The following is a 53,740-nucleotide window of genomic DNA, read 5'->3' on the forward strand; positions in this document are numbered from 1 at the left end:
CGATCTTAAAATCATCTTCGTGTCGGGTTATGCCGAAGACGCGTTCGAAAAGAGCCTGCCGGAGAACCAGCAATTCGCCTTCCTGCCGAAACCTTTCACGCTGAGCCAACTGGTCGCCGCAGTGAAGGAAACCATGGCGCCATCGTGATGGCCGCCTTGATCGACCCTTGCGGTGACGGGCGCAATACAGCAATACAATGAGCGTCCTTGCCGCATCCCCGCGACCGAGCGCCGCAGCCGATATCCCCGATCATGGCTTCACTTTCAGTCGATACGGCCCATGTTAGGGGCGTTTCCCCCCGCACGGGGATTTGAGGAAATTGACATGAAACTAACGCAACGCGCCCGCGGCATCGTTCAGGCGATGGCCATCATCCTGTCGCTGGCGTTACCCGCGATGTTGGCCGTCTCATCATCGGCCGATGCCCGCATCGGCGGCGGCGTCAGCTCGGGTTCCCGGGGCTCGCGAACGTTTTCCGCGCCGCCGAGCACCTCGACCGCACCGAGCGCCGCGCAGCCATTCAACCGCACCATCACCCAGCCGGGTAGCCCGGGCCTGGGCGCACCTGCCGGCGGCGGCTTCTTCAACCGGCCCGGCATGGGCCTGTTCGGCGGTCTCGCCGCGGGCTTCCTTGGCGCCGGCCTGCTTGGCATGTTGTTCGGTGGCGGAATGTTCGGTGGATTAGGCGGATTGTCGTCGATCTTCGGCCTGATCCTGCAGATCGGCCTGATCGTCATCGTGGTTCGGCTGGCGATGTCGTGGTGGCAGCGCCGTCACGAGACCGCTTATGCCGGTGCCCCCGCGGGCGGAATGGGCGGACAATCAAACTTCCGCACCGGATCGGGTTTCGGCTTGGGATCGGGCAGTGCGCCGATCGAAATCGGCCCCAGCGACTATGAAGCCTTCGAGCGGTTGCTCGGCGAGCTTCAGACCGCGTGGTCGAACGAGGATATCGCCAAGCTGCATACGCTCGCGACCCCCGAAATGGTGTCGTATGTCACGCGGGATATCGCTGATCATAAGGCCCAGAACCTCATCAACACGGTCACCAACGTCAAGCTCTTGCAGGGCGATCTGGCCGAAGCCTGGCGCGAAGGCGACACCGATTTCGCCAGCGTGGCATTGCGGTACTCGCTGATCGACAAAACAGTCGATCGCGCCACCGGCCGGTTGGTGAAGGGCAGCGACCAGCCCACCGAGGTGACGGAAGTGTGGACCTTCCTGCGGGAGCGCGGCGCCGGCTGGGAACTGTCGGCGATCCAGCAGACCTGATCTTTTGCGATACGATGACGATACAAGGCGCTGCGGTTGGTTCCGCGGCGCCTTTTCGTTTTCGGGCACTTCATTGCGGCGTTGCGAAAGCGGAATAATGTCGGCCGGGCCGGGTTGATGTCAGACTTGGCCGGGCCGTCAATGAGGGCCGGAAAGCGAATTTGAAAAACTACTCGTAAAAACAACCTGCAAAAAACAACCTGCAAAAAATCTGGAGGAATCGATGTCTGCATTCACCAAGATGATCTCGCCTGTATGTTTTTGCCTCGCCGCCTGTTTGACCGCGGCACAGCCGGCGCAAGCGCAGTCGGCCGACACGACTTTCTTCATCACCAGTAACGGCATCGGCAACGGCGCCAATCTCGGCGGTCTGGCCGGAGCCGACAATTATTGCCAGACGCTGGCGCAAGCCGCGGGAGCCGGCACCAAAACCTGGCGCGCTTATCTCTCGACGCAAGCCGCCGACGGCAAGCCCGCGGTGAATGCGCGCGATCGCATCGGCAAGGGACCGTGGCAGAATTCAAAGGGCGTCGTGGTCGCCAAGGACGTCGCCGAACTCCACGCCGCCAACAATCTGACCAAGCAGACGGCGCTGAGCGAGAAGGGCGATGTCATCAACGGCCGCGGCGATACGCCGAACCGCCATGACGTGCTGACGGGATCGCAGGCCGACGGCACGGCTTTCGCCGCCGGCGAAGATCGCACCTGCAAGAACTGGACGAGCAGCACGCAGGGTTCTGCGATGCTCGGTCATTCCGATCGCATCGGGTTGCGCGACGACGATGCGTCGAAATCCTGGAACAGTTCGCATCCTTCGCGCGGGCCGGATGGCGGATGCTCGCAGGCCGATCTCAAGAGCACCGGCGGCGACGGTCTGCTGTATTGCTTCGCGGCGAACTGAGAATATTCGGCCTGTAACAGAGAAGGCCGCCTGCAACAGGCGGCCTTCGTTTATCGGCAATCCTGCATGGAGAGCCTTACCAGCAGGGCCGGCACCAGCAGCGATAGGGGCCACAGGCCCTGACATAGCCCGGTCCGCACCAGCGACCGTAACCCCGGCACGCGGTTTCCTTGATCGGCGAGAAGTTTCGCGCGGCGCCCGGGATCGCGGCGCCGGTGGATGTGGCGGCGTTGGCGGTCCAGCCGATCGAGTTCACCAAAAGAATGGCTGCGGTTGCCAATACGATAAATGCAAGTTTGCGCATAGGCTCTCCTATTCGGGTTGATATCACTTCCGGGTTAGCGTCCCGCGTTCGGGTCGGCGTCCCGCGTTGCCAGCCTATCATTTTCAGTTCGCGCCGGAATTTGGTTTTTCAAAACGACTCCTGAAAATTTTCCGTACCCGCTTTTGAACCGATCAGTCCGATCCGCAGACTCACGCGGTGGTTGTGGCCGTGAACGGGGCCGGTGATGGAAAGAGCGATGAGGCCGTTGGTCCTGGTGCAGTTGTTATTCTCTGTGGGATGATCGGCGCGGCAGTCGCTTGACGAAAGGCCGACCGGACTTGATCTTGTCGAAGACAAACGCGTGTGGCCATCCGTGACGAATCTCTGCAGGAATCCGAGGCGACGGCGAAGCATTGGTGCTACTCGAACCATTGTCTCCATCAATGGTTGGAAATGTAAAACAGGTGAAGGACGATCCATGCGCTATGAACTCTATTACTGGCCGAGCATTCAGGGCCGCGGCGAATATGTCCGCCTTGCGCTGGAAGAGGTCGGGGCCGATTACGCCGATGTCGCGCGGAGCGCGCGGGGCATGCCCGCAATGATGAAGATGATGGAGGCGGACAAGGGTACCCCGCCATTCGCCCCACCGTTTCTCAAAGCGGGCAAGCTCGTGATCGGACAGACCGCCAACATCCTGCTCTATCTGGGCGCGCGCCATGGTCTCGCGCCAAAGCCGGAAGCCGGGCGGTTATGGGTGCACCAACTCCAACTCACGGTGGCGGATTTGGTGCTGGAAGTTCACGACACCCATCATCCGCTCGGACCGTCGCTGTATTACGAGGATCAGAAGGCGCCTGCGAAAAAGCGCACCGACGAATTCTGGAACGAACGCGTGCCGAAATATCTGGGGTATTTCGAGCAGTTGCTGGAGAGCCATGGCGGTGCCTATGTCACGGGACGCCGGCTGACTTATGTGGATTTGTCGCTGTTCCAGATCGTGGAGGGGCTGCGCTACGCTTTTCCCAGGCGCATGAAAGCCTATGAGCGCGGCATTCCCGGGCTGGTCGATCTGCATGATCGCATCGCAGCGCGGCCGAATATCAAAGCCTATCTCGCCAGCCCCCGGCGCATCGCTTTCAACGAGGACGGCATCTTCCGCCACTACAAGGCGCTGGATTTGTGACTTTCTTCATTCCGGGGCGCGTGGCAGCCACAAGCGTCTTTGCGAGGAGCGAAGCGACGAAGCAATCCATTCTTTCTTTTCGTGATACGATGGATTGCTTCGCTTCGCTCGCAATGACGACGAAGATCACGCCGCGTTGTTGCGGGTCGGAAATTTTACCTGTTCCGCCCGTCGATCGGCGTCATCGCCAGTTTCGCCAGTTCAATACCGTCGATGCAACTGACGTTGAGCGCGATCACCTCGGTGCCGTCGGGCTTGCTGCCGCGCGCGAACACCGCGACGCCGCAGTCGTTGCAGATCTGGTGCTTGATCGCGTGCTTGTTGAAGAGATATTCCCGCAAATTGTCGTCGCCGGCGCGTAGCTGAAAACTCTTCGGCGGCAGGAATGTGAAATGCAGACCCTTCTTGGTGCAGATCGAACAGTTGCAGGCGGTCACCATTGCCATGTCGGTGGTGCATTCGAAGCGCACCATGCCGCAATGGCAGCCGCCGGTGTAGGTCTTGCTGTCGGGCATGACGGGCTCCGCAAATGGCTATTCATCAACAGAATAGCCATTTTCGGCAAACTTGCGGCGGGATTTTGCGAGCCCGCAGTCTTCAGGCGAGCTGGTTGACCCGCGTTCCCTGTCCGGGCGGCAGGGGAGCCTGAGCCTGCGGCTGGGCCGCGCTGACGTCGTTTGAATTGTCGTCGGGTTGCACGGCCGGCGGTTTGGACGCGCTGGGGTCGGGCAGGTTGACAGGTGTCGGCGCGGAAATGCTCGAAATGTTCATAGAGGGATTCCCTGAGGCTAATGCGTCCGACTGTGACGAGGCGGGAGCGAAAGCTTTATGAATCCAGACTGTAAATCACGATATATCCAGGCCAATCCCGTCACGTGGTGACGGGCCGCTCAATGCGTCAGCTAAAATTGTAGCGATTGCGCCTGATGTCGTTACTGATCCGGGCTGCGCGAAATGGCGATCGATGCGTCGGTCTTTGTGCGCTGGCAATTCATGTCGAGGCGGCGGTAACGTATCGAGACATCGTCGCCGCGGAAAAGGCCCATTCGCGACAGGCAGCGTGAAACGCCTTTTACCATTTCGTCCTTTGGCAGCGTGAAGATGATGGCGGCGGCGCCGGCGGCGAGGTCGATGAATTCCGGCTTCGGCTTGCGGCTGGTGCTCTTGGCGTACAATTCGTTGGAGAATTTGCGGCTGGTACAGCCAAGCGACATCTCCCTGGTCTGCGGATGCGACAGATAGATGACTTTGGCGGCGGTGATGCCGACCTTGAGACCGTCGATCTGGCTGGCGAGCTGCGCCGCAAGATCGTCACAACGGTCGGCGCGCGCCGGCGAGGCGCCGGATACGGTAAGTGCGATTGCGGCAAGTAGCGCCAATGCGACGCAAGTGATTGGTCGGCGAAATTCCGGTATCAATGTCATCGTGAATGCCCCTTTGCGCCATTGAAGCGTCTGCGAAGGATTGGCGCAAGAGTGGGAGGTCGGCGATCCCAAGCGAAAAATACCGCGCACGGAAACTTCACCGGCGCCGCCAATTCAACCCATCCTAAGATTGATGAATTTTAATATTCAATTATAAAGAGATTTCTGAAGCCATACCATGGAGGCAGACATGGATCCTAGAAACGGGGCGTATTGGTTTTATGACCGCAATGCCACACCCGACTTCAAGCAGCTTGTCGAGAAATCTCTGGCGCTGTTCGGCGTGTTCACCGGTGTGACGCTATCCTTCTACATCAAGGATTTTTTGTTCGGCGACAATATTCCAGTTGGCTTCCTGGACTTTTCCATATTTGCCCGGGTCTTGATCTCGGCTTCCGTCATCGCGCTGTTGCTGCGTTATATCGTTGGCAGCGCCGTTCATCTCAATGCGACCTATGTGGCCAAGGTCACCACGAAAATCGAAAACGGGGTTCTTGTTGAAACCAAGGAGCCGAAGTCCAGGTCAATGTGGTGGCTGTTCGTCGACATCTCGTTCCTGGTCGCTTTTGGTCTGCTGGCGGTGGTCATCATCTACTCGTCTGACCTGGACAAGTTTCTTTGGAATTCGTCTGTTTTCATCGGGGTTGGACTGGTCTGGAGCCTGATCGCTCTCATCGGGCGGCCCGGAGATCGGGCGGTCGCCGCACGCTGGACGGTGATCGACGGGTGTCAACTCGCTGTGACGGCGAGCCTGTACTACTACGCCGTAAACTGGAGTGACTTTGACAAGACGCGAGTGCTCACCTTCATCTACGGTGTCTGCCTTTTCATCGATTTCTGGGTGGTCTCTCGTCCGCCGCCAACGCTGTGGGTGACGCGGCTCCCAAATGCAGCGGCACAGCGTGCGGCTCTAGCGGCGAGGATTGCAGCTCTTCAGACGGAGCTTGCGGCTCTCCAAGCACAGCTTGCGGCTCTGGCGCCGCCGCCCGCGGCGCCCCCGGCTCCAGAAGTCGTGGCTGAGCCCCCGGCGGCGGCTACAGGTGCCGCGATCTAGTTTCGTTGCGGACGATAAGACGAGAAGACATTTCGACAGCGCGGAGGCCGCCCTGTGCGGGGCTGCCGCGACCGCGGAACCTTACCTTTTGTCCCAAAAGTGCTTAGAACGGTGGTATCGCCGATGCGTCCCAAAGCCGACGCTTCCGGCCCCCAACCTGCGAGCCCGCCATGAACGCCCCCACTGCTTTTCCCGATCCCAAGCCCGTCCCGCCCTACAAGCACACGCCGCTGTTTCCGCTCGGTGCCGACACCACGCCGTACAAGAAGATCACCAGCGAGGGCGTGCGGGTCGAGAAGGTGCTGGGCAAGGACATGCTGGTGGTATCGCGCGAGGCGCTGCGGGCGCTGTCCGAAGCCGCGTTCGGTGATATCAACCATTATCTGCGGCCGGGGCATCTGAAGCAGCTTCGCAGCATCCTCGATGACAAGGAAGCCAGCGACAACGACAAGTTCGTCGCTTTTGACTTCCTCAAGAACGCCAATATCGCCGCTGGCGGCGTGCTGCCGATGTGCCAGGACACCGGCACCGCGATCATCATGGGCAAAAAAGGCTTTCGCGTCATCACCGATGGCGATGACGAGGCCGCCTTGAGCGAGGGCGCGCGCGATGCGTATTTGCGCCGTAACCTGCGCTATTCGCAGGTGGCGCCGCTGTCGATGTATGAGGAGAAAAACACCGCCAACAACATGCCGGCGCAGTGCGAGATCTATGCCGAAGGCGATGACGCCTACAAGTTCATGTTCATGGCCAAGGGCGGCGGGTCCGCCAACAAGAGTTTCCTCTTTCAGGCCACGCCTTCGGTGCTGACCAAAGAGCGGCTGCTGGCGTTTCTGAAGGAAAAGGTGCTGACCCTGGGTACCGCGGCATGCCCGCCGTACCATCTGGCGATCGTGATCGGCGGTACTTCCGCTGAACTCTGCATGAAGACGGTAAAACTCGCCTCCGCGCGTTATCTCGATGCGCTGCCGACTCATGGGTCGGCCGACGGCAATGCGTTCCGCGATCTCGAGATGGAGCAGGAAATCCTCAAGATGACGCAGTCGCTCGGCGTCGGCGCGCAGTTCGGCGGCAAGTATTTCTGCCACGACGTTCGCGTGATCCGGCTGCCGCGCCACGGTGCTTCCTTGCCGATCGGTCTCGGCGTGTCCTGTTCGGCGGACCGTCAGGTGCTGGGCAAGATCACCAAGGACGGCGTCTATCTCGAAGAGCTCGAGCATAATCCCGCGCAATATCTGCCCGCGGTGGAGCAGGCGCTCGGCGGCGATGTCGTGAAAATCGATCTCAATCAGCCGATGAAAGAGATTTTGGCCACGTTGGCGAAGAACCCGATCAAGACGCGGCTGTCGCTGACCGGCACCATGATCGTGGCGCGCGACTCGGCGCACGCAAAATTGCGCGAGCGGCTGGAAAAGGGCGAACCGCTGCCGGATTATTTCAAGAACCATCCGATCTATTACGCGGGTCCGGCCAAGACGCCGGACGGCTACGCTTCCGGCGCGTTCGGCCCGACCACCGCCGGCCGGATGGATTCCTTTGTCGACCAGTTCCAGGCGGCGGGCGGATCGATGGTGATGGTCGCCAAGGGCAATCGTGCCGTCGCGGTACGCGAGGCCTGCAAGAAGCACGGCGGATTCTATCTGGGCTCGATCGGCGGCGCGGCGGCCAATCTCGCCGAACACTGCATCAAGAAGGTCGAGGTGGTGGAATATCCCGAACTCGGCATGGAAGCGATCTGGCGCATCGAGGTCGTGGATTTCCCGGCCTTCATCATCATCGACGACAAGGGCAACGATTTTTTCAAGGAATTGAATCTGGGGTGAGGGGGATGCCGCGCCGGACAGTCTTGCTCATTCTGATAATGGTTGCAGCGGTCGCTGCCTGTGTCGGTTTCGTGGTTCTCCATCCCTATCTGCGTAACGTTGTCGCCCGGCGCGGCATGTCGATTTGGGTTGCAGTCGAGCCGCACGACTCGCGTCTCTCTCCATCAATGCAGGTCGCGTTACGTGATCACATTCCAGAGGCCATCGCGGGCGAATTCCAATGGGCTCAGCGCGCGGATGGCCTTGAGACGGCCGAAATGCCCGTCCTTGCTGACGGACATGAAGTGGATCGCGTTCTGCTCGTGCGTGTCGATCCCGGAAAATACCGGTTCGAGATCCGGAATGCGCCAGCCGGTCATTCCAACGCTTCCGCGTGGATGAGTGAGTTGCATGCGGTCGTCGTGACGAACGGCAGCTATTTCACGCGCAGCAACACCCACAGACGCCCCTGCTGAGCGACGGTGTTGAACTCGGTCCGGCTGATTATCGGGCTGCACACGGAGCATTCATCGTGTCCGAGCATTTCGTGGGTGTTCGTGACTTGCAGCAGCAGGATTGGCGCGATCTGTTCCGGACGGCGAGGTTCGGGATGGTATCATACCCGTTGCTGGTTGGGTCCGGCGCCTCGCGCGTTACAGCGGATCGCCGTTGGCTCGCGAACCGAACTTTCATCGGCAACGATTCCGGGGGCCGCATCATCCTCGGCACCACCAAGGAAGCTTTTTTCTCGCTGGATCGACTGGCATTGTTTCTCGGTACCGCGCCACTTGATTTGACACTGGCGCTGAATCTCGATGGTGGTTCAGTTGCGTGTCAGTCCGTATCAGTCGCGGGTTTTACGCGCGACTTTTGCGGCGATTGGGAAACCAAATACGAGCAGGGACAAATACAACTGCTGCAGCGACTCATCGCATTGCCGCGCCGCGGATTGCCGATCATCGTGGCGGTACTCCCGAGATAGCCGGCGAGGTCGTGGACTTTCCGGCCATCATCCATCATCATCGACGACAAGGGCAATGACTTCTTCAAGGAATTGAATCTGGGGTGAGGGGGGACTCGTCGTCCCGGCGTTCGCCGGGACGACCCGTTGAGAGAGCTATGCCCGCGAGAGAACTACGCCCGCGTTCCCTTGAACGGAAAACTGCCCATCGGGCCGATGCCCATTTCGCCGGAGATGCTGTCGCCGGAAACCTTGCCGGTGAAGTCGAGCGTCAGCGGCATCGGGCTGGTGATGGAAACCTTCCACGAGACGTCGTCGCCATTGGCCTTGCCGTCGAAGATCTCGACGGTATTGCCTTCGGCAGCTTGCGTGCCCGTCAGCGTGCCGCCGGCATTCTTCAGGCTCAGCGTCGTGTCGCGGTCGCCCATCGGGGTGCTCATGACGATATTCCAGTTCCCGTCCACGGCCATTGGCATCTCCTCGCATTATCAGCCGCAAAACCGGAATGGTTCTGGGATCGGGCTTTAACCCTCCGCGGCGGTATAGCGCATCTTCGCGCCAAGCCCAATGGAGCGCCGTGGAGCCTTTTAATTTCAGGCACGGGCGGCGCGAAGCCTGCTGGTGACGAGAAGGCGAAACGCGACATATTGCACGGCGAAGGCCGCGACCTTGGCGCCGATCGCGACCACCGACACATAGATTGCCCACAGCTTCATGTCGCCGGTCGCCGCCACCGCGATGGTGCCGGCGCCAAGCGCGATCATCAGTGCGGCCCAGGCATAGCCGGCGAAGGTGACGTATTCCGGAATGGTCTGCGCCACGATCGGCGGCACGTAGCGCAGCATCCAGCCACGCTTGAGCATGATCGCGCCGATCGCGAAATGCGCGATCGAAGGTTTGGCCAGCACGAAGCGCGGATCGTCCGTCAATAGCGTCGCACTGCCGAGCACGATCACCAGCGCCAGGCTGGCATAGGTCATGAAGCCGAGCTGCAAGCCCTTGATGCGGGCATGGATTAACTGAACCACCGCACCCGCGATCGCAACGACGGTCGCCAGCACGACATTGCCCGTGATCAAGTACAGCGCAATGAACACGATGGTGGAAAGGAAGTCTGTTCCAAGTTTGACGAAGACGTCTTTCATGGTGGGGGTTCCCTCGGAATAACTTCTGTCATTCCGGGGCGATGCAAAGCATCGAACCCGGAATCTCGAGATTCCGGGTCTGGTGCTGTCGGACCATCCCGGAATGACGGAATCTGTTTCGTTTACGCCGCCCCCACCCAATTGCCATGAAACCCGTCGGGCACCCGATGCGCCAATTGCACCAGCGCGACGGGGCCGGCCTCGATATCCCCGGCATTGAACACCGCCAGATCGCTGCGGTTTTCGCGGCCGCGGTAAACCGTAGCGAGCAGCCAGCCATCGCCCTCGGCCGCGTCGTCGCTCCGTGCCACGAACACCGGCTCGGAGATGCCATCGCCGGCCGGCAATTGATAATGCCCCAATCGCGATCCCGTGCCGTTGACATGCATGACCCCGGAAAAGGCGTTGAACATCGGCAAATCGGGATTGGCGCAGGCGTACCAGCCATGGTTGCTGGAGAGTCCGGCGCGGCGATCGTCGATGCGCGGGAATTCACCCTTGATGTCGTCGAGATAGGTTTGCGTGAAGCGATCGGTATTCCCCGCGAGATCGAAGATCCAGCGGCACAGCCGCGCGCGGGACTTGATAGGGTCGGTTGGAGAGCCGTCGGGATGGGTGAACAGCGGCGCCTCTTCACACTGCATGACGTCGGCGATGATGCGGTCGCCGTCCTCCCAGGCGTTCATGATATGGAAGACGTAGCAATTCTCGGCGCGAAACCAGACGCTGTCGCCAGCGCTTCCATTGCGCTTCATCACGCCGACATAGGCGCCTTTTTCGGGCTCCCAGGCATAAGGCGGGCGGCCGCTCATCGCGCGCGTCATGCTGCCGGTCAGTGGCAATATCGGAAACAGCAGATGATTTTCGGTGGCGACGAAGTCATGCACCATGCTGGTATAGGGCGCCTCAAAACGATCGAACCGCGTCACCACGCCGGAGGCATCGACCGATCCGAACGAGAGCGCCGGGGTGAACGGTCCGGCGGCATTGTAGCCGAAGAACATCATCTCGCCGGTGACGGGATCGATCTTCGGATGGGCGGTGAAGGGGCCTTTGATGCCGCCGCCATAATTGCAGGAACCCAGCGTCGCCAGCGTACCGGGCTCGATCTCCATCGGCAGATGGGCTTCTTCCAGTGCGAGCAGGCGTCCGCCGTGAAAGATGATGTTGGTATTGGCGACGCCGCCATCCGGAATAGCCGTGGCCGGCGCGTCCGGCAGTTTGCGGCCGAAGCCGCCGAACAGCGCGCGGCCGGTATCATGCTCGGCCTGCCATTTCGGGGTGCGGACCCAGCGGTTGCGATAGCTGGCGCGGCCGTTCTCGAGATGGAAGGCGTGCAGCATGCCGTCGCCGACGAACCAGTGCGCGCCGGGGGCGTCGAATTGCGGATTGGGACCGTTGCGATAGAGCGTGCCGTTGAGTTCGCGCGGCAGTTCGCCTTTCACTTTCAGAAACGGCGCGTCGCATTCCATCGGAATGGGACCCTGATTGGAGAAGGCGGTGTCGGGCGCTGTCTGCTGTTGCATCGGTGGCTCCCTCCTTATCTTTACATCGTAAAGATCAGATATCGCGGCTGGCTTCGAGCGTCAAGCGAAATCTTTACAGTGTAAAAATAGGAACTTATAAGGCCGCGATGGTGAAAAAATCCGACTCGGCCCTAACGCGCGTCCGGCTCACCGCGAAGGCGGCTTCCTCCGCACGAATGTCACGTCAACCGGCCGCACCCCGGTCCAACGGCAGCTCCAGGGATGCGCCCTATCATCACGGTTCGCTGCGCGACGCCTTGCTGGAAGCTGCCGAGCGGGTGCTTGAACGCGAAGGACTGTCGGGACTGACGTTGCGCGCAGTGGCACGCGAGGCCGGCGTATCGCATGCCGCGCCGACCCATCACTTTGGAGACCTCGCAGGTCTTCTCAGCGAACTCGCCGCCATCGGGTTCCGGCAATTCAACGCCGCAATGGCCAAGGCCGGTGCCGCCGTCGATGGTTCTCCGGAGACGAGTTTGGCGCGGGCCAAGGCCTATGTCGGGTATGCGCAGGCCCATCCCGGCCTGTACGGGCTGATGTTTCGTACCGAGCGTCTCGACATGAAGCGGCCCGCGCTGGATCAGGCCGCCAGCGCCTCGTTCAGGGAATTGGTTGGCGCGGTCGGCGCCAGCCGTCACGAGCCAATTTCCGAACAGGCGATGTCGCTCGATCAGGCCGCTGCGATCGCACGCGCCTGGTGCCTGGTTCATGGTTTCACGATGCTGCTGCTCGATGGCCGGTTGTACAACATTCTCAAGCGATTGCCTCAGGGGGCGGATGCCGAAACCCTGCTCGATGCGATGTTGCGCGCACCCGTCGGCCGTCCGGGGGGATAACGCGTTATCTGGGGAAGGTTTCGACAGGACGCGCGAAACACCTGACATTTGCGCGGAATCGATCTAGAACCATAGCTTCGCTATCCCATCTCACTCGCGCGTCAGTTCCCGGATCCATGCCTGCTATTCCCTTGAACAAACCCTATCGCGTTGGCCGTTCCCGTACCGGGTTAGGCCTCTTCGCCACCAAACCGATCAAGAAGGGCGCCAAAATCATCCGGTATTTTGGCCCGCTCTTGGATTCGCGGAAGAAGAAAGACGACGCGATCGAGAACAAATATTTGTTCGAGCTCAACGGCCGCTGGACCATCGACGGATCGGTGCGCAAGAACATCGCGCGCTACATCAATCATGCCTGCAAGCCGAACGCGGAATCCGACGTCAGCGCGCGCAAGCGCAAGGTCGTGATCCGCGCGATCAAGAAGATCGAGCCCGGCGAAGAGATCAACTACGATTACGGCACCGATTATTTCAAGGCGTATCTCAAGCCGATCGGCTGCAAATGCGACGCCTGCGAAAAGAAGCGCAAGAAGAAGCGTGCCGAGGCCAGAGCCGAACGGCTGCGCCTGAAGGCCAAGGAAGAAAAGAAGGCGCAGAAGAAGGCGCTGAAGGAAGCCGAGAAAAAGGCGGCCAAGGCCCGCCGGAAGAAGGCCGTGAAAGCGAAAGCGCAAAAGGCCCAACTTACGAACGGCAAGCTTTTGAACGGCCATAGCCAGCCCAAGGCGGCGCGAAAAAAATCGGCCGCCGCGAAGCCCAAGACTTCCGGAAAGACTTCTTCCATGAAGCTTGAGACTGTCGCAACGGCCGTTACTGCGGAAATGCAAGCCGCGGCCTAACCTCGTAGGATGGGTTGAGCGCTTGCGAAACCCATCATCTGGCGCACCATTATCAGAGAAGTCATTTGGTCGGGCCGCGACGCGATGGGTATCGCTGCGCTCCACCCATCCTACGCACTTCGATGGCTCCATCCTTCGAGACGCGCGCTATTGCGCGCTCCTCAGGATGAGGTCTGAGAACCCTCATGGTGAGGAGCGCGACTTCGCGCGTCTCGAACCATGAGGCCACGAACGAAGTAGCGATGACTCGAAGGAGCCGGAAAAGGCTCTAAACCGCCAGCGCATCACTGCTCCGGCGCAAGCCGATATATTGCAGCTCCGCCAGCGCGCCGGGTACGATGGCCTGTGCCGCGATAAAGATCTGACCCAGCAAATTCGGCGTCACGGCGCTGGAAAACAGCAGCGCGATGCTGGCGATGGTCCATGCTGTATTCCCCGCGATGACCATGATCACCAGCAGCTTCGGCATCGATTGCCGCGTCGCCAGCCATCCGACCAGCGCGGTATAGGCGATCAGAAACAGACCGGTCTCGCACAACAACGGCTCCGGCAAACCAAACAGCGGCGCTAGTTCGGCTGCGCCAAACGTCAGCAACACGGCCATCATGCCGCTGGCGATGGTGTCGAGCAGGAAGGCGCGGCGAAACAATGGGGATGCTTGGATCATGGCAGTTCTCCTTTTCTAAGTTGGATCGATCGCGAGGGAGTTAGCGCGCCAGTGACCGGCGCCAGTTGCGGAGCTGACGGAGCAGGCGCTTCGGGCACAGCGTCTTGCCGACGCTGCTCTCGACCGCCTGCACATGCGCGAACACGAACACACCGGTGTGGTGCACCAGCGGCTCGGGCATGTTGAGCGAACGGGCTAATATCCGGGTCGCCAGGTTGAGCATCCATGGCAGGATGCCGGCGGGTGAGAGGGGGCTGGATCGCGTGTTCATGGTCATCTCCTGTGCTGGCGAAGATGACCCGGCCCGTGAGGCAGTTCGATTACCTCGGACGTAATGGAACGCATGAAATTCACATGGTAGGTTTTTCACCATGAGCACACACACCGCCACGGCGCGAACTGAGCGTCCCCAGCCCGTCCATATCGGCGATCACCTGCGCGAGTGGCGGCAGCGCCGCCATCTCAGCCAGCTTGATCTGGCCGGTGACGCCGAGATTTCCGCGCGTCATTTGAGCTTTGTCGAAACCGGCCGCGCCGCGCCGTCGCGCGACATGGTGCTGAAGCTCGCCGAGCGGCTCAACGTGCCCTTGCGCGAGCGCAACGTGCTATTGGTGGCGGCAGGATTTGCGCCGGCGTTTCCGCAGCGCACGCTGGACGATCCCGCGCTGAAAGCCGCGCGGGCTGCGATCGATCTGGTGCTGAAGGCGCATGAACCCAACCCGGCGTTGGCCTATGACCGGCACTGGAATCTGGTGTCCGCCAACCGCATGGTGATGCCGCTATTGCAGGGCGTTCCGGCGCGCCTGCTCGGCCAGCCCGTCAACATCCTGCGTCTCGCGTTTCATCCCGAAGCGCTGGCGGTGCGCACGGTCAACGTCGCCGAATGGTGCGGGCACCTATTGGAACGTTTGCACCGCCAGTGCGAGATCACGGCCGATCCGGGACTGATCAAACTCTATCACGAGCTCAAGGCCTACCCGATCCCGGCGCGGTCCGCTCCGCTGCCGCCGGACAACGTCGCGATCCCTTTCAAGCTAAGGTTCGGCAACGACGTCCTGAGCTTCATGTCGGCGACGATGATTTTCGGAACACCAGTCGACGTCACGCTGTCGGAAATGGCGCTGGAGACGTTCTTTCCGGCGGATGACCTGACCGCCGAGCGGCTGCGGGCGATGGCGGCGGGGTTTAAGTAGTGACTGCGTTTTTTGACGGCTGACCGTGGGATGCGTCGTGCTATGGTCGCGCTATACTGATTTGCCGCAGCAGGATGACTGCATGAAAACTAAAAGGCACTATCGCCCCGATTTAGAATGGAGCAAATGGGTCGCCGAGTCCGTGGTTGACGAACTCTCGGTGGCAAAGTTGATCCCCGAGGATCAGGTCAATTGGGCAAGAGATATTGTTGCGCAGGACATCCATATCAAGCTGCTTGCTGGCTGGCGGCCCCAAGAGAACGTATCCTCTTGGCGAATGCCCTACGGATTAAACAATCAATTCATGAAAGCGTTAAGCGGCCTAATTGACGACTGGTGCGACAAACGATGCCTCCGCCCTCTGTCGCGCGTTCTTGGTCCTTTTTTGAACTTCAACGGCTTGACGGATGGATGGGCCGACTTAGCAACGGGCCTGAAAAGTGTTCGCGCCCAGGATCAGAGCGCATTGAGCTCGGAAGAAATGGCCATTATCAACGGCCTCATCCAAACAACAGATGAAGCCCGTAGGGCGGATTAGCCGAAGGCGTAATCTGCCATCTTTTTTCTTTTCGCTGCGGTGGGTTACGCCTGCGGCTAACCCACCCTACGCACCGTCAAAGGACTGCGCTCAATGCGAGCCCATGCTGTCGTGCTCACGTCGCAGGCCGAACCGTCGCTAATCCTGGGTTCGGCAACCGATTGGCCGCTTCATCAGGATTACTGCGCAGCACACGATGGGCCGCTGGAATAGCTCGCGTCGCCGGAAGCACGATGACTTTTGCGCCGACTTTCACCCGCTCATAGAGATCGGTGACGTCGTCATTGGTCAGCCGGATACAACCGGACGAAACCCGCTTCCCGATCGTGTCGGGCTTGTTAGTGCCGTGAATTCTGTATTCGGTCTCGCCCAGATACATGGCCCGGGCGCCGAGCGGATTGCCGGGGCCGCCCGCCATAAACCGCGGTAGGTACGGCTGACGCAAAACCATTTCGGCAGGCGGACGCCAATCCGGCCATTCTGTTTTCCTGGCCACGGTCTGTTCACCGGACCACGTAAAACCCTCGCGGCCGACGCCGATGCCGTAGCGCATCGCCTGCTTGCCGTTGAGCACGAGATAAAGAAAGGTATTTCCGGTGTCGACAACGACAGTTCCCGGCGCTTCGTGGCTGATGTAATCGACGACCTGCCGAACAAGTTTTCCGGGAGCGTCCGCGGCTTTTGGAAGTTCCACCTCGGGCGCTGGAATTGAAGCCGGAGCAGGAGCAATGGCAGGCGCCGGAACCGGCGCAGGAGCCTGAGCTTGAAGCTGTGCCTGAACCGGAGCAGGGGCCACCGCAGCCGGTGCCGGCGGAGGCGTCAGCGCGGCCTGATGCGTGGAGGGACGCTTCGGTTGAACTGTTGCCGGACGCGACAGCAAGGCATAGCCCATTGCGCCGACAGCGATGACGACGACAGCTATTTTGCCGGCCATCGGCAACGCAAACGTCTCGGTCTTTCCGCGTTTGGCCCGCTTCGCCGATGTTTTCGCCAATTACCTTCTCCCACATTCCCGTGCCCGGGACTGGATAGGCCGGCATCTTTTAAAAAATACCCAAGCGGTTTTGGTCAGATTTGAGTATCGTTAATCGTCGTTAACGCGCGCGAGTCCGTAGGGTGGGCAAAGCGCCAGCGTGCCCACCAACTTGCCTCAACGCTGGAAGATGGTGGGCACGGCGCAAGCGCGCCTTTGCCCACCCTACGATTCTGTCGTCATTGCGAGGAGCGAAGCGACGAAGCAATCCATTCTTTCTTTGCGCGGCACTATGGATTGCTTCGCTTCGCTCGCAATGACGATGTTGAGACTTTCGACTACCCGACGGGCAAATCACGTCACCTTCCGCTGATCGCATGTCCAGTCCCTTCGGTAAAAATATTCTGGTTTTCCGAAATCGCAAATCGGTCTATATCCATGCTCATCCCGTCTCATCTGAGGGGCGGCTCGCGATCGTCACGGACGCGGGACGGGATGCGGTGGACGCGGATGTGCCTTTGACGAACGGCGCGATAGCGGACGGCGAAGTCGTGTGGTCCTGACGCCTCGACGCTGGCGTCAAGTTCCTGAGAAGCAAGCTTCTCAGGGATGACGGTGGCAAAAGAGCCCGATCACCGGGGAGAGCACGAAGTAAGCCGTAAACCATTGCGCGGGGAATGCCGGGTGATTCCGGTGTGACCTGACTAACGCGTGTGCTTTCACCTTACTACCGTTGCACACGCGGTTGCGGGCGCGCCAGGCGCCCGGCATTCCCTGCGCCCTCTGAAGGGAGGGCGGGAGTTGCACATATAATTCGGGCGCTTTGCGTCGCGATCGCTCACTCGTCATGCCCGGACTTGATCCGGGCATCCATCCATCTTCGCAGAAGAAGATGGATCACCGGGTCAAGCCCGGTGATGACGACCTAAAAATGTTTCACGACGTTGAGAGAATATCGTCCTTGCAGGGATCCCGCTCACTTGCCGAGGCCAGGACGGCCCATTATCTTTGGGACTTCCAAAAACGAGGACGCCCGATGAGCACCTTAAAGCCGCTTCAGATCGATATCGTCTCCGACGTCGTGTGCCCGTGGTGTTACATCGGCAAGCGCCGCATCGAGGATGCGCTGGCGCTGGCGTCGGATATTCCGGTTGAGGTGCACTGGCGGCCGTTCTTTCTTAATTCCTGGATCCCGCGCGAGGGCATCAGCCGCGACGAATACCTTACGGCGAAGTTCGGTTCGGTCGAGGCCTACAAGGGCATCGCCGGCCGCGTCGTCACGGCGGCGGCCGAGGAGGGGCTGGTGTACCGGCCCGACCAGGTCAAGCGGCAGCCGAACACGATCGATTGCCATCGGTTGATTCTGTGGGCCGAGGCGAAGGGCAAGGCGGCCGAGATGAAGCAGCGGCTGATGGAATTGTATTTCCAGGGTGGCGGCGATCTCACCGACGTCAATGTGCTGGTGCAGGCGGCGGCCGATGTCGGGCTCGATGCCGACGATGTGCGGCGCCGTCTGGCCACCGACGAAGACGTCGCGCGGATCTCGGCGCAAGCGGAGGAGGCAGCCAACAAGGGTATCTCCGGCGTGCCCACTTACGTGTTCGCCGGCAAGTACGCGGTATCGGGCGCGCAGCCGGCCGATCAGCTCGCCCGTGCCATTCGCCAGGTCTCGGCGGAAGTAAACGCGCAAGCGGCGGAGTAGGGCCGTACTGGCGTCAGGATTTCCTGCGCTCGCGGACCAGATGCACGGCGCGGCGTGCGAGTTCGCGGACCGAGTGGCGTGCCGTCAACGCAGCGTGGATCATCGACACCACGGGATCGCGCCGACGCAGCGGGATAAGCACGTCGCCGATCCTGAGGCGTCCGCGCCAGATCGGATTGATCATCGGATGATCCGCGCTTGCGGTAGAGTCCGCCGTCGCGATCACGGCGCTGGCGCAGAGGTGTTTGGTCAGTTCAAGCGTCAGTTGCACGCCGGGTGAAAACTTCGCAAAGCGCTCGTCGACGCCGAGCTTGAAATAGAAGGCGCGGTCCTGGTGCCGCAGCACGATGGCTGCTGCGACTGGCGTCTCGCCGGCATGCAGCGTGACGATTTCGCATTGGCCTGACGCCGCAAGGCCGGTGGTGGCGCGCCGGATAAAGCCGGCATCGCCTTCATCCTGCTGCAACGCAGTTCCGCGCCGGGCTTTCCAGCCGCTGGCTTCCAGCGCCATGAAGGTCTCGACGGCAGCCGTGACCGCCTCTGGCGTGCGCGCGACATCGAAACTGATAGCACCGTGCTCGGCGAGGCGGTTGCGCTGGCGGCGCAATTCCTTCAGCTTTTTTCCGCCCAGCGCATCGCGCAGCAATTCATCGGCATCGTGCCTGGCGTCAAGACAGGCGCGTGCATGGGATTGCAGCACCCGCGGGCGCAGGCCATTCTGCCGCAATACTTCGGTGATCGCTTTCATCGCCGCGCCGTTCATCGAGACGTCGCGCAGGATCAGCGCATGGGCGCCGGCGTTGCGCGCCTGCGCGATCATGTGGTTGACCGCATCGTTGGCATTGTCGCGGTCGAGCAGCGGCGTGCACAGCGTGCCATAGGGGCTGGCGCTCGCCAGCGCGGGCAGCGGGATCTTGTAGGCGCGCCACATCGAGACGACCGGCAACAGCCCGATCAACCGCGCCGCGCCATCCGGCACCAGCGGCGTCTCGCTCCACGCGCAGAGCGCGGAGGCTCCGGTGCGGCCGCTGGCGAAGGCGTTAACCGCCAATTCCCAATCGGGCAGATAATAACCGTTCGGCTCGATCGCGCGCTCGGCCAGCATGCGCCACGGGGTCGCTGGGATGTCCGTGAGCGGTACCAGCGCCAGACCATGGCCCGTCACGCCACCCGGCGAGGTAGCCGCGCCCAAGCGCGCGCCCGCGGCATCGTCCGGTGATGCGCGATGGCCCAGTTCTGGTTCAGCAACCTCGATCACGTCCCGGTTTCCCCGTTCGCGAGATGGCGCGGTTCACCACCGCGTTGTCGGGAAAGGGTAGCGGAAAGATTGGAAAAGTCCGTGGCGCACGGATTCAATTCGAGCGGTATTGTTAACGCGTCGTTTATCGGCGAGTGGTGCCCACTTCGCTCGAAAACGCTCTCAGATCGGCTGATAACTCTCGTTGGCGCAGGTGTCCTCGGCCTCGGCACGGCTACGGTCGAGGATGACCCCATTGTTGATGGTGATGCGATAGGTTTCGACGCCGAGCGGCTTGCCCACGGCATTAGTCAACTCGGCCTTGACGCATGCGGTCCAGCCGAGGCCACGCAAATCGTGGTGCGGTGGCGAGACCTGGACCTGCTGCGGGTTCGACTGAGCGACGAATACTGAATCCAGTTTTTCCCGGACCAGTTGTTTCACATCGGGGGGAGCTTCGAGCGGCGGAGGATCGCTGGCTTTGGCGCGCAGAAATTCAGGCAGAGGCGAGCGGCTGTCGGCGATGCCGCATCCTGCCAGCGTCAGCGCTACGCCCGCAATCAATGCCGTGTGGATAATCCCCCGCATCATCAAATATTACCCCGCCCCGGTTAAGATTGCGCGGGGGTGGGGGTCAATTCGCCGGCTTGCGCCATCAACAATTACTGAAAACCGGGCAGAGGATTGCTGAATGTTTCTGCGCAAACAGCCGACACAATTGTTCCTCACAGCATCGCGAAGGCGCTTGAGACCATGGCCACCGGCTTGTTGTCGGCGGCGCTGGACAGCGTGACCCGGCCGAAGCTCATGGTGCGCCCGAGCCGCACCACCCGGGCATCGGCCAGCACATCCGACGACATAACGGGCCGCATGAAGTGCGTGGTCTGGTCGACGGTTGTCATCGGCCGGTAGCCGCGATTGGCGGTCAGGATTGCGATCACCATCGAGGTGTCGGCCAGCGCCATCAGCGCTTGGCCGCAGACGATGCCGCCGTGCCGGCACAGCCGTTCCGAGAAAGCCATTCGCAGCACTGCGCCCGGCTGCCAGTCGGCAGCAGCGCCCGTTGGCGGGGCGTATTCAATGCTGGAGATCGACAATCCCAAATCCAGCACCCAAGGTGCGAATACGTCGCCAAGGACGCGCCGCGCTTCCTCGATATCGAATTCCTCGGGCTTTTGTTCTAAGGCTTGGGGCTTGTCTGGCATGAAGCAGATCCTCGCCGGGGATGATGCCTTATGCCAGAGCGCATCCGGTGCGCAAAGGGAAGCCGCTTTGGCACGTCTTGAGCGTCTCTTTTGGACGGCTTGAAAATGCCTGACTTGAGGCCGTAGGGTAGAATCTGTGTGGGAGTAGGGTGATGGCGTTGCGGCGATTGGCATTGATTTTCAGCGTTGTGGCAGTGGGGCTCGCGCTGAGCGGCTGCACCAAATGCGGTCCGATCTGGGACGACTGGATGCAGAAATCCTGCAAGTCGGACCATTTCTAAGTGCTATGCCCGGCGCGTTCGCCGGCCCGCTTGGCGGGGCGGTCTGCGCGGTGATATCCTGCGCAATGATATGTTATTGGGGACAATACAGGGAGCATCCCATGAAAGTTTTCCGTGTGGCGATGGTTATCGGGTTGCTGGCCTCGCCTGCCTACGCCCAGATGCCCGCCTTGAATCTGATGCAGGACAAGCCCGGCAAGACGCAGGATGAGAAGGATGCCGAAGCTGCGCGCGACAAGGCCTATAAGGAGTCGCTAAAGAAGATCCCGGATGCCAAGGTGCCCGCGGATCCTTGGGGCACCGTACGAAGCGATGCGCCCAAGACATCGGACAAGGCCACAGCTTCCGCGAAGCCAAAGAAAACTGGCAGCACCGCGAATTAAAGCGTTAGAGATAAACGCCGCCCTGCCGGGAATGTCGGCGCGTTGAGCTTGCGGCCAGGATCAGGCGGTCCTTGATCAGGCGGTCCTTTTTTTTCGCCTCATCTCTTGTCTCACTTCTCCCGGCCGCCGACATCGCGAACGAGCGCGGCAAGGCGGCCCATAAAGTTGTTCACCCAACCGTCTTCCTCTCGCGGAGCGGCCTGGCCGTTTTCGGGCGCCGATGCATCCCCGGGCGCCTTCATATCGAAGCGCGCTTCCTCGGGGTCGTCGTCTAAAATCTGACGCCGGCGATTTGCTGACAGCATTCTGGGTTCCTCTTCTCGGAAGCCAACGTGCTACAGAAGATAGAGTTCCATAATCGCTACAATCAGTAGATGACGAGGGGGAGACGCCTTCAGGTCAGTGCGGCGGACTGGTCCAGCAAGGTTTGGTAGCATTCGCAGGACATCCGCATCAGCGCGGGTCGGTTCAGGATCTTGATCACGCCGCGCGAATAGGTGATCACACCGGCGTTCTGCACCCGGCTTGCGACTTCGGTCACAGACGTCCGCCTGACGCCCAACATCTCAGCGAGAAATTCCTGCGTCAGCGCTACGGTGTCGCCGCCGGATCGGTCGGCGCTTTGCAGCAGCCAGCGGCAAAATCGCGCCTCGATCGGGTGGAGCGCGTTGCAGGCGGCCGTTACCCGCGCCTGCGACAGCAGCACTTCGTTGTAGCGGATACACAGATTGCGAATGGCCTCGCTGCCGGCAACGGCCGTCCTGAAATGGGGAGCTGCGATCCTGCTGCAGGTCAGCGGCATCTGCACCACGACGCGCACCAGCGATTTGTAGAGGCCAAGCCCGGCCATCGCGCCGACGACGCCTTCGCGGCCGACAGTCGCGGTCTCGATCGCCTTGCCGTCGCGCAGCACGGCAAGCAACGACAGCATGCCGTCATGCGGGAAATAGATTTGGTCGACTTCGTCGCCGGCTTCGGAGAGTACGATGCCCTGTTGAAGTGAAATCGTCGACAGATGCGGAAGCAGGCGGTCGAAATCGTTGCGGGGCAATGCGGCGAGCAGTTTGTTGTCCAAAGGACCTGCGTTCGAGTTGGCCAATGCGGTATCCCGCCCGGTCGGTCGGGCCGATTTTACCGCAGGGGTGGGTAAGGGACGCTCCGAGAGGGCGATCCGCGGGAAACGTCAATATAGGAAGATGGCGCCCGCGATGTCGGCACGGTACCGATCATAGCGGCGGACCGATCCACAGGTACCCTGATGCAAGATGCGATTGGGCTGCAATACCATTGGCTTACGTGCGTCACACGGCGGCAAAGTTTATATGTCGGAAATCGAACAGAGGCTCTTCCGGCAGCCGCAGAAAATGCACGTTATTGGTCAAGTGGCAGCCGAGACGACTCGGTTTGGCGACGCTGCACGCTATATTGAGCCGGTCGTTATCTGTTGGAGTTGCGACATGGTTTCTCGTCCGCGCGATCTCGCAGACCGGATGGCCGGCCGGCGCAGGCCGGACGACGGCTATCTGCGCGAAACCTTTACTTTGCCGCGCGACAAGGCGCGTAGCAGGGCGCGCGATTTCCTCACCCGCTACCCCAAGGCGGCCTATATGAGCGGCGTGGAAAGCTGGCGTGAGCTACCGGGCGGCGACATCGAATTCACCATGCGGCGGCTGCGGAGCGCTGATTAGTGGGCTTCCACCAGGGAGCTGCGCCAGGGGTTTCAGCCGGACCGGGGCACGGTCGATCAGGCGACAAACGCCGAAGGCGTTGGCGCTGGGATCATCTAATCGGGCGTCTCCGCCACCAGGCGGATGCGGAACACCGGTTGCTTGGCTTCATCCAGAAGCTCCATTTCCCATTCGGAGTTTTGCTGTAGTTTGCGGGAAATGCCGCCGATGATACCGGCGCAAACGCTGGTCAGCTCTTTCCACGCGGCATCATGATCGGCAAATTCGGTGCCTTGATCGGACGCGCCGCAGATGGTGCCGTTTCGGATGCGAAAAAAATAGAGCGGCATGGAATGACCCAATGCGTGAAGGCCGCTCTAGGCCCATGAAACCAATAAAATCTCACACGCAGTGAATTCCTGAATCCGGGACGGATCAATCCGGGAATCTACGGATTTGGCGTGGCCGCCTCGCTTGCGCGCAGCGGCGATTATTCGCTCTCGGTAATCCGGATCAGGCCGTCGCCGGTGACGACAGGGCCTTTGGCCGTCTCGGTGACGTAGCCAAGCATGATCAGCTTTGCCAGATGAGGCGCAGGGATAACCGGGGTGGGCGAAGTGATCGCGACTTCGATCAGGGAAGCGAACTCTTCAGGCGTCAAAAGCTTCGGCGTATGCATCGTCATCGGCGAACTCACGATCAGGACGTGGCCGTTGTCCGATTGGCAAGACCACAAGGAAATTTATGAGCCGATTCCTGATCGGAAGCGAGGGCTCTCGGTAGTACTACGGATCAGGGCGGCTTCTGTTTCAAACCGAACAGGTCAGGCCCGCGGATGTGGGGATGACGGCCTGGTTTTGCCAGTCCGCCCGGCGGGCGGTCGTGGCGCCGGCTTCCGGGCAGGGCCTGTTTGACGGCCTGCTTGTGCCTACTTCAGCGAACCATTGGCGGCATGAGATATCGCTGCCCCGTTCACGCCGAGACATCGGGCCTGGTCTCGAAGCGTGCCGGGCTTGCCCAGCAACAGGCAGAAATAAAAAGACGGCGCATTCACGCGGGATTAAGCGCCTTTTTTGATTCAATTTTAAGCAACGATCAGCAGAGTTCCGTTCATGGAACCCGCAAGAATTGCCGGGGCGTTAATACCAGGAGGTAGCATCTTGAAGCATTTATTTAGGCGCTTTTTGGCGGATCAATCAGGCGCCACCGCGATTGAATACGCCCTGATCGCGGCAGGTATTTCGCTCGCCATCATCGCCGCTGTTAACGGCCTCGGCTCAACGCTCAACACATCATTCTCGACGATCAACACCGCCTTGAAATAGCCGCCGGCGGAGCTCCCGGCAGCGCTCCTGTCTCCCGTGGTGAGCTTTCCAGCGCAAGCCTCGTTTCGAGCCCGCCTCATCTGAAACCGGATCGGATGATCGCCGTACCTATTCGATGGCGGCGATTGGTCCTCCAGATTAGCCCCGCCGTCAGCGACCCCCTTTCGCGGTCCCCCGCGAGACGGGGGTCGTTTCACGGCGGAACTGGCGGGTAGCGTTTCCGGGCGAAAGCCTGCCCCGGCTTGATCCGGGATGGATACCGGTTCGCGCAAGGAAGGCGCGTCAAACAAAAGATTGGGCCCGGTTCTGATTTAATCAGAACCGACAAGGCTCTCCCCAAGAAGAAAGCCGCCACCAGCATTCTGCTGATGACGGCTTGGGAATTGCACTCGCAAGTACAGCCTAGCGCCACGTAGTTAATAAACCGTTTCCAAATTCCGTAGAAATACGGAAATGTGTCCCATCTATTTTGGGGACCCGCGATCGGGATGGCCTCCGGTCGCCGTCACTGCGAGGCTGCCCGATGAAGCGCGCGGGACCGGGCACGACTGGTCGGTAAACTCAAAAGGGTTCGGCGAACGCGCTTCACTGCACCGATAGAAAAATAACAGCCAGCACGACAATCCACCCCACGATGATGAGGGAAGCCACGGCGCCGGCCGTAATTTTAAGTTTCTCCTGTGTCGTGTAACCGCGCATGGGAGCTCCGATTGGCGACCTCTTTCATTTTGAAAAGCTATGAAATCTTAATTTGTTTCGCGCGCAACTCGGTGATCAGATGCAGCGCAATGACGCCGCGCAATACGGTGTCATTCTCCCCAACCCCGCTGGGTGGACCCCCGTCTGGCGGGGTTTTCGTTGTGGCCATATCTGCGTCAAACAGTGGCCTGTTTCTGCCGATATCGTAATATCCGCGATCGAAACAAGGGGTCAGTGGCGTTTGGGGCGGCAACGCAAGCTGCGTCGCCACAGACGAGGGTATTTAAGCCGGTCCGTCTCGCAAGATGAAGATTCAGTCAAATCGTGACACGAAGCTTACAGCGCGCGGGTGAGGATTGATGAGACGCGTCAGCGCGAGGTGCGCGGATGTTTGAAGGCCTGACGAGACGCGATGTTGTGATCGCCGCAATCATCCTGATTGCCGTGGTCGCTTTGACGATCGAAGGCACATATTACGGACTTCATAGATACGTACTCGATCGTCCGGCCGGCCTTCAGACAAAGCAGGACGGTCCAAAGCCCGACCAGCAGGCCAGATAAGGAAAAACCCCGCCCAACGGGGGTCGGGCGAGGTTCCTCTAGGGATGTCGCTGGCAACGACATCGCAGTGCGATAATGACGATTTCGGATGCGGGGGCGATTAAATAAAAGTTCAGAGATCCCGGCAGAATCCGCTGGAAATCTTTCCCCTTTGCGTGTTTCCGCTGCAGAAGGGAGGAGTCCATCGCTCCTTCGGCACTCGTTGAAATAGCCGCTTACAGATTCAAAGCCGGTACTTTCCAGGAGCACGCGTTAACCCCGCTTTTACCAAGCCGCATCAGCATCAGGCATAGATGCGGCGGAACCGGAGCAGTGCCGGGCCGGCAGCCGCATGAGAAAGCCGTCCGGCGTCACGCCCGGGCGGCTTTTTTTTCTGAAATTGAAAAGACCAGAAAGAGGCCGCCAACGGAGGGGGCTTTCTTATTCTAAATTCGCGCTCTTCTTCTGCGGGATTTCGGCCGCGATCTTTGGGCCGACAGTAGTTGCGCTATTCTGACCCGTTCGCGCAGTCGGTTCAGTTCGCCCAACTGGGCAATGAGACTGGTTCTAATATGGGTGAGCGCCTTGAAGCGCTTATTCAAAATAATCATCAGAAAATAAACTCACAAAAAAAGGATGTTCGCAAAAGTTATGTCGATTATGTCCCAAAGGTTCACGCGCTGTATGTGTACTAGTTCACACTGGGCCAAAAACGGCCGCTGCTGAATTTAAAGGGCCACGAACATCAGGCGGTATGGGAGCGGCCGGAAACCGGCGAAAAAGTGGGAATGGATTGTGCACCAACAGACGAAAAAGGGACTCCGCTTTGCGGAGTGAGCCCTACGGAAGACGACGCAAAAAAAGCGAGCGTCTGGAATGCGCGTCTGGAAATTGACGAATGGCGGCTGGGCAGATGAAAGAGGCTGCCAATCGAGGCGGCCTCGTTGTTCTAAAGGCTTGGTCTTTTTTGATGGTTCGTCTGCTTCGATTTTTGGATCGATAGCTGCGCTTTCCTGACCTTGTCGCGTAATAGCTCCAGTTCGCGCACCCGCGCGTTGAGGCTGGCAACTGTATTGGTTACGACTGAAATGCGCGTGTTGGTGACTTCTAAACGTCGCTCATAAAGAACACTCATATTAAACTCCGCCAAATTCTTAAGGTGTTTGAAAGTTGACGAATTAGTGGCTTAAAATAGGCAGAGCCTAAAATCAAATGACATTTTAATGTATTTCTTAGCCGAAGATGGGTGAACGAGTAGCTCTCCATTATTCGAGGCAGATCAGTACCTGAAAAAGAACATAAAGAACATATTGCGAACTTAGAACAAATAGGGTACATTGTTCCATCGATCGCTGATCCACTGATTCACCCACCGCCCGTTTGTCCCGCTAGCGAATCCCCGCCATAAGGAGCACCACCAATGTCCGCTACTGCCCTGCGTATCGTCGAAGGATCCTCCATGGACAAGACCAAAGCCCTGTCCGCCGCGCTCTCCCAGATCGAGCGCCAGTTCGGCAAGGGCTCGGTGATGAAGCTCGGCAAGAACGACCGCTCGATGGATGTCGAGACTATTTCGTCTGGTTCGCTCGGTCTCGACATTGCGCTTGGCGTCGGCGGTCTGCCGAAGGGCCGGGTGGTGGAAATTTACGGGCCGGAATCCTCGGGCAAGACCACGCTGGCGCTGCACACGGTGGCCGAAGGCCAGAAGAAGGGCGGCATCTGCGCCTTCATCGATGCCGAACATGCGCTCGATCCGGTCTATGCCCGCAAGCTCGGCGTCAATATCGATGAGCTGCTGATCTCGCAGCCGGACACCGGCGAGCAGGCGCTGGAAATCTGCGACACGCTGGTGCGCTCCGGCGCGGTCGACGTGCTGGTGATCGACTCCGTGGCGGCACTGGTGCCGAAGGCCGAACTCGAGGGCGAGATGGGCGATGCGCTGCCCGGCCTGCAGGCGCGGCTGATGAGCCAGGCGCTGCGCAAGCTCACCGCCTCGATCAACAAATCCAACACCATGGTGATCTTCATCAACCAGATCCGGATGAAGATCGGCGTGATGTACGGCTCGCCGGAAACCACCACCGGCGGCAACGCGCTGAAATTCTACGCTTCTGTGCGCCTCGATATCCGCCGCATCGGCGCGATCAAGGAGCGCGATGAAGTGGTCGGCAACCAGACCCGCGTCAAGGTGGTGAAGAACAAGCTGGCGCCGCCGTTCAAGCAGGTCGAATTCGATATCATGTATGGCGAGGGCGTCTCCAAGATGGGCGAAATCCTCGATCTCGGGGTCAAGGCCGGCATCGTCGAGAAGTCCGGCGCATGGTTCTCCTATGACAGCCAGCGCCTGGGGCAGGGCCGCGAGAATTCCAAGGCATTCCTCAAAGCCAATCCCGATATGACCGCCAAGATCGAAGTCGCGATCCGCCAGAATTCCGGCCTGATTGCCGAACAAATCCTGGCCGGCTCCCCCGAGCGTGACGCCGATGGCGAAGAGGAGCCCGCGGAGGATTGATCTTTTCCGGGCCTGAGCCGTTAGGCTTAGGCTCCGACACAAGCGGGCGCTGAGGACGTTGAGTTGCCGACGTTCCCGGCGCCCGTTTTTGTTTTAAAGCCGATAGTGAGTGCGATGAGGAATATCCATGTAACCGTATTGGCCGCCATGTGCCTCATAGGCTTCGTCAGCATTGGTCTGGCCGATGATGCATGCATGAAGTGCACTCAGGCGCATCGGTACACATGTATCCAGGACTACAGCGAGTGCACGGAGAGTTGCAGGAAATTTGTCACCGGCGACAAGGATGCGTGCCGGCAAAGATGCCAGACACGCAGTGACGATTGCGCGTGGAGAACTGCTTTGAAATGCGGGACTTGTTCGCCCGCAAAATCTGCTATTCCGCCGCCTGCGCGTATTCAGTGATCGGCGGGCACGAACACACCAAATTGCGGTCGCCATGGACGTTGTCGACGCGGCCCACCGGGCACCAGTATTTGTCGGTGCGTGACGTGCCGGCGGGGAAGCAGCCCTCGGCGCGCGTGTAAGCGCGGGCCCAGGCATCGTCGGCGATATCATGCACAGTGTGCGGCGCGTGACGCAGCGGCGAGGCCTCGACTTTCCAGCGACCGTTTTCGATCTCGGCGATTTCGCGCCGGATCGCGATCATGGCGTCACAAAAACGATCGAGTTCCGCCTTGCTCTCGGATTCCGTCGGCTCGATCATCAGCGTGCCCGGCACCGGGAAGCTCATGGTCGGGGCGTGGAAGCCGTAATCGATCAGCCGCTTGGCGATGTCGTCGACGGTGACGCCGCTGGAGGTTTTCAGCGGCCGGGGATCGACGATGCATTCATGGGCGACGCGGCCTTTGGCGTTGCGATAGAGCACCGGAAAATGCGGATCGAGTTTTGTGGCGATGTAGTTGGCGTTGAGGATCGCAATCTCGGTCGCGCGCGTCAGGCCTTCACCGCCCATCATCAGGATGTAGATATAGGAAATGGTCAGGATCGACGCCGAGCCGAACGGCGCCGCCGATACCGGCCCGATCGTTTGAGGTCCGCCATCGCCAACGGGATGTCCGGGCAGGAATGGCTTTAGATGCGCCTTGACGCCGATCGGTCCCATGCCGGGGCCGCCGCCGCCATGCGGAATGCAGAACGTCTTATGTAAGTTGAGATGGCTGACATCGGCGCCGTAATCGCCGGGCCGCGACAGCCCGACCTGCGCGTTCATGTTGGCGCCGTCGAGATAGACCTGTCCGCCATGGCCGTGCACGATGTCGCAGATTTCGCGGATGTGCTCCTCGAACACGCCATGGGTCGAGGGATATGTGATCATGATCGCCGCGAGCTTGTTCGCATGCTGCGCCGCCTTGGCCTTGAGATCATTCACATCGACATCGCCGCGCGCATCGCAAGCCACCACCACGACCTCCATGCCGGCCATGCTGGCCGAGGCCGGATTGGTGCCGTGCGCCGAGGAGGGGATCAGGCACACTGTGCGATGCGGCTCGCCGCGCGCGGCGTGATAACCACGAATGGCAAGCAGTCCGGCATATTCGCCCTGCGCGCCGGAATTCGGCTGCAGCGAGATTGCGTCATAGCCGGTGATCTCGCACAGCCACGCTTCCAGCCGGGCAAACAGCGCGTGATAGCCCTGCGCCTGCGCGCGCGGCGCGAACGGATGCAGCGCACCGAATTCCGGCCAGGTCAGCGGGATCATCTCGGAGGTGGCGTTGAGCTTCATGGTGCAGGAGCCCAGCGGGATCATGGCGCGGTCGAGCGCGAGATCGCGGTCCGAGAGCTTGCGCATGTAGCGCAACAGCTCGGTCTCGGAGCGGTGCGCGTGGAACACGGGATGGGTGAGGAAGGCGCTGGCGCGCTTCAACGCTGTGGGCAGCGCATCGCGCGTTTCCGTCTCTACTTCGGCATAAGTCAGTTCGCCATCAAAAGCCCACCACACGGCTTCGACGATTTCCGGTGTGGTGGTCTCATCCAGCGCGATGCCAAGCGTGCCCTTGCCGATATTCAGGTTGATGTTCTCGGCCAGTGCGCGCGCAACAATCGCGCTTTGCCTGTCGCCGACGTCCACCGTCACGGTGTCAAAGAATGCCTCGGACTTCGGCGCAAAGCCGAGCTTGCGCAGTCCCGCCGCCAGCACCGCTGCGCGGCGATGCACGGTGCGGGCGATGTGGGTCAGCCCTTCCGGCCCATGATAGACGGCATACATCGAGGCGATCACGGCCAGCAGCACCTGTGCGGTGCAGATGTTGGAGGTGGCCTTCTCACGGCGGATATGCTGTTCGCGGGTCTGCAGCGCGAGGCGATAGGCGGGCTGCCCCCGTGAATCGATCGACAGCCCCACGATACGCCCGGGCAGTGAGCGCTTCAGCGCGTCGCGCACCGCCATATAGGCCGCATGCGGTCCGCCATAGCCCATCGGCACGCCAAAACGTTGCGCCGATCCGATCGCGATGTCGGCGCCGAGTTCGCCGGGCGACGCCAGCAGCGTCAGCGCCAGCAAATCCGCCGCGACAACCGCCAGCGCGCCCTTGGCATGCAGCGCGGAGATGGCCGGGCGCAGATCGCGCACCGCGCCCGACGTATCAGGATATTGCAGCAGCGCGCCAAACACATCGGCGCGGTCGAGATCGGCGAGGGGATCGCCGACAATCAAGGTCCATCCCAGCGGCTCGGCGCGGGTGCGCAGCACCGCCAGCGTCTGCGGATGCACTTCCGAATCGACAAAGAAGGATTTGGTTTTCGCGCTTGCCGCGCGCTCCGCCAGCGCCATCGCTTCGGCTGCCGCTGTGCCCTCGTCCAGCAGCGAGGCGTTGGCCACGTCAAGACCGCTGAGGTCGCAGATCATGGTCTGGAAATTGAACAGCGCCTCCAGCCGTCCCTGGCTGATCTCCGGCTGATACGGTGTGTAAGCCGTGTACCAGGCGGGATTTTCGAGGATGTTGCGCTGGATCACCGCCGGCAGGATGGTGCCGGAATAGCCTTGGCCGATCAACGAGGTGAAGACTTGGTTCTGCGACGCCAGTTCTTTCATATGCACGAGCGCTTCGGTTTCGCTCAAGGGTGTGCCGAGATCGAGCGGCGCCGTTTGCCGGATCGGCGACGGCAGCGTTTGCGCCATCAACTCGCCAAGGCTTTTGGCGCCTACGGTCTCCAGCAGCGCCGCGATATCGCGGGGGGAGGGGCCGATGTGACGGCGCACGAAAGTGGTGGCGGGCTCGACGAAGTTGCGATGCGCGGTCATGGTCATGTCCTCAAGCCGTGTGTGCCTTGTAGGCAGCCTCATCCATCAGGCCGCCGAGTTCGCTTTTGTCCGCGATCTTCAATTTGAAAAACCACGCCTTGCCGGCGGCATCGGAATTGACCAGTGCGGGCTCGGCGGTGAGCGCATCGTTCACCTCCAGGACCTCGCCCGAGATCGGTGCGTAGACGTCGGAGGCCGCCTTGACCGATTCAACGACCGCGGCGGCTTCGGCCTTCTTGAGGCTGCGGCCGACCTTCGGTAGTTCGACGAACACGACATCGCCGAGCTGCGATTGCGCATAATCCGTGACGCCGATGGTGGCGATATCGCCCTCGATGCGGAGCCATTCGTGGTCGGTGGTGAACAGCGTCGTCATGACAAATCCTTCAGCGTTTGTAAGTGTTGGGTACAAAAGGCATCGGCGATATCTGCAGCGGCAGGCGCTGTCCGCGCAGTTCGGCGAATACCCGGCTGCCGATCGTGGCATGCGATGACGACAGGTAGCCCATCGCGACGGGCGCATTGAGACTCGGGCCGAAACCGCCTGACGTGACCGCGCCGATCTGCTCGGTCGAAGCAGCATCCGCGAACAACGGCGCGCCTTCGCGCACCGGCGCGCGGCCCTCGGGCTTCAATCCGACGCGGCGCTGCGGTGCGCCCGCATCAAGTTGCGCGAGAATCTTGTCTGCACCAGCAAAACCACCCGCGCGGGCGCCACCCGTGCGGCGGCTTTTCTGGATCGACCATTGCAGCGCGCCCTCGACCGGCGTGGTCGAAGTATCGATGTCGTGGCCATACAGACAAAGCCCGGCCTCGAGCCGCAAACTGTCGCGCGCGCCGAGCCCGATCGGCAGCACGTCATGATCTGCCAGCAAGGCCCGGGCGAGCGATTCGGCCTGATGTGCAGGCACTGAAATCTCAAAGCCGTCCTCGCCGGTATAGCCCGAGCGCGACACGAAGCAGTCGATATTGCCGATGCTGTGCGGGCCGGCATCCATGAAGCGCATCGTGCTCACGTCAGGGCAGAACTCCGCCAGCGCTGATTCCGCTTTCGGCCCCTGCAGCGCGATCAGTGCACGATCGGCCAGTGGCACGATCTCGCAGGCGTCCGACAGATGGGCGCGCAGATGCGCTTCGTCGGCGGCCTTGCAGGCGGCGTTCACCACCAGAAACAGATGGCTGCCGAAATTCGCCACCATCAGATCGTCGAGAATGCCGCCTGTTTCATTGGTGAACTGGGCGTAGCGCTGCCGTCCCGGCGCAACCGCGAGGATGTCCTGCGGCACCAGCCGTTCCAGCGCCAATGCGGCGTCCTCGACCTTGCCGGATTTCGGCCGCAGCTCGATCTGGCCCATATGGGAAACGTCAAACAGACCGGCGGCCGTTCGCGTATGCAGATGTTCCCGCAGCACCCCGGCCGGGTATTGCACCGGCATGTCATAGCCGGCGAACGGCACCATCTTGCCGCCGCTTGCGACGTGCAAGGCATGCAAAGGCGTACGTTTCAAAGGGGATCGGTCTGTAGATTGATCCTGGCGCGCAAGCATCACGGGGCCCTCGCGGTTTTGCGGGGGTGATTCCCCGAAAACCCGTCGAAGCCCCATCTGTCGCTGTGCCTGAGAGTATTATCCCGTCGGCGGACACGTCGGGGACCAGACCCTTCGGCGTCTCTTTCCAGATGCTAGCAAGTCACGCGGTCCGTTTGCCTGAGAGTTTCCGGGGCGGTTGCTCCTTCGGCGCCGGCGTTTAAGCCGATCTCTCCCGACGTGACTGTCTTGAACGGCTGAGAGAAAACCACGGCCGGACCGGGCCTGTCAACGCGGCGGCGGGCCCTGTCACAGGTTTTACGCGGGTGCGGCAAGTATATGATCGCACATTGATATCCTTGCACACTTTCTGGACAGCGCTCGCACGCTTGTCTAAAAGCGGTGCGACTGGCGGTGGCGTGCCAGATGACACAAAAATAACCGGGGTTCCCAAGTGATTCCCGGCTGATTCCCGATGGTTGTGCGATTGGATGGACATGAGCGGCGTTAACGAAATCAGGTCGACATTCCTGAATTACTTTGCCCGGAACGGTCACGACATCGTGCCGTCGTCGCCGCTGGTGCCGCGCAACGATCCGACGCTGATGTTCACCAATGCCGGCATGGTGCAGTTCAAGAACGTCTTCACCGGCGTCGAGAAGCGCCCCTATCAGCGCGCCACGACGTCGCAGAAATGCGTGCGCGCCGGCGGCAAGCACAACGACCTCGACAATGTCGGCTATACCGCGCGGCATCACACGTTTTTCGAGATGCTCGGCAATTTCTCGTTCGGCGACTATTTCAAGGATCGCGCGATCGAACTCGCCTGGAATCTGGTGACCAAAGAATTCGGCCTGCCGAAAGATAAACTCACGGCCACGGTCTACATCGACGACGATGAGGCGTTCAATCTCTGGAAGAAGATCGCGGGCCTGCCTGAATCCCGTATCATCCGCATCGCCGGTTCGGACAATTTCTGGCAGATGGGCGATACCGGCCCGTGCGGACCGTGCTCGGAAATCTTCTACGACCACGGCGACAAGATCTGGGGCGGACCTCCGGGCTCGCTCGAGCAGGATGGCGACCGCTTCATCGAGATATGGAACCTCGTGTTCATGCAATACGAGCAGGTGGCACCCGGCGTGCGCAATCCCCTGCCGAAGCCGTCGATCGATACCGGCGCGGGACTGGAGCGCGTCGCGGCGGTGCTGCAGGGCAAGCATGACAATTACGACATCGATCTGTTTGTTGCGCTGATCCGCGCGATCTCGGAACTGACCGGCGCCGATCCGCAGGGCGAGCAGAAGGCCTCCTTGCGCGTAATCGCCGATCATCTGCGCGCATCGTCGTTCCTGATCGCCGACGGTGTACTGCCGTCGAACGAGGGCCGCGGCTATGTGCTGCGCCGGATCATGCGCCGCGCGATGCGCCATGCGCAATTGCTCGGCGCCAAGGACCCGCTGATGTACCGGCTGGTATGGGCGCTGGTTCGCGAAATGGGTCAGGCCTATCCGGAACTGGTGCGCGCGGAAAACCTGATCGAGGAAACGCTGCGGCTGGAAGAGACGCGCTTCCGCAAGACGCTGGAGCGCGGCCTCACCATTCTCGACGAAAAGAGCGCGACCCTCAAAAAGGGCGACATGTTCGACGGCGACACGGCGTTCACGCTGTACGACACTTATGGCTTTCCGCTCGACCTCACCCAGGATGCGCTGCGTAACCGCGGCATCTCGGTCGACATCGCCTCCTTTACCGATGCGATGGAGCAGCAGCGCGCCAAGGCGCGCGCGGCATGGGCCGGAAGCGGCGATACCGCGAGCGAGAACGTCTGGTTTCCGCTGCGTGAGAAACTCGGCGCCACTGAATTTTTGGGCTACGAGACCGAGACCGCCGAAGGCGTCGTCTCGGCGCTGGTCAAGGATGGCAAGGATGTCGAAAGCCTGAAAACCGGTGAGAGTGGCGCGATCGTTTTGAACCAGACGCCGTTTTATGCGGAGTCCGGCGGCCAGGTTGGCGATACCGGCGTCCTGACCGGCGAGGGCGTTCGTTTTCGCGTGACCGATACCCAAAAGAAAGCCGGCGATCTCTTTGTGCATCTCGGCACCGTCGAACAAGGCACGATCAAATCGGGCATGGCACTGTTGCTCGAAGTTGACCACGCCAGACGCTCGTCGATCCGTGCTCATCACTCCGCGACGCATCTGCTGCATGAGGCGCTGCGGCAGGTGCTGGGCGATCACATTGCCCAGCGTGGCTCACTGGTGGCGCCGGATCGCCTGCGCTTCGACTTCGTGCATCAGAAGCCGATCACGCCTGACGAATTAAGCCGTGTCGAAGACATCGCCAACGCGGTGGTGCTGGAGAATGACGAGGTCACCACCCGATCGATGGCGGTGGATGATGCTCGCGACGCCGGCGCCCGCGCGCTGTTCGGCGAGAAATATGGCGACGAAGTCCGCGTGGTGTCGATGGGCAAGACCGCGCGCGAGCACGGCGCCAATGCGCTCGGCTGGTCAGTGGAACTATGCGGCGGCACCCATGTAAGGCGTACTGGCGATATCGGCCTGATCTCGATCACCGGTGAAAGCGCGGTGTCGTCGGGCGTGCGCCGTATCGAAGCGCTGACCGGCAACCATGCGCGTAAACACGCCAACGACACCATCGCACTTGCCAAAACCGCGGCGTCGGAGCTGCGCACTACGCTCGACGAGATGCCGGCGCGGATCGCCGCGCTGATGGAAGAGCGCAAGAAGCTGGAGCGCGACCTGTCGGATGCGCGCAAGAAGCTGGCAATGGGTGGCGGCGCGGCGGCCTCGAACGGCGCGGCCGCGGCTACTGCAGGTGTGCGCGAAGTCGGCAACGTCAAGCTGATGGCGCGCGCGGTCGAAGGCATCGAGATGAAGGATCTCAAGAGTCTCGCCGATGACGGCAAGAAGCAACTTGGATCGGGCGTGGTCGCGATCGTCGGCGTCACCGGGGACGGCAAGGCCGGCGTGGTGGTCGGCGTCACCGCCGATCTCACCTCGCGCTACAACGCGGTTGATCTGGTGCGGGTGGCTTCCGAAGCGCTGGGCGGCAAGGGCGGCGGCGGCCGGCCCGATATGGCGCAGGCCGGTGGACCCGATGGTGCCAAGGCCGATGCCGCGCTTGCGGCGATCGAAAAGGCGATGGGCAACGGCTAGCCGACGGGTTTAAAGTCCTGCCCTGAAGCGGCTAAAGCCGCTCATTTTCGGGGGAAACAAAATGATGGATCAACGCACGGCGCCTTACGCCGCACTTTTGTTGCGGTTGATACTCGGCTCTCTGTTCATCGCGCATCTCTACTGGAAATTCGCGATCCTGGATGGCGGCCTCGACAAATGGTGGGGCAATTTCGCCGCCAACGGCTATCCGTCCTTCGTGCCCTGGTATTGCATCTCCGCCGAATTCATCGGCGCGTTGCTGATCATTCCCGGCATCTACACGCGGTGGGCGTGTCTGTATGCGCTTCCGCTGATGCTGGGCGCGGCGCAATATTGGGCCGTTCGAAAAGGGTTTTACTTTACCGGGGGCGGCGCGGAGTTTCCGCTGGTCTGGTCGGCGCTGCTCGTGGCCCAGATCCTGTTGGGAGACGGGCCATTCGCCGTGATCGCATCGCCGTGGCGTGCGGCAAGGCCGCAACCGGCCTAGCTCAATCCGGGCGAGCCGCGGCTCAACCCTTGCGCAGGAACAAATAGTCCGCGGAGTAGGGCGCGCTGAAGAAGGAGCCTGCCTTGTCGCAGGCGCCTTCGAGCTTGCCGCCCTTGGTGTTGATGCGTTGTACCGTGGTGACGCCGGTGAGGACGCCGCTGCCGCGCTGGGACGCCACGGCGAGCTTCAGCCAGGGGATATCATTCGGCGAGGTCCCCGGCGCATTGCCGACGGCCTTTCCGACCACGGCGCTGCCGTCGCTATGTTCCCAGTTCGGTCCGGCATAGTGACGGCCGATGGTCTTGCCATCGGCGAACAATGTCGCGATCGGTTCGCGGAAGGCCCAGGCTGGTTTGCCATCGGTACCCGCCTTGCATTCGTACACCTGCGCGCCTTCGGCGTGCACGCTGAGCACCAGAGCCTCTCCCGGCGCGGCGATGGCTTCGGGCAACGCGGTCTCGGCAGCGAATGCACTTGCGCATGAGCCCGACAGCAACAGCAGTGCAAGCGCAGTGGTTCTTGCAAACGGCATGGTCATGTTTCCTGATTTTCCTCATTACCTGCGACAAACGCGAAGCGTTTGCGCAAGAGAGCAAGGCGGCGGCGAAACAATCCATACTCCATGGATTGCTTCGCCGCTCTCACAATGACGAGACCGATTTTCGTGACGTGTATTTACGCCATCGCCTTGGTCAGGTTTTCCGCGACCTTGTCGAGGAAGCCGGTGGTGGAGAGCCAGCGCTGGTCGGCGCCGACCAGCAAGGCCAGATCCTTGGTCATGTAACCGGATTCAACGGTATCGACGCAGACCTTCTCGAGGGTCTTGGCGAACTTCGCCAGGGCCTCGTTGTTGTCGAGCTTGGCGCGGTGCGACAGGCCCTGGGTCCAGGCGAAGATCGAGGCGATCGAGTTGGTCGAGGTCTCCTTGCCCTTCTGGTGTTCGCGGTAGTGCCGCGTCACCGTGCCGTGGGCGGCTTCGGCTTCGACGGTCTTGCCGTCGGGCGTCATCAGCACCGAGGTCATCAGGCCGAGCGAACCATAGCCCTGCGCAACCGTGTCGGACTGCACGTCGCCGTCATAGTTCTTACAGGCCCAGACGTAACCGCCCGACCACTTCAGCGCGGAAGCGACCATGTCGTCGATCAGGCGATGTTCATAGGTCAGGTTCTTGGCCTCGAACTGCTTCTTGAAGTCCTTCTCATAGACTTCCTCGAAGATGTCCTTGAAGCGACCGTCATAGACTTTCATGATGGTGTTCTTGGTCGACAGATACACCGGATAGCCGCGGGCGAGACCGTAGGTCAGCGAAGCGCGGGCGAAATCGCGGATCGAATCGTCGAGGTTGTACATGCTCATCGCGACGCCGGCGCCGGGCGACTTGAACACTTCGCGCTCGATCACGGTGCCGTCCTCGCCGACGAATTTCATCGTCAGCGTGCCCTTGCCGGGAAACTTGATGTCGGTGGCGCGGTATTGGTCGCCGTAGGCATGACGGCCGATGATGATCGGCTTGGTCCAGCCCGGCACCAGCCGCGGCACGTTCTTGCAGATGATCGGTTCGCGGAAAATCACGCCGCCGAGGATGTTGCGGATGGTGCCGTTCGGCGACTTCCACATTTCCTTGAGGCCGAATTCCTTCACCCGGGCTTCGTCCGGGGTGATGGTGGCGCATTTGACGCCGACGCCGACCTTCTTGATCGCGTGGGCGGCGTCGATGGTGACCTGATCGTTGGTCTTGTCGCGGTATTCCATCCCGAGGTCGAAATATTGCAGCTCGACATCGAGGAAGGGGTTGATCAGCTTGTCCTTGATGTACTGCCAGATGATCCGGGTCATCTCGTCGCCATCGAGTTCGACGACGGGGTTGGTCACCTTGATTTTTGCCATGGAGATCGGGCCTTTTTGGAATAGCGCGTTTCGGGATGGATGGTAGGTTCCGCCAGCGCTATAGCACCGCAAACGCCTTGGCGAAAGCCAAGGCGTTATGCAGTTTCAGCCCATCTTTTAGCTCAGGGCCGCGCTTCTGCTTCTTGGTTTGACGTGTTTTCTTTACGCGAACCGGTGCCCACTTCGCTTGAAAACGCTATCAGAACACGGCCTGCGTGGCCGTGCCCGCCACGATGTACCAGGTCACGAACACCCCGCAGATCAGGGCGCCGGGCAGGCTGGTGCCGGTTCGCCGCCAGGTGAAGGTCGCGATGATGGCGGCGATCGCCAATAGCGGCACGAACTGGATGGCGACGATGGTGGAGAGCGGCACGAAGCCGGGATCGGGCAGCGGGTTGAACAGTTTCCCGGAGATCCACAGCGTGCCGTATTGCAGCACCAGCAGCACGATGAAGCCGAGTGTCAGCGCCAGGATATTGGTCAGATAGAGCGCGCCGCGTCCGGCTCCCATGGTCGAGAAGTTCCGGTGCAGCACATGCAGCGCGATCACGAAAAACGCCGTGAACGGCACCAGGTAGATCAGGAAAATCAGGAACTGCTTGGCGTTCATCAGCTTGAGCGCGACGATCCAGAACCGGAAGTCGATCTTGAACAGAAGATCGGCTAGCCACAGCGCGGCATAGCCGACGATCACCGTCGCCAGCGCGATCAGGATCGACGGTCCGATAATGCCGGACCGGCTGGCGCGCTTGGGTGCGAACGGCATCAGGGCCAGCGTGATCAGCCCGTTGAGAACAGCCCAGACCAGGATCTGGTTGGTGATGCCCTGGGGCAGATAGGCCGATGGCGTCACGAAGGTGCCGCCGAGCGCGAAGGCCGGGTAGTAAGTCAGCGCCGGAATGAAGGCCGACAGGATGAGGGCGGTGGTCCAGCGGCCGCCGCTGGAGGCAGCAGGGGCCGGCGTGCTGCCGTCGGCGATCTCCGGCAGGCGCAGGTGCGAAAACGTTGATGCTTCGAGCAGGCCGTCGAAGACGCCCAGCAAAAGCGCCACAAAGCCGATCAGCGCAACCAGTGTGCCGATCTCCTTGCGGAACCAGATCTGGTCGTCTGCCGGGCGCGGCGTGCCGCCCTGGAGCGTCTTGGCGAACCAGTCGAGGCTGTAGCCGATCGCTTCATGCGAAATATGCTCGGCCGGGTGGGTGATCGCCGGCGTATAAAGCACCCGCGCGGTCCCCTGCGCGATGTCGCCATAGACCTTGCCGGGCTCGACCGCGCCCTGGGTGCCGAACAGCGCCCACAGTTTTGGGCTCTGGGTGACGTCGCGGGCGAGATCGACGCCCCACATCAGGGTGGAGAATTCCTCATATTGCGCGAACACCAGAGCGACGTTGCGCGGCCAGCTCGTGGTGCCCTCGGCGGCAAACGGCTTGCCGGTCGAGGACCCCTCCAGCACCATCGACTTGTAGTCATTGGGCATCGCGGCTGCGGCGGCGAGCACGGTCCAGCCGCCCATCGAGTGGCCTTCGAGGCCGATATTGTTCTTGTCGACGATGTCGAGGCTGCGCAGATGCGCCAGCCCGTCGGGGCCGCCAAACCCGTTGGCGAAGGCCGGCCCATCGCTATAGCCATGACCGGTCTGGTCGAGGTCGAGCACGACATAGCCGCGGCGGGCGAATTCGATCGCGAAGCCGTCCTGGATCTCGCGCGAATTGATGTAGCCGTGAACCGCGAGAATGCCGGGGGCGGGAGTCTGGGCGGTGGCGTTGGGCGGGATGTAGAGCAGGGCACTCATGGTGTTGCCCTTGGCGCCGGTAAACCTGATATCCCGGATCTGGATGCCGCCCGAGGTTTGCGTGAGATAAGCGAGCAGGCCGCCCGCCAGAATCAGAACCAAACCGGCAATCGCCAGCGACCATCGGCTGCGCATGGATCCCCCTCCCATATTCCCGGACCGTTATCGGCCTCGGGTTCACTTTGCTTTTGATTGGCAGCGTATCCGAAACTCTTGCGCGCGCAAGCTAAGGTCGTACTCCGCCTGTGGAGGGTGTATTTGAGGTTTCGGCCGAGCGATAAAAAATGTCACTAAGCCAATTATATTGCTTGAGAAATTCTGCCAGACAGGCAAACGGTTAGCGCTGCCGCTGAGGTGTTGAATCAGATCCTTCGGAACTTGATTCAAAGCCTTCAGACCTTGAATCAGAAAGTGAAGAGAGATGTCCGGTTCGGGCACCGACAAGACCAAATCAGGCGTGACGCTCGCCGGACCCGTCGTCATTCTGGTCGAGCCGCAGCTCGGCGAGAACATCGGCATGGCCGCGCGCGCGATGGGCAATTTCGGGCTGACGCGGCTGCGCATCGTCAATCCGCGCGACGGCTGGCCCAATGTCCACGCCCGGCGGGCGGCTTCCGGCGCCGACCATATTCTGGATCATGTCGAACTCTATGACACCGTCGAGCAGGCGGTCGCTGACTGCACGTTGCTGTTCGCGACCACGGCCCGTGCCCACGACCAGGCCAAGCCGGTGGTCGCACCCGAAGCCGCCGCGACCGAGATGACGACGGCAATCGCCGGCGGTGCCACGGTCGGTATCCTGTTCGGCCGCGAACGTTACGGCCTGCAGAACGAAGAGGTCGCGCTGGCCAATCGCATCACGACGTTCCCGGTCAATCCCGGCTTTGCCTCGCTCAATCTGGCGCAGGCGGTGCTGCTGGTCGGCTATGAATGGTTCAAGCTCGCCACCTCCGGCGCGCTGCCGTTCGGGATGCCCGAACGCTCCGAGCGCGCCTCGCAGCACCAGATGGAGGCGTTCTTCGACAATCTGGTGCGCGAGCTCGACAAGGTCGAATTCCTTCGCCCGCCGGAGAAGCGCGAGACCATGCTGGTCAACCTGCGCAACATCTTCACCCGGATGGATCCGACCAAGCAGGACATGCACACGCTGCACGGCGTGGTGATGGCGATCGCCGAGGGGCGCAAGGGACCGGCCAAGGGCGGCGTGCTCGATGGCGAGCAGGCCACGCGGCTGCGCGCGTTGCTCGCCGAACACGGGCAGGGCGCATTGCCGTCGGAAAGCGGCACGGTGCGCGGGATCGCGCGGCTGTTGCGGCGAAATCCGACCGACGCCGAACGTATCCTGTGGCAGGCGCTGACCACCGACCGCCGCTTCGCCGGGCAATTCAAGCGCCAGACGCCGGTCGGCCGTCACATTCCCGACTTCGTCTCGTTCGTGGTCCGCGTCGCGATCGAACTGATCAATCCCGAGGAAGCGGACGTGATCGTCAGCGACCGTGCAACGCGAAAAGCCTGGCTGGAGGCACGGGAATACCGGGTCGTGAGCATGGCCGTCGCGGACGTCGAGCGCGATCTTGCGACTGAACTCGACCGGCTTGAAGCCAGTTTGCCGGGTCTTCCCTAGTCAGACGAACGCTCGGTACATTGCCGGAAACCGGCATAAAGGGAGGAGTTCTATCATGACGCTTATTGCGGAGGCAGCTGTGGCCGCTCCGGTCAATTCGCGCTCCCGCGTGATCCTGGCCAGCCTGATCGGAACGACGATCGAGTTCTACGATTTCTATGTCTACGCGACGGCGGCGGTGCTGGTTTTCCCGCATCTGTTCTTTCCGGCCGGTAATGACAGGGCCGCCCTGCTGGCGTCGTTTGCGGTGTTCGGTTCCGCCATGATCGCCCGGCCGCTCGGGGCGATCGCATTCGGGCATATCGGCGACAGGCACGGCCGAAAAGTCACGCTGGTTGGTGCGCTGTTGACGATGGGTATCGCGACCTTTCTGATCGGCGTCCTTCCTACCTATCCCACCGCGGGCTGGGTCGCTCCCGCCTTGCTGGTTTTGCTGCGTGTCGCGCAGGGATTTGCGCTTGGCGGAGAGTGGAGCGGGGCCGCTCTGGTCGCGACTGAAAACGCTCCGAAGGGCAAACGCGCGATTTTCGGAACCTTTCCGCAGCTTGGTGCGCCCCTTGGCTTCATCATCGCCAACGGGCTGTTTCTATTCATCGCGGCGCTGCTTCCCTCCGGCGATCCGTCCCGGCCGTCCGACGCGTTTCTCGCCTGGGGATGGCGCATCCCGTTCCTGTTCTCGGCGGTGATGGTTGTCGTCGGATTGTGGGTCCGCTTGAATCTCGTGGAAAGCACGGCCTTCGAGCGCACCGTGCGAACAGGTCAGGTCAAGAATGTTCCGCTCGCCGCCGTGGTCACGACCTACTCGCCGCAACTGATTCTCGGTACGTTTTACATGCTGGCGACTTTCGTCTTGTTCTATCTGATGACGACATTTTCGCTCAGCTACGGACGCGCCGCGGCCAATGCGGCGCTGCCGGGTCTCGGCTATGACTACCGGACGTTCGTGCTGATGATGATCGCCGGCGTGGTGTTTTTCGGGATTTTCACCATGGCCTCCGGCCCCTGGGCCGATCGATGGGGGCGCCGCAAGACGCTGATCTGGATCACGATCGCCATTATCCTGTTCGGTCTCTGCTGGGTGCCGATGCTTGCGGCTGGTTTTGCCGGTGTCATGGCGTGGTTGATCCTGGGCTTCACCCTGATGGGAATCACGTTCGGCCCGATGGGCGCGTTGCTGCCCGAGCTATTTCCCGCCAATGTGCGCTATACGGGCTCCGGCATCTCGTACAACGTCGCCTCGATATTGGGCGCCGCAGTCGCGCCCTTCATCGCGGTCGCGCTTTGGAGCGCAGGCGGCGGAAGTCCTTTTCTGGTGGGTATTTATCTTTCCGCGATGGGGGCGCTCACCTTGATAGCGTTGTTGATTGGGAAGGAAACCAAGGACGTCGACATTGAGGAGTAAGCGAGGCTGGGTTGGGCGCCTGATTTTCAAGAATTGACCGACTAGCTGGGTTACGCTCGCGACAAGCTGTCGCTTTGCTGTGACCAATCCCTGTGATTTTCTCCCCGCCGTCGGGATTAAGTCGCGCGGCTGAGTGTTCAACAAAAACAAAACATAAAAAGGGAGGCTAACAACATGCGTCTTTTCGGGCTTGGGCTATTCGTTTCCGCGTCGGTTTTCGCCGCAGCACCCGCCATCGCGCAGACGCCAGCCTCCGGGCCGATCGACGTGCCCGCCAAAACCATCCAGGTGCCGACCACGGTCAGTCCTCAACTGCAGAAGATCATCGCGATGCCGCTGCGGTCGAACTGGAATCTCCTGCCCAAGACCGGCGAGGAGTGGAAGCCGGTGGCGGACGCAGGCGCGGCGGCGCTGGTCAAGAATGTGCCGGGCATGCTGGAGCGGCTCAAGGTTAAGGTCGAGAAGACGACCATCGACGGCGTACGGGCCTATATCGTCACGCCAGAGACGGTCGCGCCGGAAAACCGCAACCGCCAGCTCATTCACATGCATGGCGGCTGCTACGTGCTCAACCCCGGCGAAGCCGGGTTGCCGGAAGCGATTTTCATGGCCGGCTTCGGCCACATCAAGGTGATCTCGGTCGATTACCGCATGCCGCCCGAGGCCTCGTTCCCGGCGGCGCTCGATGACGGCATTACGGTCTGGAAAGCGGCATTGAAAACGACGAACCCCAAGAACATGGCGATCTTCGGCACCTCGGCCGGCGGCGCGCTGACGCTTGAAATGGTGCTGAAGGCCAAGGAGCTCGGGCTGCCGCTGCCAGGCGCGATCGCGCCGGGAACGCCGATGTCGGATGTCACCAAGGTGGGCGACACCTTCTACACCAACGCGATGCTGGACAATGTCCTGGTCTCGCCGGACGGTTTTTGCGACGCGGGGGCCAAGGTTTACGCCAATGGCCGCGACCTGAAAGACCCGATGCTGTCACCTGTCTATGGCGACATGACCGGCTTTCCGCCCACTATCCTGACCAGCGGCACGCGCGATCTCCTGCTGAGCAATACGGTTCGCGTTCACCGCAAGCTTCGTCAGGCGGGCGTCGAGGCTCAGCTTCAGGTCTATGAGGGAATGTCGCACGCGCACTACATCCGGGACGACACCGCGCCGGAGTCAAAGGAAGTGTTCGAGGAAATCCAGGGCTTCTTCGACAAGCATCTCGGCAAGTAAGGCCTGGTAAACCGGTTGATGGCCGTTCAGACGGCCATCAACTCGTTCGGCGTGTTGCCGGCGCGTTTCGGCTTCTTCAGTTTGGAAGGCACGAACAGCGAGCCTGCGGCGAGGCCCGCGGTATCGGCGACGCCGGGATCGCGCGTCACCATGGCCGCGACGATGGCACCGTCCATCAACAGCCCGAGCTGATGCGCCAGCACTTCCGGCTCCGCCACGCCCATTTCGTCAGCGAGTTTTTCGATATAGGCCAGAACCACTTTCTTGTGGCGCATCGCAATGGCGCGAAGCTGTTTCTGGTCCTTATCGTGCTCGCCGACCGCATTGATGAAGGGGCAGCCGTAAAAACGCTCCTGGCGAAACCAGTCCTTTAGCGCAGGAAAAATCCGCGCCAGTTTGGCCTGCGCAGTGCCGCCGCCGGATTCGATGGCGTCGATAAACCATTCGCGCCACTGCTTGCCCTCGGTCTCGAGCACGACGTGCACGAGATTGTTTTTCGATCCGAATAATTTGTAGAGCGTGGTCTTGGCGGTGCCGGCTTCATTGATGATGGCGTCGATGCCGGTCGCGTTGATTCCATTCTTGCAGAACAGATGCGTGGCGGCGCTCAGCAATCGCCCGCGTGCGGATTCATCGTCACCCGCGGCGAGACCGGCTGCGGCGGAACGTGCTTTCGAAGATGCTTTGCCCATGGCGTCAGTTAATCCAACTGTATGGTTCTCATCAAGTCGCATCTTTCTGCGACCAAAATAATCGCACGTAGCAGCAATTGCATCGCGATTGTGCATCGCGGCCCTGATCGTTTTTCGGGCAGCTTTGGCTAAGCGGCTTCATTGTTTCGCGTTTTCCCCAAAGGCGTGTCTGGCATGCTTCGTGCAGGATACAGACCGTTCGGTATCCTGCCGCCTAGGGAGAAAATCAATGACCGCGGTCGCTCAAAAAACAGTGCTTACAGGTTGCCTCGCCCCGATCGACAAGGACGGGCTGGAGCAATTGATCGTCACCAGCAAGGCCAATCCGAAGGTCATCAAGACCTTGAAGTGCAAGACGGTGGCTGAAGGCAAGTTCCGTCACGCCAACTACATCCGCAGCCTGCCGCCCTACATCGTCGACGAGCCGCCGGGCCTTCTCGGCGACGACACCGCGCCGAATCCTTCCGAAGCCTCATTGGCCGCGCTGGGTTCGTGCCTTGCGGTTGGACTCCACGCCAATGCCGTGCATCGCGGCTGGATCGTCAACAAGCTGGAGCTTCAGCTCGAGGGCGATCTCAACATCACCGCGGTCTGGGGCACCGGCGACGTCAGCGAGAAGCCGGTCGGCTTCACCGATGTGCGGGTCAAGGTCGACATGGTCTGCGAAGGCATTCCGCAAAGCGAGATCGATGCGCTCGTGACGCACGTCAAGAAGTGGTCGCCGGTCGCCAACACCTTCACCCGGCCGGTGAACCTCGAAGTCGGCGCCTGATCGTCCCTGTCACCAATCTTCCTCTTAGCCAGTCGTTCTCGCAAATCTTCGGTGCGGAGAATACCATGGGTTCATTAGCTCTATCGCGGCAGTTGGCCGTCGACGATCTTGTATCGGCGTCGATCGCCGAGCAGGTCGCGACCATCGCGCGAAAAAATCTCGCACCCATGGCCGTCGCGATCGACGAGGGCGCGGTCTATCCGGACGAACTGCTGCGGCGCCTCGGCGATGTCGGGGCCTGGAGCAGTCATCAACCAAAGAATGGCGCAGCCGATCTGCGCTGCGCCATTCAATCGATTTCCGAGATCGCCGAAGTCTGCGGCGCGACCGCGTTCATGGCGTGGTGCCAGAACACATTGGTCTGGTATGCGGCGAATTCCGACAATCCGGCACTTTCATCGGCGCTTACCGACGGCGTCGCGACGGGAAAAGTTCTCGGCGGCACGGGTCTTTCCAATCCGATGAAGACCTTCTTCGGCATCGAGAAATTCAAGTTGAAGGGCCGCAAGGTTGAGGACGGCTATGTCGTGCGCGGCGCGCTGCCCTGGGTTTCCAATCTCGGGCCGGATCATTTCTTCGGCACGATCTTCGAACGCGAGGATGCGCCCGGCGAGATCGCGATGTTTCTGGTCGACTGTTCCGATCCCGCAGTCACGCTGCAACCGTGCAAACCGTTTCTCGCGATGGACGGCACCGGCACTTATGCCGTGCAATTGCGTGACGTATTCGTGCCGGATCGTCTCATCCTGGCCGAGAAGGCCGGACCATTCGTGCGGAAAATCCGCGCCGGTTTCATCCTGCTGCAGGCCGGGATGGGCATCGGGCTGATCCGCGACTGCATCGCGATCATGAACGAAGTCGATGGTCCCCTGGGCCACGTCAATCGCTATTTGCCGCAGCAGCCGCAGGATTTCAACCAACTGCTGTCCGAGCTTGAAGCGGAAACGATGGCGCTCGCGCGCGACCCCTTCAACACCAGCGACGACTACTGGCGCCGCGTGGTGACGCTGCGACTGCACATCGGCGACGCCGGCGTCGCGGCGGCGCATGCGGCGATGCTTCATTGCGGTGCACGCGGCTATCTCAAAAGCCATCGCGTGCAGCGCCGGCTGCGCGAGGCCTATTTCGTCGCGATCGTGACGCCGGCCACCAAGCAGCTTCGCAAGATGCTGGCCGACATGTGACTTCCAAAAATGATTTCCGATCGACCCTGACTACAAACCACTAAAACAGGAGAGGCTGCCATGACGGACGTTCTGATTTCTGCCGGCGAACTCGCCGAACTCTCATCCAGGGAGCCGGTTGTCATCATCGACACCCGAAATCCGGATGCCTATGCCGCGGGACATCTCCCGAACGCGGTGAACGTGCACGAGATCTTCACTTTCCTTGCGACCTCGACGCCGGAAGGCATCCACGAACTGAAGACGAAGTTCGCCGACGCGTTCGGCAAGGCTGGATTGTCGGGCGAGGAAACCGCCGTCATTTACGAACAGTCGATGAACTCCGGCTTTGGCCAGTCCTGCCGCGGTTATTATCTCCTCACCATGCTTGGCTATCCCAAGGTCAAGGTGCTGGATGGCGGCTTCGACGCCTGGTCGGGCAAGGGCCTGCCGGTCACGACAGCAGTTCCGTCGCCGACGCCGGCTTCCTTCGCAATCGTTCCGGACGCCGCCAAGATTTTGATCGATGCCAAGACCATGCTCGCCGCGGTCGGCAAGCCCGGTATTGCGTTGCTCGACGTGCGCGATGTCGATGAATGGATCGGCGACAGCTCTTCGCCCTACGGCAAGGATTTCTGCCCGCGCAAGGGTCGCATCCCCGGCGCCGTCTGGCTCGAATGGTACCGCATGATGAAGCCGACTTCGGAGGGCCAGCGCTTCAAGTCCAAGGACGAGATTTTGGCGGAATGCGCCACCGTCGGCATCTCCGAAAATACGCCGGTCTATCTCTATTGCTTCAAGGGCGCGCGGGCGTCGAACACGTTCCTCGCGCTCAAGAATGCCGGGATCAAGGACGTGCGGATGTATTTCGGCTCGTGGAACGAATGGTCGCGTGATCCTTCGCTGCCGATTGAAGAGGGCTTGCCCACCGAGAGCAAGCTGACCGTCAAGGCCGCCTAATAAAGCGGCACAGAACGTGCATGTTTTCATTGCCCGGCCGCTTCCAGGCGGCCGGGTGGTGAAATCCCCTGATGTGACGGGTTTTGCCTTCTCATCATCTGGCACCACGTGAGGGAAATGCAGCATGTCCACCTTTGACGATCCCTTTGACGCGGACCGCGCGCTTTCGCGATCGGGCTGTGTGTGCGGCCAGCATCGCTCTGCGGGTGAACATGATCAGGCCGCGCTGGCGTTACGCTGCGAGCCGGTGCCAACCGAAACCGAACAGCAGCGTTACGAAGGCGTCGTCGCCTCGGCTGTGATGCGCGCGATGTTTCCACGGGACGCCGCACGACGCGCGTTCCTGAAGTCTGTCGGCGCCTCGACCGCGCTCGCTGCCATTTCGCAATTTTTCCCGATCAAGACCGCCACCGAAGTGTTCGCAGAAGCCGGCGCGCCGGAGAAGAAAGACCTCAAGGTCGGCTTCATCCCGATCACCTGCGCGACGCCGATCATCATGGCGTCGCCGCTGGGCTTCTACGCCAAGCAGGGGCTGAACGTCGAAGTGGTCAAGACCGCCGGCTGGGCGGTGGTTCGCGACAAGACCATCAACAAGGAATATGACGCCGCGCACATGCTGGCGCCGATGCCGATTGCGATTTCGCTGGGGCTCGGCGCGCAGGCGATCCCGTTCGCGGTGCCGGCGATCGAGAACATCAACGGGCAGGGCATTACGCTGGCGATGAAGCACAAGGACAAGCGCGACCCGAAGGACTGGAAAGGCATGAAGTTCGCCATTCCGTTCGACTATTCCATGCACAATTATCTGCTGCGCTATTATCTCGCCGAGCACGGCCTCGATCCCGATACCGACGTGCAATTGCGCTCGGTGCCGCCGCCGGAAATGGTCGCCAATCTGCGCGCCGACAATATCGACGGCTTCCTCGCGCCCGACAACATCTGCCAGCGCGCGATCTATGACGGCGTCGGCTTCATGCACATCCTGTCCAAGGAGATCTGGGACGGGCATCCCTGCTGCAGCTTCGCGGCAAGCCGGGAGTTCATCACGGGCTCGCCCAACAGCTTCGCGGCGCTGACGCGGGCGATCCTCGACGCTACGGCCTATGCCTCGAAGGCGGAAAACCGCAAACAGATTGCGGAGGCCATCGCGCCGGCGAATTACATCAATGCGCCGGTTACGGTGCTGGAGCAGGTTCTCACCGGCACCTATGCGGACGGGCTGGGCGGGGTCAAAACCGACGCCAAGCGCGTCGATTTCGATCCGTTCCCCTGGCAATCCTTTGCGGTGTGGATGCTCACCCAGATGAAGCGCTGGGGTCAGATCAAGGGCGACGTCGATTACAAGGCGGTGGCCGAACAGGTCTATCTTGCTACCGATACGCGCAAGACCATGACCGAGATGGGGCTGGCGCCGCCGGCCTCGTCCTACAAATCCTTTGCCGTAATGGGCAAGACCTTCGATCCGGCCAAGCCTGAGGATTACCTCAACAGCTTCAAGATCAGGAAGGCGTCGTAGCGCGATGACGGCTTCGCTTCGCTTCCGCGCCGCGATCGTGTCGATCGCGCTGTTTGTGGCCTTCCTCGGGATCTGGCACATCGCCACGCGCGGCGCGGCGCCGGTCGCCAGCATGAATCCGGAATATGCCAAGCTGATGGGCCTGACGGCGACGCAGGGCAAATCGGCGATGCCGGGTCCGCTCGATGTCGGCGCGAAACTGTGGGAGCATCTGAAGCGGCCGTTCTACGATAACGGACCGAACGACAAAGGCCTTGGTATCCAGCTCGGCTATTCGATCGCGCGCGTCGGGCTCGGCTATTTCCTGGCTGTGATCGTCGCCATTCCGCTCGGCTTTTTGATCGGGATGTCGCCTTTGATCAACCGGGCGCTCGATCCGTTCATCCAGATTCTGAAACCGATCTCGCCGCTCGCCTGGATGCCGTTGGCGCTTTACACCATCAAGGATTCCGGGCTCTCGGCGATCTTCGTGATCTTCATCTGTTCGGTGTGGCCGATGCTGCTCAATACCGCGTTCGGCGTCGCGGCCGTGCGCAAGGAATGGATCAATGTCGCGCGCACGCTCGAGGTCGGCACGCTGCGGCGCGCCTTCACCGTGATCCTGCCGGCGGCCGCGCCGACTATTCTGACGGGGATGCGGATTTCGATCGGCATCGCGTGGCTGGTGATCGTCGCGGCGGAAATGCTGGTCGGCGGCACCGGCATTGGTTACTTCGTCTGGAACGAGTGGAACAATCTGTCGATCACCAATGTCATCATCGCCATCCTCCTGATCGGCATCGTCGGCATGCTGCTCGATCAGATTCTGGCGCGCTTCACCCGCATGGTTACATTCCCGGAGTGAAGTCATGACCGACAAATTCATTTCGATCGAGGGAATCGCCAAACGCTATCCGGGCGCTGCTGGTGGCGCGACCGCGGTATTCGAAAATCTCTGGCTCTCGATGGAACGCGGCGAGTTCGGCTGCGTGATCGGCCACTCCGGCTGCGGCAAGACCACGGTGCTCAATATCCTGGCCGGGCTCGATACGCCGAGCGAGGGCACCGTGATCGTCGATGGGCAGGCCATCGAAGGTACCAGCCTCGACCGCGCCGTGATATTCCAGAGCCATGCGCTGCTGCCTTGGCTCACGGTTCTTGGTAACGTCATTTATGCCGTAAAATCGAAATGGCGCGGTTGGGATCGCGCCAAGGTGAGGGCGCATGCGCAGACCTTCATCGATCTCGTCGGTCTGACCGGCTCGGAACACAAGCGCCCGTCGGAACTATCGGGTGGTATGAAGCAGCGTGTCGGCATCGCGCGGGCGCTCAGCATCACGCCGAAGATCATGCTGATGGACGAGCCGTTCTCCGCCCTCGACGCCTTGACGCGCGGCACGCTGCAGGACGAAGTGCGCCGTATTTGTCTCGAGACCGGACAAACTGCGTTCATGATCACCCATGACGTCGACGAGGCGATCTACCTCGCTGACAAGATTTTCCTGATGACCAATGGTCCGGGCGCGGTGCTGGCCGAGATTGTGGAAAATCCGCTGCCGAGGGATCGCGGCCGCATCGATCTGCATCGCCATCCCTATTACTACGCGCTGCGTAATCACATCGTCGATTTTCTGGTTAGCCGCAGCAAGAGCTTTGCGACCGATACGCCCGGCCATGATCCGCGCAATGTGCCGGTGGTGCGGATCGGCAAGCCCGAACTGTCGATCGCCTCGGTATCCGATGTCACGCACGACGAATTGAAACAGGCATCCTGGCAGGGGCTGTCCCGGCCATGACCGATTTAAAAGGGAGAGACACATGAAACGAACCGACCTCACCGAAAAGCTGCTCGACATCAAGCGCGAGAAGGGCTGGAGCTGGAAACACATCTGCACGCAAATCGGCGGCTATTCCGAAGTCCTGATCGTCGGCGCCATCCTGGGCCAGATGAAACTGACAAAGCCGCAGGCGGCGAATGCGCAGGAGCTGTTCGGGCTGTCCAAGTCCGAAACCGCGATGCTCAACGAAGTTCCGATGCGCGGCGAGGGCACGCCGATGCCGCCGACCGATCCCCTGATCTATCGTTTCTACGAAATGGTGATGGTCAACGGGCCGGCCTGGAAGGCATTGATCGAGGAAGAGTTCGGCGACGGCATCATGTCGGCGATCGATTTCGACATGGCGATGGAACGCGTCGCCAATCCCAAGGGCGACCGCGTCAAGATCACGATGTCGGGCAAGTTCCTGCCATACAAATATTACGGCGCCACCGGCAACGTCCCGGAATATGGATTCAAGGAGGGGTGAGGGTAGGGACGCGTCGAAGAAAGCACGTCATTCCGGGGCGTGCGAAGCACGAACCCGGAATCTCGAGATAAATAAAACTCCTCCAGATTCCGGGTTCGCGTCTGCGACTCGCCCCGGAATGACGGAAGTGTTGAGACATTCGCCGCTTCGCGCCGTCCGGAATGACGGGAATCGCTACGTCCCCGCCTTTACCTGCGCGACCGCCAGCGCCATCAGCTCGTCCATCTTGGCGCGAATCTGCGCTTCGGTGACGGCGATTCCCCTGGCGTAGAGATCGGCGGTCACCTTGCGGAGCGCTCCATGGCCGCCTTCGTCGAAATCGGCGGTGATGATGTCCTTAGCATAGGAGGTGGCGGCTTCGCCCGATATTCCCTGTTTGTCCGCCGCCCAAAGGCCCAGGAGCCTATTGCGGCGGGCTTCCGCCTTGAATTTCTGCTCTTCATCCAGCGCGAATTTCTTCTCGAAACCCTCCTCCCGCTTGTCGAAGGTGGTCATGACCGAAAGTTCCTCCCTTTGAGCCGGGTTCTAGCCGATCCGGCACCTGCGGCCTCATTGTAAGGCAGCTTCTGACTGCCTAGATATTGGGTACAATCGCCGAAACAACGGGCCTAATAGCCGCAGGCAGCGGACTAAAACTGTGTCCGGGCAAGCCGGATCGATTGTGCTGAATAGGTCAATCAGGTAGGTTGGATTCCAGGCTTGGTTCTCGTTCTGTTTTCTGTCCCTGGCCTTCACGGCAGCTCCGTCGTGGGTCGCAGTCCCTTGTCATCCGGAGCACACCAAATTCATGGATTTCAACAACACACGGTACATCCCAATGAGCCGTCGACGCCGCATTTATGAAGGCAAAGCCAAGGTCCTTTACGAAGGTCCGGAGCCGGGAACCCTGATCCAGCACTTCAAGGACGACGCGACCGCGTTCAACAAGCAGAAACACCAGGTGATCGAGGGCAAGGGCGTCCTCAACAACCGGATTTCGGAGTACCTGTTTCAGCACCTCAACGACATCGGGGTGCCGACCCATTTCATCCGCCGCCTCAACATGCGCGAGCAACTGATTCGCGAAGTCGAGATCGTGCCGCTTGAGGTCGTGGTGCGGAACGTGGCGGCGGGATCGCTGTCGCAGCGCCTCGGCATCGAGGAAGGCACGCAGTTGCCGCGCTCGATTATCGAGTTCTACTACAAGAACGACCAGCTCAACGATCCCATGGTGTCCGAAGAGCACATCACCGCGTTCGGCTGGGCCACGCCGCAGGAAATCGACGACATCATGGCGCTGGCGATCCGCGTCAACGACTTCCTCACCGGGCTGTTCCTCGGCATCGGCATCCGCCTGGTCGATTTCAAGATGGAATGCGGCCGGCTGTTCGAGAACGAAATGATGCGGATCATCGTCGCCGACGAGATCTCGCCGGATTCATGCCGGCTGTGGGACATCAAGTCGAACGAGAAGCTCGACAAGGATCGCTTCCGCCGGGATCTCGGTGGTCTCCTGGAGGCCTATACCGAGGTCGCCAAGCGGCTCGGCATCCTGATGGAAAACGAACGGCCGGTGGGCTCCGGCCCGGTGCTGGTGAAGAGCTGAGGTTATTCTTGTGAAAGCGCGTGTCACCGTCACCTTGAAGTCAGGCATTCTCGATCCGCAGGGCAAGGCCATCGAAGGCGCGTTGAAATCGCTCGGCGTCGATGGTGTCGCCAGCGTGCGTCAGGGCAAGGTGTTCGATATCGAGATATCAGGCTCCGACAAGGCCAAGACCGAGGCGGCGTTGAAAGACGCCGCCGACAAGCTTCTGGCGAACACCGTGATCGAGAATTATGCTATCGAGATAAACGGCTGAGGATCAGGCAT

Annotated in this window: 59 protein-coding genes, 1 pseudogene and 1 riboswitch (2 of these 61 running past the window's edge); of the genes and pseudogenes, 33 read left to right on the top strand and 27 right to left on the bottom strand. The window is 61.0% G+C overall.

Going from position 1 to position 53,740, the window contains the following annotated elements:
• From HB676_RS14660 to HB676_RS14670, 3 genes are all read left to right on the top strand, one after another.
• Window positions 1-148, top strand: the 3' portion of a protein-coding gene (locus tag HB676_RS14660) for a PAS domain-containing protein (protein WP_213738520.1). Its footprint begins 2,432 nt before the window's first position; the window shows 148 of its 2,580 coding nt (coding positions 2,433-2,580); its start codon lies beyond the left edge, outside the window; the stop codon is at window positions 146-148.
• Window positions 149-325: 177 nt separating this feature from the next.
• On the top strand, window positions 326-1,273 hold the full coding sequence (locus tag HB676_RS14665; protein WP_213738521.1) for a Tim44 domain-containing protein: 948 nt from the start codon (window positions 326-328) through the stop codon (window positions 1,271-1,273).
• 241 nt (window positions 1,274-1,514) lie between these two features.
• Window positions 1,515-2,174: a lectin gene (locus HB676_RS14670; RefSeq protein ID WP_213738605.1), complete on the top strand. Its 660-nt coding sequence runs from the start codon at window positions 1,515-1,517 to the stop codon at window positions 2,172-2,174.
• A 76-nt stretch (window positions 2,175-2,250) separates the two neighbouring features.
• Here the strand turns inward: HB676_RS14670 and HB676_RS14675 are convergent, their stop codons facing one another.
• Window positions 2,251-2,478 (bottom strand): hypothetical protein, encoded by a 228-nt coding sequence (locus tag HB676_RS14675; protein WP_213738522.1) that lies wholly within the window; start codon window positions 2,476-2,478, stop codon window positions 2,251-2,253.
• 439 nt (window positions 2,479-2,917) lie between these two features.
• On the opposite strand from HB676_RS14675, the gene HB676_RS14680 reads away from it, so the two are divergent.
• Entirely contained in the window at window positions 2,918-3,625 is a 708-nt protein-coding gene (locus tag HB676_RS14680; protein ID WP_213738523.1) for a glutathione S-transferase, read from the top strand.
• A gap of 155 nt (window positions 3,626-3,780) precedes the next feature.
• Here the strand turns inward: HB676_RS14680 and HB676_RS14685 are convergent, their stop codons facing one another.
• The 3 genes from HB676_RS14685 to HB676_RS14695 all read right to left on the bottom strand — a co-directional run bounded on the left by HB676_RS14685 (window position 3,781) and on the right by HB676_RS14695 (window position 5,049).
• Window positions 3,781-4,140 (bottom strand): GFA family protein, encoded by a 360-nt coding sequence (locus HB676_RS14685; protein WP_213738524.1) that lies wholly within the window; start codon window positions 4,138-4,140, stop codon window positions 3,781-3,783.
• An 82-nt stretch (window positions 4,141-4,222) separates the two neighbouring features.
• The gene (locus HB676_RS14690; RefSeq protein WP_213738525.1) at window positions 4,223-4,396 is read right to left on the bottom strand and encodes a hypothetical protein; all 174 of its coding nucleotides are present in this window, start codon (window positions 4,394-4,396) and stop codon (window positions 4,223-4,225) included.
• Between the two features lie 161 nt (window positions 4,397-4,557).
• Entirely contained in the window at window positions 4,558-5,049 is a 492-nt protein-coding gene (locus HB676_RS14695) for a hypothetical protein (protein ID WP_249780244.1), read from the bottom strand.
• A 190-nt stretch (window positions 5,050-5,239) separates the two neighbouring features.
• On the opposite strand from HB676_RS14695, the gene HB676_RS14700 reads away from it, so the two are divergent.
• Together HB676_RS14700 and HB676_RS14705 are read left to right on the top strand one after the other, a co-directional pair.
• On the top strand, window positions 5,240-6,103 hold the full coding sequence (locus HB676_RS14700; protein WP_213738526.1) for a hypothetical protein: 864 nt from the start codon (window positions 5,240-5,242) through the stop codon (window positions 6,101-6,103).
• Window positions 6,104-6,273: 170 nt separating this feature from the next.
• Window positions 6,274-7,926: a fumarate hydratase gene (locus tag HB676_RS14705; protein ID WP_213738527.1), complete on the top strand. Its 1,653-nt coding sequence runs from the start codon at window positions 6,274-6,276 to the stop codon at window positions 7,924-7,926.
• Between the two features lie 179 nt (window positions 7,927-8,105).
• Here the strand turns inward: HB676_RS14705 and HB676_RS14710 are convergent, their stop codons facing one another.
• Complete coding sequence (locus HB676_RS14710; RefSeq protein ID WP_213738528.1) at window positions 8,106-8,285, bottom strand: hypothetical protein; 180 nt, start codon at window positions 8,283-8,285, stop codon at window positions 8,106-8,108.
• Between the two features lie 71 nt (window positions 8,286-8,356).
• On the opposite strand from HB676_RS14710, the pseudogene HB676_RS14715 reads away from it, so the two are divergent.
• A pseudogene (locus tag HB676_RS14715) lies at window positions 8,357-8,887 on the top strand (phosphodiester glycosidase family protein); the annotation flags it as partial.
• A 152-nt stretch (window positions 8,888-9,039) separates the two neighbouring features.
• On the opposite strand, the gene HB676_RS14720 reads toward HB676_RS14715, so the two are convergent.
• The 3 genes from HB676_RS14720 to HB676_RS14730 form a co-directional block, all read right to left on the bottom strand.
• Window positions 9,040-9,336, bottom strand: coding sequence for a hypothetical protein (locus HB676_RS14720; RefSeq protein ID WP_213738529.1), 297 nt, complete (start codon window positions 9,334-9,336; stop codon window positions 9,040-9,042).
• A 123-nt stretch (window positions 9,337-9,459) separates the two neighbouring features.
• The gene (locus tag HB676_RS14725) at window positions 9,460-10,011 is read right to left on the bottom strand and encodes a septation protein IspZ (RefSeq protein WP_213738530.1); all 552 of its coding nucleotides are present in this window, start codon (window positions 10,009-10,011) and stop codon (window positions 9,460-9,462) included.
• A gap of 122 nt (window positions 10,012-10,133) precedes the next feature.
• The gene (locus HB676_RS14730) at window positions 10,134-11,537 is read right to left on the bottom strand and encodes a carotenoid oxygenase family protein (RefSeq protein WP_213738531.1); all 1,404 of its coding nucleotides are present in this window, start codon (window positions 11,535-11,537) and stop codon (window positions 10,134-10,136) included.
• Window positions 11,538-11,713: 176 nt separating this feature from the next.
• Between HB676_RS14730 and HB676_RS14735 the strand changes: the two genes are divergently transcribed.
• Window positions 11,714-12,373 (top strand): TetR/AcrR family transcriptional regulator, encoded by a 660-nt coding sequence (locus HB676_RS14735; RefSeq protein WP_249780245.1) that lies wholly within the window; start codon window positions 11,714-11,716, stop codon window positions 12,371-12,373.
• A 116-nt stretch (window positions 12,374-12,489) separates the two neighbouring features.
• Window positions 12,490-13,209: an SET domain-containing protein gene (locus HB676_RS14740; RefSeq protein ID WP_213738533.1), complete on the top strand. Its 720-nt coding sequence runs from the start codon at window positions 12,490-12,492 to the stop codon at window positions 13,207-13,209.
• A gap of 268 nt (window positions 13,210-13,477) precedes the next feature.
• Here HB676_RS14740 and HB676_RS14745 read toward each other — a convergent pair whose 3' ends face one another.
• Both HB676_RS14745 and HB676_RS14750 read right to left on the bottom strand, forming a co-directional pair.
• Window positions 13,478-13,876, bottom strand: coding sequence for a hypothetical protein (locus HB676_RS14745; RefSeq protein ID WP_213738534.1), 399 nt, complete (start codon window positions 13,874-13,876; stop codon window positions 13,478-13,480).
• Window positions 13,877-13,916: 40 nt separating this feature from the next.
• Window positions 13,917-14,147, bottom strand: a complete 231-nt coding sequence (locus HB676_RS14750) for a hypothetical protein (RefSeq protein WP_213738535.1) — start codon at window positions 14,145-14,147, stop codon at window positions 13,917-13,919.
• Window positions 14,148-14,247: 100 nt separating this feature from the next.
• On the opposite strand from HB676_RS14750, the gene HB676_RS14755 reads away from it, so the two are divergent.
• Together HB676_RS14755 and HB676_RS14760 are read left to right on the top strand one after the other, a co-directional pair.
• Entirely contained in the window at window positions 14,248-15,069 is an 822-nt protein-coding gene (locus HB676_RS14755) for a helix-turn-helix transcriptional regulator (protein WP_213738536.1), read from the top strand.
• Window positions 15,070-15,151: 82 nt separating this feature from the next.
• On the top strand, window positions 15,152-15,607 hold the full coding sequence (locus HB676_RS14760) for a hypothetical protein (RefSeq protein WP_213738537.1): 456 nt from the start codon (window positions 15,152-15,154) through the stop codon (window positions 15,605-15,607).
• Window positions 15,608-15,722: 115 nt separating this feature from the next.
• On the opposite strand, the gene HB676_RS14765 is transcribed toward HB676_RS14760, so the two are convergent.
• On the bottom strand, window positions 15,723-16,541 hold the full coding sequence (locus HB676_RS14765) for a L,D-transpeptidase (RefSeq protein ID WP_213738608.1): 819 nt from the start codon (window positions 16,539-16,541) through the stop codon (window positions 15,723-15,725).
• Between the two features lie 1,075 nt (window positions 16,542-17,616).
• Here HB676_RS14765 and HB676_RS14770 point away from each other — a divergent pair.
• The gene (locus HB676_RS14770; protein ID WP_213738538.1) at window positions 17,617-18,282 is read left to right on the top strand and encodes a DsbA family oxidoreductase; all 666 of its coding nucleotides are present in this window, start codon (window positions 17,617-17,619) and stop codon (window positions 18,280-18,282) included.
• Between the two features lie 13 nt (window positions 18,283-18,295).
• Here HB676_RS14770 and HB676_RS14775 read toward each other — a convergent pair whose 3' ends face one another.
• From HB676_RS14775 to HB676_RS14785, 3 genes are all read right to left on the bottom strand, one after another.
• Window positions 18,296-19,432, bottom strand: coding sequence for a GNAT family N-acetyltransferase (locus HB676_RS14775; protein ID WP_249780258.1), 1,137 nt, complete (start codon window positions 19,430-19,432; stop codon window positions 18,296-18,298).
• Between the two features lie 270 nt (window positions 19,433-19,702).
• Window positions 19,703-20,110: a hypothetical protein gene (locus HB676_RS14780; RefSeq protein ID WP_213738610.1), complete on the bottom strand. Its 408-nt coding sequence runs from the start codon at window positions 20,108-20,110 to the stop codon at window positions 19,703-19,705.
• A gap of 134 nt (window positions 20,111-20,244) precedes the next feature.
• Complete coding sequence (locus tag HB676_RS14785) at window positions 20,245-20,724, bottom strand: PaaI family thioesterase (RefSeq protein WP_213738539.1); 480 nt, start codon at window positions 20,722-20,724, stop codon at window positions 20,245-20,247.
• Window positions 20,725-20,876: 152 nt separating this feature from the next.
• Here HB676_RS14785 and HB676_RS14790 point away from each other — a divergent pair, with 152 nt between their 5' ends.
• Window positions 20,877-21,005, top strand: coding sequence for a peptidylprolyl isomerase (locus HB676_RS14790; RefSeq protein ID WP_213738540.1), 129 nt, complete (start codon window positions 20,877-20,879; stop codon window positions 21,003-21,005).
• Between the two features lie 101 nt (window positions 21,006-21,106).
• Window positions 21,107-21,388, top strand: coding sequence for a hypothetical protein (locus tag HB676_RS14795; RefSeq protein WP_213738541.1), 282 nt, complete (start codon window positions 21,107-21,109; stop codon window positions 21,386-21,388).
• Between the two features lie 110 nt (window positions 21,389-21,498).
• Here the strand turns inward: HB676_RS14795 and HB676_RS14800 are convergent, their stop codons facing one another.
• Both HB676_RS14800 and HB676_RS14805 read right to left on the bottom strand, forming a co-directional pair.
• Complete coding sequence (locus HB676_RS14800) at window positions 21,499-21,693, bottom strand: hypothetical protein (protein WP_213738542.1); 195 nt, start codon at window positions 21,691-21,693, stop codon at window positions 21,499-21,501.
• An 89-nt stretch (window positions 21,694-21,782) separates the two neighbouring features.
• On the bottom strand, window positions 21,783-22,487 hold the full coding sequence (locus HB676_RS14805) for a Crp/Fnr family transcriptional regulator (protein ID WP_213738543.1): 705 nt from the start codon (window positions 22,485-22,487) through the stop codon (window positions 21,783-21,785).
• 358 nt (window positions 22,488-22,845) lie between these two features.
• Between HB676_RS14805 and HB676_RS14810 the strand changes: the two genes are divergently transcribed.
• Complete coding sequence (locus HB676_RS14810) at window positions 22,846-23,076, top strand: hypothetical protein (RefSeq protein WP_213738611.1); 231 nt, start codon at window positions 22,846-22,848, stop codon at window positions 23,074-23,076.
• Window positions 23,077-23,171: 95 nt separating this feature from the next.
• On the opposite strand, the gene HB676_RS14815 is transcribed toward HB676_RS14810, so the two are convergent.
• Both HB676_RS14815 and HB676_RS14820 read right to left on the bottom strand, forming a co-directional pair.
• Window positions 23,172-23,405, bottom strand: coding sequence for a hypothetical protein (locus HB676_RS14815; protein WP_213738544.1), 234 nt, complete (start codon window positions 23,403-23,405; stop codon window positions 23,172-23,174).
• Window positions 23,406-23,545: 140 nt separating this feature from the next.
• On the bottom strand, window positions 23,546-23,740 hold the full coding sequence (locus HB676_RS14820) for a hypothetical protein (protein WP_213738545.1): 195 nt from the start codon (window positions 23,738-23,740) through the stop codon (window positions 23,546-23,548).
• A gap of 475 nt (window positions 23,741-24,215) precedes the next feature.
• On the opposite strand from HB676_RS14820, the gene HB676_RS14825 reads away from it, so the two are divergent.
• Window positions 24,216-24,380, top strand: a complete 165-nt coding sequence (locus tag HB676_RS14825) for a Flp family type IVb pilin (RefSeq protein WP_249780259.1) — start codon at window positions 24,216-24,218, stop codon at window positions 24,378-24,380.
• 1,086 nt (window positions 24,381-25,466) lie between these two features.
• The gene (locus HB676_RS14830) at window positions 25,467-25,640 is read left to right on the top strand and encodes a hypothetical protein (RefSeq protein ID WP_213738547.1); all 174 of its coding nucleotides are present in this window, start codon (window positions 25,467-25,469) and stop codon (window positions 25,638-25,640) included.
• A gap of 928 nt (window positions 25,641-26,568) precedes the next feature.
• Here HB676_RS14830 and HB676_RS14835 read toward each other — a convergent pair.
• Window positions 26,569-26,754, bottom strand: a complete 186-nt coding sequence (locus tag HB676_RS14835; RefSeq protein ID WP_213738548.1) for a hypothetical protein — start codon at window positions 26,752-26,754, stop codon at window positions 26,569-26,571.
• A 285-nt stretch (window positions 26,755-27,039) separates the two neighbouring features.
• Here HB676_RS14835 and recA point away from each other — a divergent pair, with 285 nt between their 5' ends.
• Entirely contained in the window at window positions 27,040-28,131 is a 1,092-nt protein-coding gene (recA, locus tag HB676_RS14840; protein ID WP_213738549.1) for a recombinase RecA, read from the top strand.
• Window positions 28,132-28,507: 376 nt separating this feature from the next.
• On the opposite strand, the gene gcvP is transcribed toward recA, so the two are convergent.
• The 3 genes from gcvP to gcvT are packed head-to-tail and all read right to left on the bottom strand — an operon-like array spanning window position 28,508 to window position 32,922.
• Entirely contained in the window at window positions 28,508-31,375 is a 2,868-nt protein-coding gene (gene gcvP / locus HB676_RS14845; RefSeq protein ID WP_213738550.1) for an aminomethyl-transferring glycine dehydrogenase, read from the bottom strand.
• Window positions 31,376-31,385: 10 nt separating this feature from the next.
• Entirely contained in the window at window positions 31,386-31,751 is a 366-nt protein-coding gene (gene gcvH, locus HB676_RS14850; protein ID WP_213738551.1) for a glycine cleavage system protein GcvH, read from the bottom strand.
• Window positions 31,752-31,761: 10 nt separating this feature from the next.
• A complete protein-coding gene (gcvT, locus tag HB676_RS14855; protein WP_213738612.1) occupies window positions 31,762-32,922 on the bottom strand; it encodes a glycine cleavage system aminomethyltransferase GcvT in 1,161 nt (386 codons plus the stop codon).
• 138 nt (window positions 32,923-33,060) lie between these two features.
• Window positions 33,061-33,149, bottom strand: a riboswitch (glycine riboswitch).
• 249 nt (window positions 33,150-33,398) lie between these two features.
• Between gcvT and alaS the strand changes: the two genes are divergently transcribed.
• Together alaS and HB676_RS14865 are read left to right on the top strand one after the other, a co-directional pair.
• Window positions 33,399-36,083 (top strand): alanine--tRNA ligase, encoded by a 2,685-nt coding sequence (gene alaS, locus HB676_RS14860; RefSeq protein WP_213738552.1) that lies wholly within the window; start codon window positions 33,399-33,401, stop codon window positions 36,081-36,083.
• A gap of 61 nt (window positions 36,084-36,144) precedes the next feature.
• Window positions 36,145-36,570, top strand: coding sequence for a DoxX family protein (locus tag HB676_RS14865; protein WP_213738553.1), 426 nt, complete (start codon window positions 36,145-36,147; stop codon window positions 36,568-36,570).
• A gap of 22 nt (window positions 36,571-36,592) precedes the next feature.
• On the opposite strand, the gene HB676_RS14870 is transcribed toward HB676_RS14865, so the two are convergent.
• From HB676_RS14870 to HB676_RS14880, 3 genes are all read right to left on the bottom strand, one after another.
• Window positions 36,593-37,102: a DUF3455 domain-containing protein gene (locus tag HB676_RS14870; protein WP_213738554.1), complete on the bottom strand. Its 510-nt coding sequence runs from the start codon at window positions 37,100-37,102 to the stop codon at window positions 36,593-36,595.
• 143 nt (window positions 37,103-37,245) lie between these two features.
• The gene (locus HB676_RS14875) at window positions 37,246-38,457 is read right to left on the bottom strand and encodes an NADP-dependent isocitrate dehydrogenase (RefSeq protein ID WP_213738555.1); all 1,212 of its coding nucleotides are present in this window, start codon (window positions 38,455-38,457) and stop codon (window positions 37,246-37,248) included.
• 199 nt (window positions 38,458-38,656) lie between these two features.
• A complete protein-coding gene (locus tag HB676_RS14880) occupies window positions 38,657-40,384 on the bottom strand; it encodes an alpha/beta fold hydrolase (protein WP_213738556.1) in 1,728 nt (575 codons plus the stop codon).
• A 286-nt stretch (window positions 40,385-40,670) separates the two neighbouring features.
• Here HB676_RS14880 and HB676_RS14885 point away from each other — a divergent pair, with 286 nt between their 5' ends.
• The 3 genes from HB676_RS14885 (at window position 40,671) to HB676_RS14895 (ending at window position 44,502) form a co-directional block, all read left to right on the top strand.
• Window positions 40,671-41,873: a TrmJ/YjtD family RNA methyltransferase gene (locus HB676_RS14885; RefSeq protein WP_213738557.1), complete on the top strand. Its 1,203-nt coding sequence runs from the start codon at window positions 40,671-40,673 to the stop codon at window positions 41,871-41,873.
• Window positions 41,874-41,928: 55 nt separating this feature from the next.
• Window positions 41,929-43,275, top strand: coding sequence for an MFS transporter (locus HB676_RS14890; protein WP_213738558.1), 1,347 nt, complete (start codon window positions 41,929-41,931; stop codon window positions 43,273-43,275).
• 174 nt (window positions 43,276-43,449) lie between these two features.
• Entirely contained in the window at window positions 43,450-44,502 is a 1,053-nt protein-coding gene (locus HB676_RS14895) for an alpha/beta hydrolase (RefSeq protein ID WP_213738559.1), read from the top strand.
• 26 nt (window positions 44,503-44,528) lie between these two features.
• On the opposite strand, the gene HB676_RS14900 is transcribed toward HB676_RS14895, so the two are convergent.
• Window positions 44,529-45,194, bottom strand: coding sequence for a TetR/AcrR family transcriptional regulator (locus HB676_RS14900; RefSeq protein ID WP_213738560.1), 666 nt, complete (start codon window positions 45,192-45,194; stop codon window positions 44,529-44,531).
• A 229-nt stretch (window positions 45,195-45,423) separates the two neighbouring features.
• On the opposite strand from HB676_RS14900, the gene HB676_RS14905 reads away from it, so the two are divergent.
• The 7 genes from HB676_RS14905 (at window position 45,424) to cynS (ending at window position 51,891) form a co-directional block, all read left to right on the top strand.
• A complete protein-coding gene (locus HB676_RS14905; protein WP_213738561.1) occupies window positions 45,424-45,966 on the top strand; it encodes an OsmC family protein in 543 nt (180 codons plus the stop codon).
• A 65-nt stretch (window positions 45,967-46,031) separates the two neighbouring features.
• Complete coding sequence (locus tag HB676_RS14910) at window positions 46,032-47,150, top strand: acyl-CoA dehydrogenase family protein (RefSeq protein WP_213738562.1); 1,119 nt, start codon at window positions 46,032-46,034, stop codon at window positions 47,148-47,150.
• A 60-nt stretch (window positions 47,151-47,210) separates the two neighbouring features.
• Entirely contained in the window at window positions 47,211-48,089 is an 879-nt protein-coding gene (locus tag HB676_RS14915; RefSeq protein ID WP_213738563.1) for a sulfurtransferase, read from the top strand.
• Window positions 48,090-48,213: 124 nt separating this feature from the next.
• Window positions 48,214-49,605, top strand: coding sequence for a CmpA/NrtA family ABC transporter substrate-binding protein (locus HB676_RS14920; protein ID WP_213738564.1), 1,392 nt, complete (start codon window positions 48,214-48,216; stop codon window positions 49,603-49,605).
• A 4-nt stretch (window positions 49,606-49,609) separates the two neighbouring features.
• Window positions 49,610-50,449 (top strand): nitrate ABC transporter permease, encoded by an 840-nt coding sequence (gene ntrB / locus HB676_RS14925; protein WP_213738565.1) that lies wholly within the window; start codon window positions 49,610-49,612, stop codon window positions 50,447-50,449.
• Window positions 50,450-50,453: 4 nt separating this feature from the next.
• Window positions 50,454-51,380 carry an ABC transporter ATP-binding protein gene (locus HB676_RS14930; protein ID WP_213738566.1) on the top strand — a complete coding sequence of 309 codons (927 nt, stop codon included), beginning with the start codon at window positions 50,454-50,456 and terminating at the stop codon, window positions 51,378-51,380.
• Between the two features lie 22 nt (window positions 51,381-51,402).
• Window positions 51,403-51,891: a cyanase gene (gene cynS / locus HB676_RS14935; protein ID WP_213738567.1), complete on the top strand. Its 489-nt coding sequence runs from the start codon at window positions 51,403-51,405 to the stop codon at window positions 51,889-51,891.
• Between the two features lie 174 nt (window positions 51,892-52,065).
• Here cynS and HB676_RS14940 read toward each other — a convergent pair whose 3' ends face one another.
• On the bottom strand, window positions 52,066-52,386 hold the full coding sequence (locus tag HB676_RS14940; RefSeq protein WP_213738568.1) for a DUF1476 domain-containing protein: 321 nt from the start codon (window positions 52,384-52,386) through the stop codon (window positions 52,066-52,068).
• A gap of 322 nt (window positions 52,387-52,708) precedes the next feature.
• Here HB676_RS14940 and purC point away from each other — a divergent pair, with 322 nt between their 5' ends.
• The 3 genes in view from purC to HB676_RS14955 are tightly spaced (at most 10 nt apart) and all read left to right on the top strand, a layout consistent with a single transcriptional unit that may run on beyond the window.
• Entirely contained in the window at window positions 52,709-53,476 is a 768-nt protein-coding gene (gene purC, locus HB676_RS14945) for a phosphoribosylaminoimidazolesuccinocarboxamide synthase (protein ID WP_213738569.1), read from the top strand.
• A 10-nt stretch (window positions 53,477-53,486) separates the two neighbouring features.
• A complete protein-coding gene (purS, locus tag HB676_RS14950; RefSeq protein ID WP_213738570.1) occupies window positions 53,487-53,729 on the top strand; it encodes a phosphoribosylformylglycinamidine synthase subunit PurS in 243 nt (80 codons plus the stop codon).
• Window positions 53,730-53,738: 9 nt separating this feature from the next.
• Window positions 53,739-53,740, top strand: partial view of a hypothetical protein gene (locus tag HB676_RS14955; RefSeq protein WP_213738571.1) — a 2-nt sliver only. The gene runs 235 nt beyond the window's last position; only 2 of the gene's 237 nt are visible here; only part of the start codon is in view: it crosses the right edge, with 2 bases visible at window positions 53,739-53,740; its stop codon lies off the right edge, out of view.

This window comes from Bradyrhizobium sp. dw_411 (genome assembly GCF_018449695.1).
GTDB lineage: Bacteria > Pseudomonadota > Alphaproteobacteria > Rhizobiales > Xanthobacteraceae > Bradyrhizobium.

What these genes read in the sequence shown, in the direction of transcription:
- HB676_RS14695 (WP_249780244.1), bottom strand. Translation starts at nt 5,049, where the DNA reads ATGACATTGATACCGGAATTTCGCCGACCAATCACTTGCGTCGCATTG.
- gcvH (WP_213738551.1), bottom strand. Translation starts at nt 31,751, where the DNA reads ATGACGACGCTGTTCACCACCGACCACGAATGGCTCCGCATCGAGGGC.
- HB676_RS14815 (WP_213738544.1), bottom strand. Translation starts at nt 23,405, where the DNA reads ATGCCGCTCTATTTTTTTCGCATCCGAAACGGCACCATCTGCGGCGCG.
- HB676_RS14745 (WP_213738534.1), bottom strand. Translation starts at nt 13,876, where the DNA reads ATGATCCAAGCATCCCCATTGTTTCGCCGCGCCTTCCTGCTCGACACC.
- HB676_RS14890 (WP_213738558.1), top strand. Translation starts at nt 41,929, where the DNA reads ATGACGCTTATTGCGGAGGCAGCTGTGGCCGCTCCGGTCAATTCGCGC.
- gcvP (WP_213738550.1), bottom strand. Translation starts at nt 31,375, where the DNA reads ATGACCGCGCATCGCAACTTCGTCGAGCCCGCCACCACTTTCGTGCGC.
- HB676_RS14865 (WP_213738553.1), top strand. Translation starts at nt 36,145, where the DNA reads ATGATGGATCAACGCACGGCGCCTTACGCCGCACTTTTGTTGCGGTTG.
- HB676_RS14705 (WP_213738527.1), top strand. Translation starts at nt 6,274, where the DNA reads ATGAACGCCCCCACTGCTTTTCCCGATCCCAAGCCCGTCCCGCCCTAC.
- HB676_RS14710 (WP_213738528.1), bottom strand. Translation starts at nt 8,285, where the DNA reads ATGACCGGCTGGCGCATTCCGGATCTCGAACCGGTATTTTCCGGGATC.
- HB676_RS14665 (WP_213738521.1), top strand. Translation starts at nt 326, where the DNA reads ATGAAACTAACGCAACGCGCCCGCGGCATCGTTCAGGCGATGGCCATC.
- purC (WP_213738569.1), top strand. Translation starts at nt 52,709, where the DNA reads ATGAGCCGTCGACGCCGCATTTATGAAGGCAAAGCCAAGGTCCTTTAC.
- HB676_RS14820 (WP_213738545.1), bottom strand. Translation starts at nt 23,740, where the DNA reads ATGACGATGCATACGCCGAAGCTTTTGACGCCTGAAGAGTTCGCTTCC.
- HB676_RS14780 (WP_213738610.1), bottom strand. Translation starts at nt 20,110, where the DNA reads ATGATGCGGGGGATTATCCACACGGCATTGATTGCGGGCGTAGCGCTG.
- HB676_RS14870 (WP_213738554.1), bottom strand. Translation starts at nt 37,102, where the DNA reads ATGCCGTTTGCAAGAACCACTGCGCTTGCACTGCTGTTGCTGTCGGGC.
- HB676_RS14680 (WP_213738523.1), top strand. Translation starts at nt 2,918, where the DNA reads ATGCGCTATGAACTCTATTACTGGCCGAGCATTCAGGGCCGCGGCGAA.
- HB676_RS14770 (WP_213738538.1), top strand. Translation starts at nt 17,617, where the DNA reads ATGAGCACCTTAAAGCCGCTTCAGATCGATATCGTCTCCGACGTCGTG.
- HB676_RS14750 (WP_213738535.1), bottom strand. Translation starts at nt 14,147, where the DNA reads ATGAACACGCGATCCAGCCCCCTCTCACCCGCCGGCATCCTGCCATGG.
- HB676_RS14895 (WP_213738559.1), top strand. Translation starts at nt 43,450, where the DNA reads ATGCGTCTTTTCGGGCTTGGGCTATTCGTTTCCGCGTCGGTTTTCGCC.
- HB676_RS14800 (WP_213738542.1), bottom strand. Translation starts at nt 21,693, where the DNA reads ATGCTGTCAGCAAATCGCCGGCGTCAGATTTTAGACGACGACCCCGAG.
- cynS (WP_213738567.1), top strand. Translation starts at nt 51,403, where the DNA reads ATGAAACGAACCGACCTCACCGAAAAGCTGCTCGACATCAAGCGCGAG.
- HB676_RS14670 (WP_213738605.1), top strand. Translation starts at nt 1,515, where the DNA reads ATGATCTCGCCTGTATGTTTTTGCCTCGCCGCCTGTTTGACCGCGGCA.
- HB676_RS14685 (WP_213738524.1), bottom strand. Translation starts at nt 4,140, where the DNA reads ATGCCCGACAGCAAGACCTACACCGGCGGCTGCCATTGCGGCATGGTG.
- HB676_RS14785 (WP_213738539.1), bottom strand. Translation starts at nt 20,724, where the DNA reads ATGCCAGACAAGCCCCAAGCCTTAGAACAAAAGCCCGAGGAATTCGAT.
- HB676_RS14790 (WP_213738540.1), top strand. Translation starts at nt 20,877, where the DNA reads ATGGCGTTGCGGCGATTGGCATTGATTTTCAGCGTTGTGGCAGTGGGG.
- HB676_RS14675 (WP_213738522.1), bottom strand. Translation starts at nt 2,478, where the DNA reads ATGCGCAAACTTGCATTTATCGTATTGGCAACCGCAGCCATTCTTTTG.
- ntrB (WP_213738565.1), top strand. Translation starts at nt 49,610, where the DNA reads ATGACGGCTTCGCTTCGCTTCCGCGCCGCGATCGTGTCGATCGCGCTG.
- HB676_RS14735 (WP_249780245.1), top strand. Translation starts at nt 11,714, where the DNA reads ATGTCACGTCAACCGGCCGCACCCCGGTCCAACGGCAGCTCCAGGGAT.
- HB676_RS14905 (WP_213738561.1), top strand. Translation starts at nt 45,424, where the DNA reads ATGACCGCGGTCGCTCAAAAAACAGTGCTTACAGGTTGCCTCGCCCCG.
- HB676_RS14740 (WP_213738533.1), top strand. Translation starts at nt 12,490, where the DNA reads ATGCCTGCTATTCCCTTGAACAAACCCTATCGCGTTGGCCGTTCCCGT.
- HB676_RS14880 (WP_213738556.1), bottom strand. Translation starts at nt 40,384, where the DNA reads ATGCGCAGCCGATGGTCGCTGGCGATTGCCGGTTTGGTTCTGATTCTG.
- HB676_RS14930 (WP_213738566.1), top strand. Translation starts at nt 50,454, where the DNA reads ATGACCGACAAATTCATTTCGATCGAGGGAATCGCCAAACGCTATCCG.
- HB676_RS14875 (WP_213738555.1), bottom strand. Translation starts at nt 38,457, where the DNA reads ATGGCAAAAATCAAGGTGACCAACCCCGTCGTCGAACTCGATGGCGAC.
- HB676_RS14755 (WP_213738536.1), top strand. Translation starts at nt 14,248, where the DNA reads ATGAGCACACACACCGCCACGGCGCGAACTGAGCGTCCCCAGCCCGTC.
- HB676_RS14760 (WP_213738537.1), top strand. Translation starts at nt 15,152, where the DNA reads ATGAAAACTAAAAGGCACTATCGCCCCGATTTAGAATGGAGCAAATGG.
- HB676_RS14940 (WP_213738568.1), bottom strand. Translation starts at nt 52,386, where the DNA reads ATGACCACCTTCGACAAGCGGGAGGAGGGTTTCGAGAAGAAATTCGCG.
- HB676_RS14725 (WP_213738530.1), bottom strand. Translation starts at nt 10,011, where the DNA reads ATGAAAGACGTCTTCGTCAAACTTGGAACAGACTTCCTTTCCACCATC.
- HB676_RS14690 (WP_213738525.1), bottom strand. Translation starts at nt 4,396, where the DNA reads ATGAACATTTCGAGCATTTCCGCGCCGACACCTGTCAACCTGCCCGAC.
- HB676_RS14795 (WP_213738541.1), top strand. Translation starts at nt 21,107, where the DNA reads ATGAAAGTTTTCCGTGTGGCGATGGTTATCGGGTTGCTGGCCTCGCCT.
- HB676_RS14700 (WP_213738526.1), top strand. Translation starts at nt 5,240, where the DNA reads ATGGATCCTAGAAACGGGGCGTATTGGTTTTATGACCGCAATGCCACA.
- HB676_RS14765 (WP_213738608.1), bottom strand. Translation starts at nt 16,541, where the DNA reads ATGGCCGGCAAAATAGCTGTCGTCGTCATCGCTGTCGGCGCAATGGGC.
- HB676_RS14900 (WP_213738560.1), bottom strand. Translation starts at nt 45,194, where the DNA reads ATGGGCAAAGCATCTTCGAAAGCACGTTCCGCCGCAGCCGGTCTCGCC.
- gcvT (WP_213738612.1), bottom strand. Translation starts at nt 32,922, where the DNA reads ATGCTTGCGCGCCAGGATCAATCTACAGACCGATCCCCTTTGAAACGT.
- HB676_RS14885 (WP_213738557.1), top strand. Translation starts at nt 40,671, where the DNA reads ATGTCCGGTTCGGGCACCGACAAGACCAAATCAGGCGTGACGCTCGCC.
- HB676_RS14830 (WP_213738547.1), top strand. Translation starts at nt 25,467, where the DNA reads ATGTTTGAAGGCCTGACGAGACGCGATGTTGTGATCGCCGCAATCATC.
- HB676_RS14835 (WP_213738548.1), bottom strand. Translation starts at nt 26,754, where the DNA reads ATGAGTGTTCTTTATGAGCGACGTTTAGAAGTCACCAACACGCGCATT.
- HB676_RS14910 (WP_213738562.1), top strand. Translation starts at nt 46,032, where the DNA reads ATGGGTTCATTAGCTCTATCGCGGCAGTTGGCCGTCGACGATCTTGTA.
- HB676_RS14810 (WP_213738611.1), top strand. Translation starts at nt 22,846, where the DNA reads ATGGTTTCTCGTCCGCGCGATCTCGCAGACCGGATGGCCGGCCGGCGC.
- HB676_RS14920 (WP_213738564.1), top strand. Translation starts at nt 48,214, where the DNA reads ATGTCCACCTTTGACGATCCCTTTGACGCGGACCGCGCGCTTTCGCGA.
- recA (WP_213738549.1), top strand. Translation starts at nt 27,040, where the DNA reads ATGTCCGCTACTGCCCTGCGTATCGTCGAAGGATCCTCCATGGACAAG.
- HB676_RS14915 (WP_213738563.1), top strand. Translation starts at nt 47,211, where the DNA reads ATGACGGACGTTCTGATTTCTGCCGGCGAACTCGCCGAACTCTCATCC.
- alaS (WP_213738552.1), top strand. Translation starts at nt 33,399, where the DNA reads ATGAGCGGCGTTAACGAAATCAGGTCGACATTCCTGAATTACTTTGCC.
- HB676_RS14730 (WP_213738531.1), bottom strand. Translation starts at nt 11,537, where the DNA reads ATGCAACAGCAGACAGCGCCCGACACCGCCTTCTCCAATCAGGGTCCC.
- HB676_RS14720 (WP_213738529.1), bottom strand. Translation starts at nt 9,336, where the DNA reads ATGGCCGTGGACGGGAACTGGAATATCGTCATGAGCACCCCGATGGGC.